The sequence below is a fragment of the Sphingomonas sp. PP-CE-1G-424 genome, assembly GCF_004341085.1.
In the GTDB taxonomy this organism is placed as follows: Bacteria; Pseudomonadota; Alphaproteobacteria; order Sphingomonadales; family Sphingomonadaceae; genus Sphingomonas.
This window is the reverse complement of the sequence record NZ_SLXW01000002.1, coordinates 340846-398333: the sequence shown is the minus strand read 5'-3', so window position 1 is coordinate 398333 and position 57488 is coordinate 340846. Positions and strand designations below refer to the sequence as shown.

Sequence of the window (57488 nt, the reverse complement as noted above, 5' to 3'; positions counted from 1 at the left end):
TTGGAGCGTCGTGACGCTGCGAGCCGCGAGGAGCGTACCGCGCTCGGCGTCGAGGATGCACTGGCCGGCATGCCGTATTTGAACGAGGCGATGCTGGTCACGCTTGGCAAGGCGGGCATCAAGACGCTCGACGACCTTGCCGATCTTGCGACCGACGAACTGGTCGAGAAGAAGCGCGTCGAGCCGCGTCGTCGCAACGAGGACGCGCCGAAGCGGCCCGAGCCGAAGGGCGGGATTCTCGCGGAATATGGCCTGAGCGACGAGCAGGGCAACGAAATCATCATGGCCGCCCGCGCGCACTGGTTCGAGGACGAGGCTCCCGAGGCTTCGACTGACGACGTCGAGGCGGACGAGGCTCCGGTGGAAGAGGCTTCGGCCGATGACGCTGTGGTCGAGGACGCTGAGACTGAAGAGACGACGGCCGACGAAGCCGTGGCTGAGGACGCTTCGGCAGACGACGCTTCGGTCGAGGACGCTTCGGTTGAAGACGCGGCGGACAAGACCGACACGAAGAGCGAGGGCGACAAGGCCTGATGCCCTTCGTCAGCATCCGCATCTCGGGGTCCGCTACCAAGGACCAGAAGTCCGGCATCGTCGCCGACGTTACCCAGTCGCTCGTGCAGCGGCTGGGAAAGAACCCGGCTGCGGTGCAGATCGTGATCGAAGAGGTCTCGACCGAGAATTATGGCGCGGGCGGCCAGCTCCTGGTCGACCGCGACGCTCCGAAGACGACTCCAGCGCAGGAGGACGCACATGCGGAACCCTCCCGATGAGGCGCTAGGCGCTACCGACACTACTCCTTCCTCCCCTCCCGCAAGCGGGAGGGTACCGAGGGGTGGGCGCCCGGCTTCGGCCAAGGGCGACGCTTCGGCCAAGTCTCACGCTTCCAAGGCGAAAGCTAAGGGCAGCCATAATGGTGAGCGCGAGCCCACCCCTAGCCCCTCCCGCTTGCGGGAGGGGGATGATGATGCGCCTATTCGCAAGTGCATCCTCTCAGGTGAGCGCGACGTACGGCCGCATCTCGTGCGACTCGCGTTGTCGCCCGATGGCCAAATCCTTCCCGACGTGCGCGCCAAGGCTCCGGGCCGCGGAGCGTGGATCGGTGTCACGCGAGTCGAGCTCGAAGCCGCGATCAAGAAGGGCAAGCTCAAGGGCGCTCTCTCCCGTGCGTTCAAGACCGGCGAGTTCACCATCGATCCCGAGCTTCCGGCCAAGATCGAATCCGCGCTCGAGCGTAACGCGCTCGACCGGCTCGGGCTCGAATCGCGCTCGGGCACGGTATTGATCGGCTCCGACCGGATCGAGCAGAACGCGCGGCAGGGCAAGCTGAAGGCGCTGTATCACGCGTCCGACGCTGCCGAGGATGGCAACCGCAAGCTCGATCAGGCGTGGCGGATCGGCAACGATGTCGAGGGCTCGGGTTTGCGGGGGTTGGCACTCCCGGTATCGCGCACCATATTGGCGTTGGCGCTGGGGCGGGAAAATGTGGTACACATTGGCCTGACCGACCGCGCTGCAGCAAAGCGGGTGAGCGAAGCGCTCGACCGTTGGCTGCATTTTATCGGCCCCGAACCTTCTTCCGTGTCTTGCGAAACGGCCTCGCAGGGCGCATCGGCGTCACCACAAAATGGGGCGCCACCGATACAACAGGCGTCCGGATCGACCGGAACACGCCCGGCCGTGGACATGACTGAGGAATTTGAGTGAGCGACACGGACAACGAGAAGCCGAAACTTGGCATGCGCGCACCTTTGGGTGTGAAGCGCACGGTCGAGACCGGCCAGGTGAAGCAGAGCTTCAGCCACGGCCGATCGAATACGGTGATCGTGGAAACCAAGCGCGCGCGCGTCCTGCGCCGTCCGGGCGAGCCCGACGTGCAGGTCGCGGATGCCGCACCGGTTGCTGCGCCCGCCCCGGCGGCTGCCCCCGCAGCCCCGGCACCGCAGGCGCGTGCACCGCAGCCTGCGCCCGCCCCCGTGCGTCAGCAGCAGAGCAATCTGTCGCCGCAGGAGCGCCAGGCCAAGCTGCTCCGCGAGGCTGAAGAGCAGCGCATGAACACGCTGGAAGAAGGGCGTCGTCGCCAGGAAGCCGAACGGGCCAAGGCGATCGAAGACGAGCGTAATCGCGTCGCCGATCGTGCGCGTGCCGAGGCTGAAGCCAAGGCGCCGAAGCCCGTCGAGGCCCCTGCGCCCGCACCGGCACCTGTGGTCGAAGCGGCTCCCGCTCCGGTTGCGGCACCGACGCCAGCGCCTGCGCCGGCTCCGGTCGAAGCGCCCGTTGTTGCGGCGCCTGCCCCGGCGCCGGTTGCCGCGGCACCTGCGCCTGCACCGAAGCCCGCTCCGGTAGTGGCTGCTCCTGCGCCGGCTCCCAAGCCCGCACCGGCCCCCGTTGCTCCGCCGGCACCGCCGCCCATCATCGAATTGACCCGCGATCCGGCGTTCCCGGCACCGCGCCGGTTCTCGCCGGTGGCACGTCCCGAGCGTCCTCCGCCGCCGCCAAAGCCTGTCGCAGCACCCGCTGCCGCAGCGCCGACCACGGCTGCGAATGCCGGCACGACCGCGGCGCGCCCTGGCGCGACCGGCGTCAATGCTCCGGCCGGTGGCGTTCGTCGCGACGCAGTGCCAGCGCGTCCGCAGCAGCGTGACCGCAAGGGTGACGATCGTCGCACTTCGGGCAAGCTCACCGTCAACCGCGCGCTCGGCGATGGTGATGGTGCACGCGCTCGCTCGCTCGCCGCACTGAAGCGTGCGCGCGAGAAGGAGCGTCGTGGCACCGGTGGTCCGCGCGAGGCACAGGCCAAGCAGATCCGCGACGTCGTCGTCCCCGAGGCGATCACGGTGCAGGAACTCGCCAACCGCATGGCCGAGAAGGGTGCCGACCTCGTCAAGGCGCTGTTCAAGATGGGCATGCCCGTCACCATGACGCAGACGATCGACCAGGATACCGCCGAGTTGCTCGTCACCGAGTTCGGCCACAACCTGACGCGCGTCAGCGATGTCGACCAGGATCTGGCCAACGACACGATCGACGATGCCGAGGAGACGCTGAAGCCGCGCGCTCCCGTCGTCACGATCATGGGTCACGTCGATCACGGCAAGACGTCGCTGCTCGATGCCCTGCGCGGCACCGATGTGGTGCGCGGCGAAGCGGGTGGCATCACCCAGCATATCGGCGCCTACCAGGTCACGCTGAAGGACAAGTCGAAGATCACCTTCCTCGACACCCCAGGCCATGAGGCGTTCACGCAGATGCGTGCGCGTGGCGCGGACGTCACCGACATCGTCATCCTGGTGGTGGCGGCGGACGACGGCCTGATGCCGCAGACGGTGGAGGCGATCGCCCACACCAAGGCGGCGGGCGTGCCGATGATCGTCGCGATCAACAAGATCGACAAGGAAGGCGCCAATGCCCAGAAGGTGCGCGAGCGCCTGCTGAGCGAGGAGATCGTGGTCGAGGACATGGGCGGCGACGTCCAGGACGTCGAAGTCTCCGCGACCAAGAAGATCGGTCTCGATGCGTTGATCGAGAAGATCCAGCTCCAGGCCGAACTGCTCGAACTGCGCGCTAATCCGGATCGCGCGGCCGAGGGTACGGTGATCGAGGCCAAGCTCGACAAGGGTCGTGGTCCGGTCGCGACGATCCTCGTCAACCGCGGCACGCTCAAGGTCGGCGACATCTTCGTGGTCGGTGGCGAGAGCGGCAAGGTCCGTGCGCTGGTCGATGACAAGGGCAAGCAGATCAAGGAAGCGGGTCCGGCGATGCCGGTCGAGGTCCTCGGTCTATCGGGTGTTCCGCAGGCGGGCGATCCGTTCCAGGTCGTCGAGAACGAGGCACGCGCCCGCGAAGTCGCGGAATATCGTCGCAGCGTGAAGACCGACAAGCGGACCGCCTCGGTTCCTGCCAGCCTCGAGAGCATGTTCTCGGCGCTGAAGGAAAAGCAGGCGATCGAATATCCGCTGGTCGTGAAGGCGGATACGCAAGGCACGGTCGAGGCGATCGTCGGGGCGATCAACAAGATCTCCACCGATCTGATCAAGGCGCGCGTGCTGAGCTCGGGCGTCGGCGGCATCACCGAGTCGGACGTCACCCTGGCGGCCGCATCGGGCGCACCGATCATCGGCTTCAACGTTCGTCCGAACGCCAAGGCACGCGAGATCGCCGAGCGCCAGAAGGTCGCGTTCAAATATTACGACGTGATCTACGACCTGATCGACGAGATCCGGGCGGGGATGGCCGGCGAGCTTGGGCCGGAAGCGTTCGAGACGGTCGTCGGTCGTGCCGATATCCGCGAGGTGTTCTCGGCGGGCAAGCACGGCAAGGCGGCGGGTCTGCTCGTCACCGAGGGCAACATCCGCAAGGCGCTCAAGGCACGCATCACACGCAACGACGTCATCATCTACCAAGGCGAAATCGCATCGCTGCGTCGCTTCAAGGATGATGTCGCCGAGGTCCGGGCAGGTCTGGAGTGCGGCGTGACGTTCACGTCGAACTTCGTCGACATCAAGGCCGGCGACGTCCTCGAGACGTTCGAAGTCGAGATGCGCGAACGTACTTTGTAACTTACTGCTCCCCCTCCCGCTCGCGGGAGGGGGCTGGGGGGTGGGCACCCGCCATCCACGGCACGATACGCTGAGGCCGGGTGCCCACCCCCGGCCCCTCCCGCAGGCGGGAGGGGAGAATTTATGAAGACCGATACCCCAGAAGCAAAAGCCGTCCGTTCGTTGCGAGTCGGCGAACAGGCGCGTCATGCGCTGTCCGACATCCTCGCACGTGGCGACGTCCACGATCCGGTGCTCGAAAAGCACCTCGTGACGATCACCGAAGTCCGGATGTCGCCGGATCTCCGCCACGCTACCGTCTTCGTGAAGCCGTTGCTCGGCAAGGATGAGGAAAAGGTGCTGAAGGCACTGCGGACCAACACTGCCTATCTCCAGCGCGAAGTCGCGAACCGGGTGCAGATGCGATATGCGGCGAAGCTGAAGTTCCTCGCGGACGAGAGCTTCGACGAGGGCACGCACATCGACACGCTGCTGCGTGACCCGCACATCGCGCGGGATTTGGCTGAAGATTGACTTTGACCGCGGTAAGACGTATCTTACCGCGATGAATGCTCAGACGAAAATGTCGGAAAAAGGCCAAGTCGTCATCCCGAAGGATGTGCGCGACTCGCTGGGCTTGAACCCTGGCCAGCAGTTCGATGTCCTGCAAGCGGGTGGTGACATTGTGTTGCGACCGACGGGTAGGACGACCGGAAAGAGCGTCGCTGAGGTAATAGCCGATCTGCGTGCCCGCGTTCGGTACGAGGGGCCGGCCATTCCTGTCGAGCAACTGAGTTGGTCGCCCGATTTCGACGAGGACGGTCATTCCGCGTGAAGGCCGTCGATACCAATATTCTCGCGCGTTTCATCCTGGCAGATGACGAGCATCAGTCGGAAATGGCATCTGAAATACTTGGCACGCCGGTCTGGGCGAGCCTTACCGTATGGCTCGAACTCGGGTGGGTGCTATCGAAGCGCGCCGCGCTCGGTCGTGCGATGGTTGCCGATGCGATTGAAACGCTGCTCCAGCTGGGGACTATCCATACCGGGGATCGCGATGGCCTGTCCTGGGCGGTCACGCGCTATCGCGAAGGAGCGGATTGGGCTGACATGATCCACCTCGTCTCTGCACGCTCCGTTGCTGACGGCTTCGTTACGTTCGATCGGGGGATCGCGACCCATGCAGGGCAATCGCCCGTACCTGTCGAGACACTGATCTGATGGCCAAGCTGTATTTCTACTACGCGTCGATGAACGCGGGGAAGTCGACGAACCTGTTGCAGGCGGACTTCAACTACCGCGAGCGGGGGATGCGGACGATGCTGTTCACCGCGGCGATCGACGACCGGTTCGCGGCGGGGACGATCACGTCGCGGATCGGGCTGGAGGCGCCGGCGATCGCGTTCGATGCGGGGACGGATATCGGGGCGTGCGTGGTTCGGCAGCATGGCGAGGACGCGATTTCCTGCGTGCTGGTGGATGAGGCGCAGTTCTTGACGTCTGCGCAGGTCGATCAGCTCGCGCATATCTGCGACGTGGTTGGGATACCGGTGCTGGCTTACGGGTTGCGGACCGATTTTCAGGGCGCGCTGTTTCCGGGGTCGGCGCGGTTGCTGGCGCTGGCGGACTCGTTGGTGGAGATCAAGTCGGTTTGCGGGTGTGGGCGGAAAGCTACGATGAACCTGCGGGTCGATGGAAACGGGCGGGCGATTGCCGAGGGGCAGCAGACCGAGATTGGCGGGAACGACCTGTATGTCGCGCTGTGTCGGCGGCATTTTTGCGAGGCTTTGGGGTAGGCTTCACCCCTCCCCGTAGATGGGTGACTGCTCCCGCCTCAATTGAATTCTAGGACTTACGCGCATGCATGGCTGGATCATTCTCGACAAGCCGCTGGGGCTTGGCTCGACGCAGGGGGTGTCGGCGGTGAAGCGTGCCTTGCGCAGCGGCGGGTATGGGAAGTTCAAGGTGGGGCATGGGGGGACGCTCGATCCGCTCGCTACCGGCGTGCTGCCGATTGCGGTTGGGGAGGCGACTAAGCTGGCCGGGCGGATGCTCGATAGCGACAAGATCTATGATTTTACGGTGATGTTTGGGGTTCAGACGGATACGTTGGATGCCGAGGGTGTGAGCATCGCTACGTCCGACGTGCGGCCGACTCTCGCTGCGGTGGAGGCTGTGCTTGCGCAGCTTACCGGGCCGATTTCTCAGGTGCCGCCTGCCTATTCGGCACTGAAGGTGGACGGCGAGCGCGCTTATGACCTCGCGCGGGCCGGGCATGAAGTGGTGCTCGCGAGCCGGGATGTTACGATCCATTCGCTATCCTCCCCGGTACGGGGAGGGGGACCAGCGCAGTTGGTGGAAGGGGGCTTCCGCAAGCGTACCGTTGGTGGCGAGCCCCCCTCCACCCCCGTCCAAGCGGACGGCGGTCCCCCTCCCCGTGCCGGGGAGGAATTGCAGCCCCCCCTCCCCCACTCTCCACTGGAGGAGGTTACGCTCACCGCGCATGTGTCAAAGGGCACCTACATCCGCAGCCTAGCCCGCGACATCGCGATCGCCCTCGGCACCGTCGGCCACGTCACCATGCTGCGCCGGACCAAGGCCGGTCCGTTCGACCTCACGTCCGCGATATCGCTGGACAAACTGGACGAACTCGCTAAGGCCTCCGCGCTTGAAGATGTACTTCTGCCCTTGAGGGTGGCGCTGGACGACATCCCGGCTCTCTCCCTCACCCCCGACCAGGCAGGGGCGCTCCGACAGGGGCGTATCTTGGCCGGGATCGCCGCAGACGATGGCCAATACTTCGCCGAGCTGGACGCTGTCCCGGTCGCGCTGGTCGAGGTCGAGGACGGAGACGTCCGGGTCGTTCGCGGTTTCAATCTGTGATGTCGAGGACATGAATTCATGACGATTACCGCTGAACGCAAGACCGAGCTCGTCAAGGAGCATTCGCGCGCCGAGGGTGACACCGGTTCGCCGGAAGTCCAGGTCGCGATCCTGACCGAGCGCATCAAGAACCTGACCGAGCATTTCAAGGGCCACAAGAAGGACAACCACTCGCGTCGTGGTCTTCTCATGATGGTCAACAAGCGCCGGACGCTGCTGGATTATCTCCGTCACAAGGACGGCCAGCGCTATCTGGATCTGATCGCGAAGCTCGGTCTCCGCAAGTAACTTAGACGGCTCCCCTCGGGGGGCCGTTTTCGTATATAGGGTTGTTCTCCCGCGAAGGCGGGAGTCCAGACTGGGCCCCCGCCTTCGCGGGGGAACAAGGAACTGGAGCGGCGGCAATTCGGCCACCCCTCCTGGGATGACAATTCATCCCACACCGCCGCGGGCCGGCTAAGCCCGCACATAGGCCCCAAACGCATCTGGCGTTTGGAGTGAAGGAAAAAGAATGTTCGATACCAAGACCGTAAGCGCCCAGTGGGGCGGCAAGACGCTGACGCTCGAGACCGGCCGCGTTGCGCGCCAGGCCAACGGCGCAGTGCTCGCCACTCTCGGCGAAACCGTCGTTCTGTGCGCCGTGACGGCTGCACGGACCGTCAAGGAAGGGCAGGATTTCTTCCCGCTCACCGTCCATTACCAGGAGAAGTTCTCCGCCAGCGGCCGCATCCCCGGCGGCTTCTTCAAGCGTGAGCGCGGCGCGACCGAAAAGGAGACGCTGACCAGCCGTCTCATCGATCGCCCGATCCGTCCCCTCTTCCCAGAGGGTTTCTACAACGAGATCAACGTGATCTGCCAGGTTCTGTCGTATGACGGCGAGAACGAGCCAGACGTCCTCGCGATGGTCGCGGCCTCCGCAGCGCTGACGATCTCGGGCGTGCCGTTCATGGGCCCGATCGGCGCAGCACGCGTCGGTTACGTCGATGGCGCGTACATCCTCAACCCGACGCTGGAAGAAGCCAAGGCTGGCGATCTCGACCTCGTCGTCGCCGCCACCGGCCAGGCCGTGATGATGGTCGAATCGGAAGCCAAGGAGCTTTCGGAAGAGATCATGCTCGGCGCCGTGCAGTTCGCCCACAAGGCCTGCCGTGAAGCCGCCAACCTGATCATCGATCTGGCCGAGAAGGCTGCCAAGGATCCTTGGGAAATGGCCGAGCAGGCTGACCTGTCGACCGCCAAGGACAAGCTGAAGAAGCTGATCGGCAAGGACATCGCGGCGGCCTACAAGGTGACCGACAAGTCCAAGCGTTCGGACCTGCTCAACGTGGCTCGTGCGAAGGGCAAGACCGCGTTTGCCGACGCGTCGCCGCAGGACCAGATGGCAGCCGGCAAGCTGATGAAGAAGCTGGAGGCGGAGATCGTCCGCGGCGCCATCCTCAAGGACGGCACCCGCATCGACGGCCGCACCACCACGCAGATCCGCCCGATCGAGGCGATGGTCCACTTCCTCCCGCGTACGCATGGCTCGGCCCTGTTCACGCGCGGCGAGACGCAGTCGATCTGCACCACCACGCTTGGTACGCGTGATGCGGAGCAGATGATCGACGGCCTGAACGGGCTTTCGTACGAAAACTTCATGCTGCACTACAACTTCCCGCCATACTCGGTCGGTGAAGTCGGTCGCTTCGGTGCGCCGGGTCGTCGCGAAGTCGGTCACGGCAAGCTCGCATGGCGCGCGCTGCACCCGGTGCTGCCGACCAAGGAAGAGTTCCCGTACACGATCCGCGTTCTGTCGGACATCACCGAGAGCAACGGTTCGTCGTCGATGGCGACGGTCTGCGGCGGTTCGCTGAGCATGATGGATGCGGGTGTTCCGCTGAAGCGTCCGGTCTCGGGCATCGCGATGGGCCTGATCCTCGAGGGCAAGAACTTCGCGGTTCTGTCGGACATCCTTGGCGACGAGGATCACCTCGGCGACATGGACTTCAAGGTGGCTGGCACGTCCGAGGGCATCACCACGATGCAGATGGACATCAAGATCGCCGGCATCACCGAGGAGATCATGGGCAAGGCACTGGCGCAGGCCAAGGAAGGCCGTGCACACATCCTGGGCGAAATGGCCAAGGCACTCGACCACACCCGTGAGGAACTCAGCGCCCACGCACCGCGCATCGAGAGCTTCCAGATCGACAAGTCGAAGATCCGTGAAGTCATCGGCACCGGCGGCAAGGTTATCCGCGAGATCGTCGCGCAGACCGGCGCCAAGGTCGACATCGACGACGAGGGCGTGATCAAGGTGTCGTCGTCCGACCCCGCGCAGATCGACGCCGCGATCAAGTGGATCAAGGGCCTCGTCGAGGAAGCCGAAGTCGGCAAGGTCTATGACGGCAAGGTCGTCAACCTGGTCGATTTCGGGGCGTTCGTGAACTTCATGGGCGGCAAGGACGGTCTCGTCCACGTGTCCGAAATCAAGAACGAGCGCGTCGAGAAGGTCTCCGACGCGCTGACCGAAGGCCAGGAGGTCAAGGTCAAGGTTCTCGAGATCGACCCGCGTGGCAAGGTTCGCCTGTCGATGCGTGTCGTCGACCAGACGACCGGCGAAGAGCTGGAGGACACGCGTCCTGCTCGTGAGCCCCGCGAAGGCGGTGATCGTGGTCCGCGCGGTCCGCGTCGTGATGGCGATGGCGGTCGTGATGCTGGCGGCAACGGCGGTGGTCGTGGTCCGCGCGGCGAAGGCGGCGGCGGTCGTGATGGGGGCGACCGCGGCTCGCGTGGCCCGCGTCGTGATGGCGACGGTGGCCGTGACGCAGGTGGCAACGGCGGTGGCCGTGGTCCGCGTCGCGACGGCGGCGGAAACGGCGGCGGCGAGCGTGCTGCACGCACCGACGGCGACAAGGCCCCCGAGTTCGCACCGGCCTTCCTGACCGGCGATCGCGACTAAGCCTTTGCCGCCTAACGGCAAATGATCGAGGGGCTCGGGAAACCGGGCCCCTTTCTCATGTCAGGCTCGCTTTGCCGCGTTATGGTCCGATAAGACGATTAATGTCGGAACGGAGCGGCATGCCGGAAGTTCGAACCGATATGAACGCCATTCGCAAATCTGTCATACTGATCGTCGACGACGACGCGCTCGTCCGCGTCCATTCCAACCTCGCGCTGGAGGATGCCGGCTACGAAGTCGTCGAAGCGACCAATGCGGCCGACGCTCTGGTCAAGCTCAAGGAACGGCCCGATATCGCCGCCTTGTTCACCGATGTGCGCATGCCGGGAGCTCTAAACGGCATCGACCTAGCCCACGCGGTCCACGCGCAACGTCCCGACATCGCGATCCTGGTCACGTCGGGCGCCGACAACGGTGCGTCGTCCGCCCTCCCCGCGGCCGCGCAGTTTCTGCAAAAGCCCTATACGAAGACGCAGCTGAGCCAGATGCTCCAGCACGGACAGACAGTGCGCGCATAGACCTGATAGCGATGTCCCGGTTACTGGCCTTAATACACGCCGCCGACGATAGTCATTGCCGCCGACGATAATTGGGATCACCCTCGGCTCCCTGAGCATCGACTCGTGGGGGCGGTATGATGGCGACGGCAAACACTTTGGCGGGAACGCCGCGAAACGCTGTCGCCAGCGAGCGTCGCTTCTTCCTCGGCATGGCGATAGCGATCGCGGCGACGGTGATCCTAGGCTTCACGGTGAACGCCGCGCGAATGCACTGGACGTTCTTTGCGTTACCCCTCCAGGTTCATGTTCACGCCGCCGCTTTTCTATCATGGATCATACTTTACGTCGTCCAGAACTGGCTGGTCGTGCGCGGTTCCATCACGCGCCATCGCCAGTTGGGGTGCTCGGCGCGGGTATCGCGGTGACGATGGTCGTGCTCGGCATCGTCACTACCGTCATGGCGATCCAGCAGCACCGCGTGCCACCGTTCTTCCCGCCGGGCATTTTCCTGGTGCTCGATGTGCTGGGGGTGATCGGGTTCGGCATACTCACCGCTTGGGCGATCGCGCTGCGCAAGCAGGCTGCGTGGCACAAGCGCCTGATGCTGTGCGGGACGATTCTGGTGATGTCGCCAGCGCTCGGGCGGCTTCTGCCGATGCCGCAGCTGGGCAAGTTCGCGCCGCTTGCGGTGTTCGCGTCGATGGCAGTGTTCGTCGTCGCAGGCATAATCTTCGACCTGCGCGTGCGCGGGAAGATACATCCGGCCTATTACTGGGGTGGCGGCGTGTTGGTCGTTACCAACGTGCTGGTCGGTCCGCTCGGCTTCAGCCCGCCGGTGCTGCAGCTGGTCGAGCGCCTTGCCGCGTGATCGGGCTGCGTAGTCGGCGCTAATATCGGGATAGTGGGGAGCTTCTGTTGCTCGGTGCCCCCCGTACCGCCGGTGTCCACTTCTGTTGCCCGGTGTGGCCCGTACCGCGCTTTCGTCCGTATAACTTAGGTCGTTAGACCGTCAGTTATGCGGCAATTGCGAGTGCTTCGTTATCGTTGGCACTTGTGTATGGGCCGTTGCGGTGGTCCCATTCCGAGCGAAACATAGCGTCGTTGAACACACGTCGATCCTAGTTCGACCCCGTCATCGTCCCCCTCTTGCGAAGAGGGCGGTGGTGGAGTCGCCGGGTACTGCCCCCGGGTCCGCTGTGTCTATGACACGCCACGGTTTATCGCCATAGCCGCCAAGAGAAGATTCCCCCGACGGCATGACCGATATAGGGGGGCCGCATCGATCTGAAAAGCCCGGCCAAATGAAAAGACTGGCGCGGTGGGCGCCCTCCCCTGGATAAATCTCCGATGGGTTGGCACACAGCGTGCCAAACCGCCTTCCGCTCGCCACAAAGCGCGTGCATAGCAACCTGCATTATGTTGACGCAGCGCTCCCGCTACGCGCTCCGCGCGATGATCTTCCTTGGCGGCGCCCCCGTCGGTGGCCCTCCCATCCCGATGACGCGGATCGCCGCGGAGGCGAACGTGCCGCGCAAATTCCTCGAGCTGATTCTCGCCGACCTGCGCGAGTCCGGCCTGCTCCACAGCCATCGCGGCAAGATGGGCGGCTACCGCCTGTCGCGGCCGAGCCACCTGATTTCGCTGGGCGAGATCATCCGGATCATCGAGGGCCCGCTGGCGCTGGTGCCGTGCGTAAGCCGCACCGCGTACCGGCCGTGCCTCGACTGCAAGAGCGAGGCGGATTGCGCGATCCGCTTTGCGATGATGCGCGTGCGCGACGAGACCGCGCGAATCCTCGATGGCACCAGCCTGGCGGATGCGAACGCCGAGGAACTGGTAGCGGCTTAGGCTTTCCCTTCTCCACTCGGGGAGAAGGTGGCGCGGCAGCGTCGGATGAGGGGGAGTTGGGATGCGATCCCGAGCCTCAAGCCCCTCACCCTTCCGTCGCCTACGGCTCCTCCCTCCCTCTCCCCGAGGGGGAGAGGGACCCGAGTTTACCCGCGCGCCTTCAACTCATCGCGGATTTCGCGAAGCAGCGCGATCTCGACGGGCTCCGGCGCAGGTGCGACGACAACCGCCTCTTCCTCGCGCTTCAGCCGCGCCGTCTCGCGCTCGATCAGCGCCGCCGTCCGGTTCACCACGCGCAGGATCATGAAGATGATACCAGCGACGATCACGAAATTGACCAGCTGCGTTGCGAACGCACCATAGCCGAGCAACGGCACGCCCGCCTTCTTCAACGCCGCGTAATCGCTGAGCGAGCCCGCATAGTTCGCCGGCACCGGCCCCATCCGCCAGAAATAGCTGGAGAAATCGAGCCCGCCGAAGATCTTGCCGATCACCGGCATAAGTACGTCGTCGGTCAGCGACGTGACGATCTTGCCGAACGCCGCGCCGATGATCACCGCGATGGCGAGATCGAGCACGTTGCCGCGCATGATGAACGCCTTGAATTCCTTGAGCATGTTTGCCCCCTCTGTTGCCGGCCGACGCTAACCACCGATTTCGGTTTCGCCAACCCTGCCGACTGTCCTATGAGGGTGACACAGGTATTCAGGAGAGCCCCGATGTCACGTGCCCCAATCGCCCGCGGTACCGCCGCGATCCTCCTCGCATCGGCGCTGGCCGGGTGCGGGATCAACAGCATTCCGACCGCGGAAGAGACCGCGAAGGCGCGCTGGGCCGACGTCCAGAACAATTATCAACGCCGCGCGGACCTGATCCCCAACCTCGTCGCCACCGTGAAGGCCGCGGGCGCGCAGGAGAAGGATATCCTCGTCCAGGTGACGCAGGCACGCTCTGCCGCGAACTCGGTGCAGGTATCGGCCGCCGATCTCTCCGACCCTGCCAAGATGGAGCAGTATCAGCGCGTCCAGGGTGCCGTCGGCGTGTCGCTGCAGCGCTTGCAGGAGGCGTATCCCGAACTGAAGAGCCAGGCCAATTACACCACGCTCATGAGCCAGCTCGAGGGCACAGAGAACCGCATCACGATCGCGCGGCGCGACTATAACGGCGCGGTGCAGGCGTATAATACCAAGATCCGCACCTTCCCCGACGCGGTCGGCGCGAAGATCTTCTACGGCGCTAAGCCGATGGTACCGTTCGCGGCGACAACGCCGGGTGCCGAGACCGCACCGACGGTGAACTTCGGCAACGCGAGCTGATCCGAGGATTATGCTCCGCCATCTCCTGACGCTGGCGTTCGCGGTACTGCTGGGAAGCGGCGCCGCAACCGCGCAGACCTTCCCGAAGTTCACCGGCTTCGTCGTCGATGCGGCGAACGTCATCCCGCCCGATCAGGAAGCGGCGCTGACCAAGCGGCTCGACGACCTGCAGAAGACGACCGGCAACCAGCTGGTGGTCGCGACGGTGCCCGATCTCGAAGGCTATCCGATCGAGGATTACGGCAATAGCCTGCTGCGGAGTTGGGGCGTCGGGCTGAAGGACGCGAACAACGGCGCGATCCTGCTGGTCGCGCCGAACGACCGGAAGGTGCGGATCGAGGTCGGCTACGGGCTTGAGCCCGTGCTGACCGACGGGTTCTCCAGCGTGGTCATCAACCAGCAGATCCTGCCGCGCTTCAAGGCCGGCGACATTCCCGGCGGCATCGTTGCGGGGACCAACGCGGTGGCGGACCAGCTTGCGCTGCCCGATGCGGAGGCGCGCGCGAAGGTTACGGCGGCGGCGGCGGAGTACGACAAGACGCACGCGCGCAAGACCAGCGGCGGCGGTGTGCCGGTCGGGCTGATCTTTTTCGGGATCGTGCTGGCGGCGATCGTCATTCCGATGATCTCGCGGCGCGCGGGTGGCAAGCATTACGTCGATGGCGGCAGCCGGAGCGGTGGCAGCGGCGCATTGCCGATCGTGTTGTGGAGCATCGCCGACGCGATGACCCGTGGCGGCGGCGGTGGCGGCGGCGGAAGCTGGGGCGGCGGTGACGATAGCGGCGGCGGCTGGGGCGGCGGTGGTTTCGGCGGCGGCGGCGGTGGATCCGGCGGCGGCGGCGGCGCATCGGGGGGATGGTGACATGCGGTTGAGCGACACCGACCACGACCGCGTTACGGCGGCAGTCACCCAGGCGGAGACCGCGACGACCGGCGAGATCGTCACGATCGTCGCGCGGCAGTCGGATGCCTATCACGACGTGTCGATGCACTGGGGCGTGCTGGCGATGCTGCTGACGCTGGCGTTGCTGGCATATCACCCGGTCGCGGCGGACCGTATCTATGCGCTGATCAATCCCTGGCAGTCGGCACCGCAGGGTGCGCTGTACGTGGTGGCGCTGGTGCTGGTGACCTTGGTGTTCTTGGGCGTGCGGCTGGTGCTGGCGTGGACGCCCGCGCGGCTGGCGCTGACCCCGGGTGCGACCAAGGCGCGGCGTGTCCGGCGGCGGGCTCTGCTCCTGTTCCGTGCGGGGGCCGAGAAGCGCACCAAGGGTTCGACCGGCGTACTGTTGTACCTGTCGCTCGCCGAGCACCGCGCGGAGATCATCGCCGACGACGCGATCCACTCGCGCGTGCCGAACGAGACTTGGGGCGCGGCGATGGCGGCGGTGCTGGCCGGCGTCCGCGACGATCGTCCCGCTGACGGCATGGCGGACGCCGTCGCGCAGATCGGCGCGGTGCTCGCCGAACATTTCCCGCGCACCGGTGCGCCGGTGAACGAACTTCCGGACAGGCTGATCGAATTATGAGCAAGACCGTATGGGCTGGGAAATTCCTGACCGTGCAGACCGAAGGCACGTGGGAATTCGCCGCGCGTCAGGGCGAGATCGCGGCGGCGGTGATCGTCGCGATCGACGACGGCGACGTGATCCTGGTGGAGCAGTTCCGCGTGCCGCTCGGGCGGGCGTGCCTGGAGCTGCCAGCGGGGTTGGTCGGTGACGAAACCGCGGGCGAGAGCGTTGCTGTCGCTGCCGGGCGCGAACTGGAGGAAGAGACCGGCTACCGCGCGGACGCGATCGTAGACCTGGGGGTGTTCTATTCGTCGCCGGGGATGACGTCGGAATGCTTCACGCTGGTCCGCGCGACCGGGCTGACGAAGGTGAGCGACGGCGGCGGCGATGGCGACGAGAACATCACCGTGCACCGGGTGCCGCTGGCGGACGTGCCGGCGTTCGTGGCGGAGAGGCGGAAGGCTGGCGTGGCGATCGACACCAAGATGCTGCTGATCCTGGCGGGGTCGATCCTCTAACCAAGACCTGTTTCCCCGCGAAGGCGGGGACCCAGACTGGGCTCCCGCCTTCGCGGGAGAACAAGGAGGTGCGAGATGGCCTAGCGCCGCTCCCCCAGCTTACTTGAAATTATCCGCGTAGCTCTGCAGCTTCAGCGTCTTCTGCGGCGCCGGCACGACGGTGTAGCCGAACCCCTCGCGCTCGCAGTGGGCGATCGCCGCTTCGGCGGTCGGGAACAGCAGGCGGAGCTGGTCGCGGGTGTCGCCGCTGCCGGCCCAGCCGGTGAGCGGGTCGGGGCGCTTGGGCTCCGACGGTTCGAATTCGAGCTGCCAGGCGTCGGTCCGGTGCTTGCCGGACTGCATGGCGTTCTTGGGGCGCTGGAAGATACGGGCGGTTGGCATGATGCCTCCTTATCGCGAACCGGCGGCCCTTGCATCCGCCTTTTTCGTGCGCAGCGTCGCGGACGCCGCGGCGGGGTCGTCGGGCCAGGGATGCTTGGGGTAGCGGCCGCGCATTTCCTTCGCCACCGCGGTCCAGCTGCCGGCCCAGAAACCGGGGAGGTCGCGCGTCGTCTGGATCGGGCGGCCGGCGGGGGATGTGAGGCTCAGCACCAGCGGTACGCGCGTCTCGCCGATCGTCGGGTGGACCGCGAGGCCGAACAGGGCTTGCACGCGGAGCTCGACGCGAGGGCCGCCTTCCGCGTCGTAGTCGATCGCGTGCGTGCTGCCAGCGGGGCTGGTGAAATCGGGCGGCGCGAGGCGGTTGATCGTCTGCATCGCGTCCCAGCCGAGCAGGTTGCGCAGCGCGTCGGCGAGCGCGCCGGGGGCGATCGCGTCGAGTCGGCGTTTTCCGGTCAGGAGCGGGACGAGCCATTCGTCCACGCGGTCGAGCAGGGTTTCGTCGTCGAGCGGTACGCCCGCATAGGCGGCGCGATCGCGCAGGGCTTGGGCGCCGTCGCTCCACGGTAAGATCGCGAGGCCGTGCTCGCGGACGCCGTCGATGAGCGCGGCGAGGATCGCGTCGGGATCGGCGCCACTGTCGGGGCCGCTCGACAGGCGGATCGCGCCGAGGCGGCGTTCGCGGAGCGCCTGGATGCCGCCGGTCGTGGGGTCGAACGTCACAGTGCGGCGGGAGTCGATGCGGTCGGCGAAAAGCGTTTCGACGGTGGCCTGCTCGATCGCCACGGCCGAGAGAATGCGCGCGCCGGCGGCCGAGCCTTGCGTGTCGGCGACGGCGAGCCATTCCGAGCGGGCGAGCGGGGAGGTCGGGTCGAGCTTGAACCCGCGGCCGCCGACCGAGGCCCAGGTTTCGCCGGACGCGTCACGGCGGCGTGCGACACGGTCGGGGAAGCCAAGTGCAACGCATACTTCTGCTCCCCTCCCGCTTGCGGGAGGGGTCGGGGGAGGGGCTGACCCAGCAGTGCCGCGCGCTTGGGGTATGTCGTGCCCTCCCCCGACCCCTCCCGCAAGCGGGAGGGGGGTAAGTTTCGCCCACCTCTCAGCCATCGCTCTTGCCGCCTGCGCCTTTGAACCGCGTTCGGTTTTCCAGCGGCGGAGGCGGGTTTCTAGGTCGACGTCCTGTCCACCGATGCCGCGCTCGCCGAGCAGAACCGCGATTTGCGCCGCTACGTTCGCCAAGCCTCGTTCCCTCGCCCTCAGCAGCATGTGCGCCAGTCTCGGCGGCATCGGGAGTTTAGCTATCGCGCGGCCGTGCGGGGTTGGGCGGCCATCCTCGATCGCCTCCAGCGTCGTCAGCCGCGCCATCGCCTCGTCGATAGCCGCGGCGGGGGGGGGGTCGATCCATCGGAGGTCTCGCGGATCGCCGACACCCCATAGTGCGCAGGCTAGAACCAGCGCGGACAGGTCCGCCTCCAGGATTTCGGGCGGGTCGTAGCGCGGCAGGCCGGCGGTCGCCGCTTCTTCCCACAAACGATACGCGATGCCCGGCCCGAGGCGCGCGGCGCGGCCGGCGCGTTGCGTGACCGCCGCCTGGCTCGCGCGCTCGGTGACCAGGCGCGTCATGCCGGCGGCGCGATCGTAGCGCGGGCGTCTCGCGAGCCCGGAGTCGACGACGATGCGGATGCCGTCGAGCGTCAGGCTGGTCTCGGCGATGCTGGTGGCGAGGACTACCTTCCGGCGGCCATCGGGCTCGGGGAGGATCGCGGCGCGTTGCGCGGCGGGGTCGAGGCTGCCGTGGAGTTCGTGCAGGACGATGTCGTCGGGCAAATTGGCGAGGCGGTCGGCGGTCCGTTCGATCTCCGCGACGCCGGGTAGGAACGCGAGCACGCCGCCCTCCGCTTCGCCGAGTGCGCGGCGGATCGCGGCGGCGACCGAGTCCTCGATGCGCAGTTCCGCCTGCCGCCCAATGTGGCGGAGCGTCAGCGGGTAGCTTCGGCCTTCGCTCTCGATGACGGGGGCGCCGTCCATGAGTGCGGCGAACCTTGCGCCGTCCAGGGTTGCGGACATCGCGACGATACGAAGGTCGGGGCGGAAGCCGGCCTGGACGTCGAGCGCCAGCGCGAGGCCGAAATCGCCGTCGAGGCTGCGCTCGTGGACTTCGTCGAACAGGACCGCGGACACGCCGGCGAGTTCGGGGTCGGCTTGGATGCGGGCGACGAAGATACCCTCGGTGATGACCGTCACGCGGGTGGCGGCGGAGCGCTTGCTGTCCATTCGGGTCGCATAGCCGAAGGTCTGGCCGACGGGCTCGCCAGCGGTCGAGGCCATGCGTTCGGCGGCCGCGCGGGCGGCCAGGCGCCGGGGGGATAGGAGGAGAATCTCGCCGGTGCACCAGGGTTCGGTGGGGATAGCCGGCGCTACTGCGGTGGTCTTGCCGGCGCCCGGGGGGGCGACGAGGACCGCGGAGGTGCGGTCGCGGAGAGTGGCGAGGAGGTCGGGGAGGACGGCTAGGATCGGGAGCGGCGGCGGCGTCATGCACGCCTGCTGCCACAGTAGCGGGGTTGGCGACAGGTTTTGCTTGGGCGGTCCCTTGGGAAGGTGCGGGTTCAACCGATGATCGCGCGCCTTCGCCCCCCCCCCGCCAGGGGGAGGTGTCAGGCACTTACCTGACGGAGGGGGCGGTAAGCGACGACCTCAGCTCCGTGTCCTCCCGCTCCGTCACCTTCGGTGCCACCTCCCCCTGGCGGGGGAGGATCGTTCAAGCTCACGGACGTCGATGGCTTACCTACCCGCCAACAGCACCGCCCCGGCGAACGCCGGGGTCCAACTGGGAAACGGCGCTGACTGCTGTTGCGCTCCGTTATTGCCACCTCTCCAATTGGGCCCCGGCCTTCGCCGGGGTGGTGAACATAGGCGGAAGGACTCAGCACCGGGCGAGCTTGGAATAGCAAGTCGCTGACGAACGCGTTGCGACAGCCTACCCCCGCCCCTATCCCACCGAAGGCTGGCAAGCGCCCGCGAACCTGCTAGACGCTCCGCCAGTAATCATGGCGTCCGATCCCTCCCCCACCTCGACGACGGCGACAGGCCGCACTTCCGACCGGCTGCGCGGCAGGATCTCGCGTGCGTGGGCGAGTCGGTGGACCAAGGCGGCGCTGGTGCTGGTGGTGCTCGGCTTCGTCGCGATCTTCGCGTTCTGGTTCGCGGTCATGCGCGACCTGCCTTCCGTGGACACGCTGCGCACCTACGAGCCGCCGCTGCCGACCAACGTCCGCGGGATCGATGGCGCGCCGATCCATTCCTACGCGCGCGAACGGCGCGTGGAACTCAGCTATGCCGAATATCCGCCGCTGCTCGTCAAGGCGTTCCTCGCCGCCGAGGACAAGTCGTTCTTCGAACATCACGGCGTCGATTACCCCGGCCTCGCCGGCGCGGTGTACGACTATGCGACCAAGCTCGGCACCGGCAAGCGCGCCAAGGGCGGCTCGACGATCACGCAGCAGGTCGCCAAGAACCTGTTGATCGGCAATGCCTATTCGCCATCGCGCAAACTGCGCGAGGCGGTGTTGGCGTACAAGATCGAGGATACGCTGACCAAGGAGCAGATCCTCGAGCTGTACCTTAACCAGATCGCGCTCGGGCGGAACGCGTTCGGCGTCGAGGCGGCGAGCCATGCGTATTTCGACAAGGAGCTCGACCAGCTCGATCTCGCGCAAATGGCGTATCTCGCCATCCTGCCCAAGGGCCCGTCGAACTACGATCCGGTGCGCAACACCGAGAAGGCGATGACGCGGCGCAATTATGTGCTCAACCGGATGCTCGACAACGGTTTCATTACGCGCGCACAGCATGACCAGGCGAATGCCGAGCCGCTCGGCGCGGTGATGCGACGGACGCCGAAGTTCGAGAGCGTCGGCGGCTATTTCGTCGAGGAAGTCCGCCGCCAGCTGATGGCAAAATTCGGCGAGAACGCGAAGGACGGCCCCTACAGCGTCTATTCGGGCGGGCTGTGGGTGCGGACCTCGTTTGACGCGAAGCTGCAGGATCTGGCGCAGCAAGCCCTGCGTGATGGTCTGGTGCGGTTCGACAGCGGGCGCGGCTGGAACGGTCCCATTCGTCATGTCGAGATCGAGGACGAAAACTGGCTCCAGCCGTTGCTCAACAGCAATATCGCGCTCGATTACCGCGATTGGGTCGCGGCAATCGTGACGGGCAAGGACGGTAATGCCTGGAGCCTAGGCTTCCGCACCGGCAAGACCGGCACGCTGCCGCGCTACGCGGCGCAGATGCCGGTGCGCGGCAAGGGCGGCAACGCATTCGGGGCGATCAAGACGGGCGATATCATCGCGGTGGCGCCGGACGGTGGCGAATTCTCGCTGCGGGCGATCCCGAAAGTCTCGGGCGCGTTCGTCGTCGAGGAGCCTGCGTCGGGCCGCGTGCTGGCGATGCAGGGTGGCTTCGACGACCGGTTGCAGGCGTTCAACCGCGCGACGCAGGCGATGCGCCAGCCGGGTTCGACGATCAAGCCGATCGTCTATTCCGCCGCGCTCGACAACGGCATGACGCCTGCCTCGATCATCGTCGATGGGCCGTTCTGCGTCTATCAGGGTGCGCGGCTGGGGCAGAAATGCTTCCGCAACTTCGGCAATTCGCGCGGGTCCGGCCCGCACACGATGCGCTGGGGTATCGAGCAGTCGCGCAACCTGATGACGGTGCGCGCCGCCGCGCAGACCGGCATGCCCAAGGTCGTCGCGACGATCAAGAAGATGGGCGTTGGCGATTACGCGCCCTATCTGTCCTACGCGCTCGGCGCCGGCGAGACGACCGTCGGACGGATGGTCAACGCGTATTCGATCCTCGCCAACAACGGCAAGGGCGGCCCGCCGTCGCTGATCGACTTCGTCCAGGATCGTCACGGCAAGGTGATCTGGCCGGAGAACTGGCGGCCCTGCGATCGCTGCAACGCGCCCGACTGGGACGGCAAGCCGATGCCGCGGCCGATCACGCGTCAGCGCCAGGTGCTCGACGCGATGACCGCCTATCAGATGGTCCACATCACCGAAGGCGTGGTCCAGCGCGGCACTGCGGTGACGCTGCGCGATCTCGACCGGCCGATGTTCGGCAAGACCGGCACGAACAACGGCCCGACCGACGTGTGGTTCGTCGGGGGTACGCCGCAGTTCGTCGGCGGACTGTATATCGGGTTCGACACGCCGAAGAACCTCGGTGGCGCGGCACAGGGCGGTACGCTCGCCGCGCCGATCTTCAAGCAGTTCGCGGTCAAGGCGTATGAGGATCTGCCCAAGCTGCCGTTCCGCGCCCCCGCCGGGATCCGCATGGTCCGGATCGATCGCGGTAGCGGCCGGCCGGTCTATGGCACATGGCCCGACACCAGCGATCCGAAACCCGCAGTCATCTGGGAAGCGTTCAAGCCCGAGAGCGAACCACGGCGTGCCGCGCGACGCTCGGATGTCGCCCCCACAGCTGCTACGACGACGACCGCGGTGAAGAAGGCCGAAGCCCCGCGCGACAGCGATTTCTTGCAAAGACAAGGCGGAATCTACTAGCGCGCTTATATAGACGTCATCCCGGCGCCCGCCGGAGACCCGCCCCGATCGCTTGGGACGGCGATCCCGGCCTCCGCTGGGGCGACGAAATTCCCCGGCTTCCGCCGGGGCGGCGGAATTTTTGGAGAATATCATGCGCGCCGAAGCGCAGGCTCACGTAGACACCATCAACGACGCGCTGGCGCTGCTGCGCCGCTTCCTCGACTGGGACCGCGCGCTGCGTCGTCTCGACGAGTTGAACGCGCGCGTCGAGGATCAGGCGCTCTGGTCCGATCCCAAGGCCGCGCAGGAGGTGATGCGCGAGCGTCGTCGTCTCGACGAGGCGATCAGCGCGACGCGCGCGATCCAGAGCGAGCTGTCGGACACCGCCGAGCTGATCGAGATGGCCGAGGCCGAGGGCGATACCGAGATGGAGGCGGACGGCGTTGCGTCGCTCGCCGAACTCGCCGCGCGTGCCGACAAGGACAAGATCAAGGCGTTGCTGGCGGGCGAAGCCGACGCGAACGACACCTATATCGAGGTGAACGCGGGCGCCGGCGGGACCGAGAGCCAGGACTGGGCCGGCATGCTCAGCCGGATGTATTCGCGCTGGGGCGAACGCCACGGTCTGAAGGTCGAACTGGTCGACCAGCATTCGGGCGAGCAGGCGGGCATCAAATCCGCCACGCTGCTGCTCAAGGGCGAGAACGCCTATGGCTATGCGAAGACCGAGAGCGGCGTGCACCGGCTCGTCCGGATCAGCCCGTACGACTCGGCGGCGCGACGGCACACGTCGTTCGCCAGCGTCTGGGTGTACCCGGTCGTCGACGACAATATCGAGGTCGAATACAACGAGAGCGACCTGCGCATCGACACGTACCGCGCGTCGGGCGCGGGTGGTCAGCACATCAACACGACCGATTCTGCGGTGCGCATCACGCACATCCCGACCGGGATCGTGGTGCAGTGCCAGAACCAGCGCTCGCAGCACAAGAACAAGGCCGAGGCGTACAACCAGCTCCGCGCGCGTCTGTACGAGCGCGAACTGGCGATCCGCGAGACTGCCGCGAACGCCGAGAATGCCGGCAAGACCGACATCGGCTGGGGTCACCAGATCCGCAGCTACGTGCTCCAGCCTTACCAGATGGTGAAGGATCTGCGCACCGGTGTGGTGTCGACCAGCCCGTCGGACGTGCTCGACGGCGACCTCGAGATGTTCATGGCGGCGGCGCTGTCGCAGCGCGTGACCGGCGAGGCCGTCGAGGTGGAGGACGTCGATTGAGCTTGCGGGGTGCCCTTGCCCTGCTGGTCCTGCCGATGCTGTCGCTGGCGGCGTGCGACGGGAGCAAGCCGCTGATCAAGCGCGAGACCAAGGAGCCGGTGTTTCCCGCCGCCGATCGCCCGGTCGCGTCTATCGTCTCGGCGCGCTGGTCGAACGAGGAAGCGCGCGACCGGCTCAACGAGGCTGGCGAGGTGATGAACAAGGCGGAGATCCGCAAGGGCATGACGGTCGCGGACATCGGCGCGGGCGAAGGCTATTACACGATCCGCATGGCCGCCCGCGTCGGCAAGACCGGCCGCGTGCTGGCCGAAGACATTCTCCCCGCCGTCCGCGATCAACTGGCCGAACGCGTCGCGCGCGAGGATTTGGCGAACGTCAGCGTGAAACTCGGCGAGGCGAACGACCCCAAGTTGCCGGAGGCGAGCTTCGACCGGGTCGTGATGGTCCACATGTATCACGAGATCGAGCAGCCCTACGAGTTCCTGTGGCGGCTGCGGCCGTCGCTGAAGCCCGACGGGCTGGTGGTGGTGGTGGATGCGAATCGCCCGACGCAGAACCACGGCACGCCGCCCGCGCTGCTGAAATGCGAGTTCGCGTCGGTGGGGTATACGCAGGTCGACATGGACGACATGCCGTCCGCCGGGGGGTATCTCGCGACGTTCCGAGCGACCGGGCCGCGGCCCGCGCCGGAAGCGATCCGGGCGTGTCGGTTGAAGTAACTTGGGTTCGGCTTTGGCGTCGCGATCCGAGGCGCTAATTTAACGAATTGCGCCACCCCGGCGGAGGCCGGGGCCCAATTGGAAAGGTCGAAGTGACTGCAAACTGCGCGTAGTTGGCAACGTCCCCCAATTGGGCCCCGGCCTTCGCCGGGGTGGTGCGTTTGGGGTTAGCGTTCCTTACACCACGCCCATCGCGCGCAGGCTCATTACCTGCTCTCCAGCGATCACCAGGTGATCGAGCAAAACCACCTCCAACGTCCGCAACCCGGCAGCCAGCGCTTGGGTGAATGCCACGTCCCGCGTGCTCGGCGTAGCATCCCCGCTCGGATGGTTATGCGCCATCACCACGCCGACCGCGCCAAACGCCAGTGCATCCACCGCGACCGTCCGGATCGAGATCGCCACCTGATCCCGCCCCCCGACGACATGCCGCATCCCGAGAAGCCTCCGATTCGGATCAAGATACGCGACCGCGACCGTCTCTACCGTGGCATCACGCAGCCCCGCGAACAGCGCGCGCGCCGCAGCGAGGTCGGCGATACGACACGAAGACACGGGCGACGGCGGCACATACCCGCCTGCCCCGCGACACCGGCGACCGCACGCGCAACTACATCCGCTTGAGCCCCCGCCCCCGCGCCGCTACGCCCCCAGCATGCGCCAATATCTAGATCTCATGGACCGCGTGCTCTCGACCGGCGTCGAGACGATGGACCGCACCGGCACCGGCACGCTCAGCGTGTTCGGCGCGCAGATGCGCTTCGATCTCGCGCAGGGCTTCCCCGTGCTGACCACCAAGAAGCTCCACCTCCGCTCGATCATCGTCGAGCTCCTCTGGTTTCTCCGCGGCGACACCAACGTCCGCTGGTTGCAGGAGCGAAAGGTCGCGATCTGGGACGAGTGGGCGGACGAAGCGGGCGATCTCGGCCCGGTCTACGGCAAGCAATGGCGCGACTGGGTCGCCGCGGACGGTCGCCACATCGACCAGATCGCCGAGCTGATCGCGCAGATCAAGACCAACCCCGCCTCGCGCCGCCAGATCGTCAGCGCATGGAACCCGGGCGACCTCCACGCGATGGCGCTCGCGCCGTGCCACTGCCTCTTCCAGACGCATGTCGCGGGCGGCAAGCTCTCGCTCCAGCTCTACCAGCGCTCGGGCGACATCTTCCTCGGCGTGCCGTTCAACATCGCCAGCTATGCACTGCTCACGCACATCCTCGCGCAGCAATGCGGGCTCCAGGTCGGCGAGTTTATTTGGACGGGCGGCGATTGCCATCTCTATTCAAATCATCTCGAGCAGGCGCAACTGCAACTGACCCGATCGCCGGGGCCTCTCCCTCGCCTTGAGATATTGCGGAGGCCGGACTCGATCGACGCGTACGAGTATGAGGATTTCGTCCTCCACGATTACGTCGCGCAGGCGCACATCAAGGCCCCCGTCGCGGTCTGAACAGAGAGCGCCCCCGCGGCAGCGCCGCGCGACCGAATCGCAATAGGAACCGCCCGTGCGCTGTGCGGTTCAGTTGCGCATGGATATCACACAGCTCATTCTCGACGAACACGCGCAGCAGCGCGCACTGTTCGCGCAGATCGATTCGATCGACGCCAAGGACACCGAGGCGCTGTCGGCGCTCTGGACCCGCCTCAAGAACCTGCTCGACGCGCATGCCGAGGCGGAGGAGCGCTTCTTCTACCCGCGGCTGATGAAGATCGGCACCGGCGGCAACGACGCCGACTCGGCCGCTGAAGAGACCGAGGACGCGATCGAGGATCACAACGACATCCGCGACACCGGCGAAGCTGTCGACAAGCATCCGGTCGGATCGGACGCATGGTTCGAGGCAGTCGGCGAATGCAACAAGGCGAACAGCGATCATCTGGCGGAGGAAGAACGCCAGGGCCTGACCGACTTCCGCAAGCATGCGACGCTGGAAGAGCGGCATGAGCTTGGCGTGCGGTTCGCGGCGTTCGAGGCCAACCACCTGAACGGGGTGAAGGTCGTCGACAAGGATCCCGAGGCGTATGTGAAGGAACACGCGCCGAGCTAAGTTGTGCATGCCCATCCCACCCCTACCTCCCCGGCGAAGGCCGGGGCCCAGTCGGAAAGGTGGGGGTGACGGGACGCAGCGCTCCGTTAGCAACGTTTCCCAACTGGACCCCGGCCTCCGCCGGGGAGGTGCTAGGGTTTGGTTCGGAAGCAATCCCCGGACTAGAACCCCGCCCCCCATTCCGGCATGACCGCCGCATGATCACCTTCTACCTCGCCCGCGCCACCAACGGCGTTATCGGCCGTGACGGGCAACTCCCCTGGCGCCTCCCCGCCGACCTGAAGCGCTTCAAGGCGCTCACGATGGGCAAGCCGATGGTGATGGGCCGGAAAACGTTCGAGAGCTTCCCGAGCCCCCTCCCCGGTCGCCGCCACATCGTCCTCACGCGCAGCAACTGGACTGCGGACGGCGCAGAGGTCGCGCATTCGGTCGAGGAAGCGCTGGCGATGGCGGGCGACGACGTCGCGGTGATCGGTGGCGCGCAGATATATGCGCAGTTGCTTCCCCACGCGGATCGCATCGAGCTGACCGAAGTGCATGCGGAACCTGAAGGCGACGCGACCGTCCCCGCCTTCGATGGCTGGCACGAGATCGCGCGCGAAGACCACCCCGCCGAAAACGACCGCCCGGCCTACAGCTTCGTCACGCTCACCCGCCCCTAAAGACTGTTCTCCCGCGAGGGCGCGAGCCAGACCGTCCCCCGCCTTCGCGGGAGAACAAGGAAGCGCAGCAGGCAACCGCACGGAAGGACTATCGCCTTTCGCGACGGCTGGTTACTGACCCGCGCATGCAACGTCTCGACGGCGGTGCGGTGCTCCCGTCGTATCTGGCGAACGGGATCGTCGCGCTGGGGAATTTTGATGGATTTCACCTCGGTCACCAGGCGGTGGTCGCGCGCGCGGTCGCCTGGGCGCGTGCCGAGGGGCGTCCGGCGCTGGTGGCGACGTTCGATCCGCATCCTGTCCGCCATTTCCGCCCCGATACCGCGCCGTTCCGCCTGACCACGCTCGATCAGCGCCAGCAGCTTTTCAAGAAGGCCGGCGCCGATGCGATGGTCGTGTTCAATTTCGACGGCGATCTCGCCGCGCTGACCGCCGAACGCTTCATCACCGAACGGCTCGAACGCAACCTGCGCGTCGCCGGGATCGTCACCGGCGAGGACTTCACCTTCGGCAAGGGCAAGGCCGGCACCGTCCGCACGCTCGCCTCGCGCGGCCCCGCGCACGGATTTCGCGCGGAAACGGTGAGCGCGATCGAGCTGGAAGGCGAGACCGTGTCCTCCACCCGCATCCGCGAGGCGCTGCGCGCTGGCGACATGGCCACCGCCACCCGCCTGCTGACGCGCCCGTTCGCGATCCAGGGCTTCGTCCAGCACGGCGACAAGGTCGGCCGCACGATCGGCTATCCGACCGCCAATCTCGACATGGGCAATTACCTGCGCCCCGCCTACGGGATCTACGCGGTGACCGGGCGGCTGGAGGACGGTCGCGTGCTAAAGGGCGCCGCGAACCTCGGCATCCGCCCGAGCTTCGATCCGCCCAAGGAACTGCTCGAGCCGCATTTCTTCGATTTCGGCGAAGACCTGTACGGCCAGCGGATCGAGGTTTCGCTGATCGAATATCTCCGCCCCGAGGCGAAGTTCGCCAACCTCAATGCGCTCATCACGCAGATGGACGCCGACTGCGCGCGCGCGCGGACGATCCTGGCGTAACCGCGCCCCTCTCCGCGAGGGAGAGGGATGGCAACGTGAGCCGCTACCGGCTACAGCCCGGCCCACTTATGACCGATACTCCTGCGCCCGCCCGCGATTACCGCGATACCGTCTTCCTGCCGAAGACCGACTTCCCGATGAAGGCGGGTCTCGCCGCCAAGGAGCCGGCGATCCTGGAGCGCTGGGCCAAGCTCGGCATCTACGACCGGTTGCGCGAACAGCGGCTCGGGCGCGAGCGGTTCATCCTGCACGATGGCCCGCCCTACGCGAACGGCGACATCCACATGGGCCACGCGATGAACAAGGTCCTGAAGGACATCATCGTCCGCTCGCAATCGCTGATGGGCAAGGACGCGCCCTACGTCCCCGGCTGGGACTGCCACGGCCTGCCGATCGAGTGGAAGGTCGAGGAAGCGTACCGCGCGAAAAAGCTCGACAAGGATGACGTGCCGGTCGACCAGTTCCGCGCCGAATGCCGCGCCTATGCCGAGAAATGGGTGGCCGTGCAGAAGGCCGAGTTCGAGCGGCTCGGCGTGATGGGCGACTGGGCCTATCCGTACCTGACGATGAAGTACGAGGCCGAGGCCGCGATCGTCGGCGAGCTGCTGAAGTTCGCCGAGAGCGGCCAGCTGTACCGCGGCGCCAAGCCGGTGATGTGGTCGCCGGTCGAAAAGACCGCGCTCGCCGAGGCCGAGGTCGAGTATGAGGACATCGTCTCCACGCAGATCGACGTCGCGTTCGAGATCGACTCTGCGCCGAATGCGCCCGAACTGGTCGGTGCCTATGCGGTAATCTGGACGACGACGCCGTGGACGATCCCGGTGAACCAGGCGCTGAGCTATGGGCCTGAGATCGAGTATGTTGTGGTAGCGGACGGCGACCGTCGCTTCCTGATCGCAGACGCGCTGATCGACAGCTTTTTTGCCCGCACCCTCTCCTCCCGTCATCCCGGCGGAGGCCGGGACCCACTTACCAACGGGGGAGACCGCGGTGACGTGGGCCGCGGCCTCCGCCGGGGTGACGGAGAGGAGGGCAGCGCTGCGATACTTTGGCGCGGGAAGGGCTCCGACCTCGCCGACGCAACCGTGCTCCACCCGATGCACGCGCTCGGCGGGTTCTTCGCGAAGCCGCGGCCGTTCCTCCCCGGCGCGTTCGTCACGACCGACGCGGGTACCGGGCTCGTCCATATGGCGCCGGACCACGGCGAGGACGATTTCGAACTCTGCAAGCAATACGGCATCGACCCGGTCTTCGCGATCGACGGCGCCGGGATGTACCGTGCGGACTGGGCGTGGCTCGGTGGCCAGGGCAGCGTCATCAACAAAAAGTTCGTGAGCGCCGACGGCCCGATCTGCTCGGACCTGCGCGAGGCTGGTGCGTTGCTCGCGGCGAGCGACGACTTCAAGCACAGCTACCCGCATTCGTGGCGCTCGAAGGCGAAAGTGATCTTCCGCGCGACCCCGCAATGGTTCATCCCGATGGACTCGTCTTCTGCTCCCTCTCCCCTCCGGGGAGAGGGTCGGGGTGAGGGGCAGCCCAGCAATGCTGCGCCCGGAACAGCCCCTCACCCCAGCCCTCTCCCCGCAGGGGAGAGGGAGTCGGAAGCAGGCAACGGCGCCACGCTCCGCGAAATCGCGCTCGACGCGATCGCCGCGACCACCTGGATCCCCGCGCGTGCGGAAAACCGGATCACGTCGATGGTGCAGGGCCGCCCCGACTGGGTCATCTCGCGCCAGCGCGCCTGGGGCGTCCCGATCGCGCTGTTCGTCGACCGCGCCACCGGCCAATACCTCAACGACCCCGCCGTCAATGCGCGCATCGTCGAAGCCTTCCGCCAGAACGGCGCGGACGCGTGGTATGCCGACGGCCACCAGGCGCTGCTCGGTCCCGACTACGACCTCGCGGACTATGAGGTCGTGAAGGACATCCTCGACGTCTGGTTCGACTCCGGCTGCACGCACGTCTTCACGGTCGAGGCGCGCTACGGCGAGGGAACGCGCGCGAACCTGTATCTCGAAGGCTCGGACCAGCATCGCGGCTGGTTCCAGTCGTCGCTGCTCGAAAGCTGCGGCACGCGCGGTCGCGCACCGTACGACGCGGTCCTCACGCACGGCTTCGCGCTCGACGGCCAGGGCCGGAAGATGTCGAAGTCGCTCGGCAACGTCGTCGATCCGCTCAAGATCATCGGCGAGTCCGGCGCGGACATCCTGCGCATGTGGGTCGCCTCGACCGACTATTTCGACGACGTGAAGATCGGCAAGGAAGTGCTCGCCACCGCCTCCGACGCGTATCGGAAGCTGCGCAACACGTTCCGGTACATGCTCGGCGCGCTCGAAGACTTCGACGAGTCGGAGCGCGTCGCCGTATCCGACATGCCCGAGCTCGAGCGCTACGTGCTCCACCGCCTCGGCATGATCGACACCGAACTGCGCCAGGCGGCCGAAGCGTACGAGTTCAACCGCTACACGCGCCTGCTGACCGACTTCGCGAACGAGGACCTGTCCGCGTTCTTCTTCGATATCCGCAAGGATTCGCTCTATTGCGACGCGACCGACGACATCAAGCGCCGGTCGTACCGCACCGTCCTCGACGTGCTGTTCCACGCGCTCGTCCGCTACGCCGCGCCGGTGCTCTGCTTCACCGCGGAAGAAGTGTGGCAGTCGCGCTTCCCCAACGACGACAGCTCGGTGCACTACCTCGAATGGCCGTCGCTGCCCGAGGTGGAGGACGGCGTCGAGGTCGGGAAGAAGTGGACGCAAATCCGTGCACTTCGCGAAACGGTTACCGAAGCGATCGAACCCATGCGTCGCGAAAAGACCGTGCGCTCGAGTTTGGAGGCAGAGGTCACGATCAAATCGATGTCGCCTCTCGCGCCGATTGAAGCTGCGGAACTGGCCGAAGCGTTCATCGTCGCCAAGGTCACGCCGGGCGACGCGGTCACCGTAACGCGCACCGACTTCCACAAATGCGGCCGGTGCTGGCGCCACCTTCCCGAGGTGAGCGTCGATGGCGAGCTCTGCAACCGATGCGACGAGGTGGTGGCCGATGCGTAACCTGCCCAAGGCCGGGTTCGCCGCCGCTGCCGCCCTCTTCCTCGCCGACCAGCTCAGCAAATGGGCGGTGACCAAGCCGCTCGGGATCGATTCGCTTGGCGATTCGCAGACGATCACGTCGTTCTTCGACCTCCGCTTCGTGCCGAACATCGGCATCTCGCTCGGGCTGCTCCCCGCCGACGGCCACCTCACCCGCTGGGCGCTGGTGCTGCTGACCGGCGCGATCGCGGTCGGGGTCGCGGTGTGGATGACGCGCGAGAAGAACCCCGCCGACCAGGTCGCGCTGGGCTTCGTGCTCGGCGGGGCGATCGGCAATATCCTCGACCGGATCCGGCTCGGTTATGTGGTCGATTTCTGCGACCTGCATATCGGCGAATGGCGCCCGTTTTTGGTCTTCAATGTCGCCGATGCAGCGATTACTGTCGGCGTGCTCGTCCTGCTTGTTCGGGCGCTCCTCGTGCGCGAGAAGCCCCCTGTGGAGAATTCCCATGCGTAAGTTCGTACCCCTGGCCGCCGGGCCCGTCGTCGCCTTAGCGAGCGCCGTCGTCCTCCTGTCCGGCTGTGCGACGAGCAAGAGCCTCGATCGTGCGCGTCCCGACGAGTTCGCGGTCGCGCGCCAGGCACCGCTGGTCATCCCGCCCGACTTCGCGCTGGTCCCGCCGCAGCCCGGCGCCGCCCGCCCGCAGGATACCGCGGCCAACGCGCAAACGCTCGACGCGCTGTTCGGCGGCACCGCCGCACGCAGCCCGGCGGAGACCGGCGTGCTGAACGATGCCGGCGCCGATTCGGACGATCCCGGCATCCGCTCCAGCGCGGGCGATCCCGACACGACCGTCGTCGACAAGGGCAGCACGACTCGCGACATCGTCGCCGCCCCCGAAGGCGACGGCCAGGACGCCCGCGCCAAGGCGAACTGATCGGGGTCTTCCCGTCGTACGAAAAAGGGCGGCTCCTCTCGGGGCCGCCCTTTTTCGTGTCTGCCGGTCTCGTTCCGCCGCTCCCCGCCCCGTCATCCTGACGAAAGTCAGGATCCAGAGCCGTGAGCGGAACGCCTGCCGCTCTGGATCCTGGGTCAAGCCCAGGATGACGGTTTTGGTATTGCGAAACCTCTACCCGTCTTGTTCTCCCGCGAAGGCGGGAGCCCAGTCGGGGTCCCGCCTTCGCGGGGAAGCAAGGCTCATGGGAGCCCTCTCCCCAGAGCGATCAGAACGCCGCGGTCAGCGACACCAGGACCTTGCCGCCGGCGATCGAACCGGTGCCATCCTGGCCACGGCTGAAGCTCGGCTGGAGATACGCCGATTCGCGCTTCGAGATATCGGTGTCGACATACGCGACCCCCAGCGTCAGCGGCGTCGTCGGGATCACGTAATCCGCACCGAGCAGCCAGTCCCAATACTCACCCGTCGGCGACACGCTGGTCGCGAACGGCCCGAGGCCCTTGTTGCCGCGCGAATAGCCGACATGCGCCTTCACGGTCACGCCGGTGGTCGGGATCCCGCTGCTGACGTCGCCCCATAGATAGAGGTTGTCGTCCTTAGCGTTGACGCGGTCGTACACGCCGTTCGCGGCCGACGTGCCGTTGGTGTACCACGGCCCCAGCGCCTGCTGCTTGGGCGCATAGGCGACGCCCGCGAGTAGCGCGACCGGGCCGGCGGTGCCCGACAGCTTGGCATAGGGCTCGATGAAGTCGGTGTTGTCGAAGCCGCCCGGATACATGTACCAGGTCGCACCGACATCGAGCGCGCCGCCGCCGACCGGCACCTTGTACCCGGCGATCAGGTCGAGCTCCATGTTGGCGCCGCCGAACGTGCCCCAGCCGGACAGGTTCGACGCCCAGGTGCCGATATAGACGCCGCTCTTGTGCGCGATCGTGATGCCGCCCTGAACCGCGAGGTTCTCGTCCGACTGCGACACACCGCGGAAGCGGTAGTCGCTGACGAGACCAACCGAACCCGTGACCGTAACCTCCTTGGGAGGCGCGGTATCGTCCTGCGCGAACGCGGGCGTTGCGGCAGCCAAAGCAATGCCGCCGAGAAGAAGTGTGGTGAAGCGCATCGTTTCCCTTTCGATACCGGAAGTCGATGTCCGCCCTGCATCCGCGGACGCCGCATCTTTAGGGGCCGAACCCCAGCGCGGTCTTTCCGACGATGACATCGGGATGACAGCGCATGGTGCAGCGCACAAGCGAATCTTGCGTACAATCGGGCTTTGACAGCACGCATGTTGCGCATGCGCCACAGTGTCGCCGGGTAGTCGGCGCCGGCCGCAGGTACGTTTCAGCGCGCCACTATGCTGATCGAACGCCGTTTTTCCCAGCCGTCGCGCTCCAGTTCCGGGGTGACCGCGTCGATCTCGGGGTATCCGATGCAGAGATACGCGACGAGCTGCCAGGCTTCGGGTACGTCGAGGATCGTACGGATGCGTGACGGGTCCAGAATCGAGACCCAGCCGAGGCCGATCCCGTGCGCGCGGGCGGCAAGCCACAGGGTGTGGACCGCGATGACGGCGGAATACGCCACGCTCTCGGGCATGGTCCGGCGACCGAGACCGTGGCCCTGCTCCGGGTCGGGTTCGACGAACACCGCGACATGACACGGCGCCTGTTCGAGCCCCGCGAGCTTGAGCCGCGCGTAGTTCGCCGCCCGCGTTCCATCCTGCGTCGCCAGCGCCGCCGCATTGCACGCCTCGAAATCGGCGCGGACCGCGGCGCGGCGGGCGGGGTCGTCGACCGTGACGAACCGCCACGGCTGGCTCAGCCCAACCGACGGGGCGGCGTTCGCCGTCTCTAGCAACCGGTCGAGCAGCCCGCTCGGCAACGCATCGCGCCGAAACCGCCGGACGTCTCGACGCCAGCGGAACAGCGTGTCCAGCTCGGCCTGGAACGCAGGGCCGAAGATGGGTGCGTCAGCCTCCCGCTTGAACACGCGTCGATCGGAAATCGTCTAGACCTTTGCGGCAGAGAAGGCGGCGAGCCCGGCTTCGAGATCGGCGATCAGGTCGGCCGGGTCTTCGAGACCGATCTGGAGGCGGACCATCGGGCCGGCGGCTTCGCGCTTGGTGACGCTACGGTGGCGCTGCGGGTCGGCGGGGATGGCGAGGCTTTCGAAACCGCCCCAGCTATAGCCGATGCCGAACAGTTGCAGCGTGTCGATCAACGCGGCGCGCGATGTCTCGTCGCCGCCGTTGAGGACGAACGAGAACAGGCCGCTGGAGCCCTTGAAGTCGCGGACGAACAAGTCGTGGCCGGGGCAGTCGGGGAGTGCCGGGTGGAGCACCTGCGCGACTTCGGGGCGGCCTTTTAGCCAATTGGCAATGGTGAGAGCGCTCGACTGGTGCTGCGCGAGGCGGACCGCCATCGTCCGCAGGCCCCGGCTGCCGAGCCAGCAATCGTCGGGGCTGGCGACCTGGCCGAGCTGGAAACTCGTCTCGCGTAATTTCTTGAAATGGCCAGGCGCTGCGGTGACCGAGCCGAGCATCACGTCCGAATGGCCGACGACGTATTTCGTGCCGGCGAGGATCGTCAGGTCGACGCCGCGCTCGATCGCGGGGAAGAACAGCGGGGTGGCCCAGGTGTTGTCGAGCAGGGTGGTCACGCCCCGCGCCTTGGCCGCAGCGACGATCGCGGGCACGTCCTGTACTTCGAAGCTCAAGGAGCCGGGACTTTCCATGAAGATCGCCCGCGTATTGTCACTGATCAGGTCCGCGATTCCCGCGCCGATCATCGGGTCGTAATAGCGCGTGGTGATGCCAAACCGCTTGAGCAGCCCGCCCGCCATGCCGCGCGTCGGGTCATAGGCGCTGTCGACCAGCAGCAGTTCGTCGCCGGGCGACAGCACGGACAGCAGGGCCGCCGCGATTGCAGCCACACCCGAGCAATAGAGGAACGTCCCCTCCGCACCGGGCTCCAGCGAAGTCAGCGCGTCGGCGAGGCTCCACTGCGTCGGCGTGCCCTTGCGCCCGTAGAACAGCCGGTGATGCGTATCGCGCGTGGCGCTGTCGCGGAGATGGCCGACGGAATCATAGAGGATCGTCGAGGCGCGCCAGACCGGCGGGCTGACGATACCTTGAGTCCATTCCGGGCGACGACCGGCGAGGACGACCTTGGTCGCGTCGCCGACCGGCTTGTTCGTATCGCTCATGCCGTTCCTGTCGCCTTGGGTGTCTCGGGATCGCCGCCCCATTCTGACCAGCTGCCGTCGTACAGCGCCGCGTCGTTGCCGAGCAGGTGCGCGCCGAACGCGAGCACCGACGCGGTGATACCCGAGCCGCAGGTCATCACGATCGGCTTCGCCAAGTCGATGCCTGCCTTGTCGAACTCGGCCTTCAGCGCGTCGCCGGCCTTCCACGTCCCGTCCGCGTTGAACACCGCGCCCTGCGGCAGGTTCTTCGAGCCCGGAATATGCCCCGGCGCGGTGCCCGGGCGCGGGTCTTCCTCCACGCCGGTGAAGCGCGTCGCCGAGCGCGCGTCGAGCACCTGCTCCGCCCCGCTTGCGACGTTCGCCTTCATCTGGTCGAGATCGCGCACGCCCTTCAGGTCCGCCCAGGTCGTGAAGTGACGATGCCGCGGCGTTTCCTTGCCGGTTGCGATCTCGCGCCCCTCGGCCTGCCACTTGGCGAAACCGCCATCGAGGATCGCCACGTTGTGCGCGCCGAACAGCCGCAGCAACCACCACGCGCGCGCTGCCGTGTGCCAGGGGGAACTGTCGTACAGCACGATCCGGCTGCCATCGCCGAGCCCCAGCGTCTGCATCCGGCTCGCGAATTTCTCCGCCGAGGGCAGCGTGTTGGGCAGGTCGCTGTCGGTATCGCGCAACTCGCTGAGGTTCATGAACACCGCACCGGGGATATGTGCCGCCTCATACTCCGCTGCCGCATCGCGGCCCTCGGCGTAGGTCGCGTCGACGATCCGCAGATCACTCGCGCCCAGTTCGTTCGCCAGCCATTCGGTGCTTACCAACGCGTCCATATGCGGCTCCTTGTGCTCGATCGGTCAGTAGCCAGCCGGGCCGCTCGCGTCGAGGGAGGCGAGGAACCCGGCCGCCTGCGCACGCGTCGCCTCGCGGTCCGCCTCGGACTGTTTCGCCCAGTTGCGATATGGCATCGCCAGCCGGTTGTTGCGCCCCAGCTTGTCCTCGTGCCGCGCGAGGAAATCCCAGTACAGCGCGTTGAACGGACACGCATCGGGCCCGGTCCGCTGCTTCACGTTATACCGGCACGTCCCGCAATAATCGGACATCCGGTCGATATACGCGCCCGACGAAATATACGGCTTCGACCCGAGCAGGCCGCCATCGCCGAACTGGCTCATCCCCAGCGTATTGGGCAATTCGACCCATTCATACGCGTCGACATACACCTCCAGATACCAGAGGTGCACCTTGGCCGGGTCCGCGCCGATCAGCAGCGCGAAATTGCCCGTGACCATCAGCCGCTGGATGTGATGCGCGTGCGCGGTCTCCAGCGTCTGGTCGATCGCCTCGCGCAGGCAATGCATGTCGGTCTCGCCGGTCCAGTACCAGCCGGGGAGTTCGCGGTGATGATCGAGGAAGTTGCGCTCGACGTACTCCGGTCCCTCGCGCCAGTAGATCCCACGCATATATTCGCGCCAGCCGATGATCTGGCGAATATACCCCTCGACCGCGTTGAGCGGCGCTCGACCGGCGCGATACTCCGCCTCCGCGCGACGGCACAGGTCGAGCGGATCGAGCAGCCCCGAGTTGATGTACGGCGACAGGATCGAGTGCCACAGATGCCGCTCGCCCGTCAGCATCGCGTCCTCGTAGTCGCCGAACTGCGCGAGCGCGTGCTTGAAAAAATTCGTCGCCTGCCGCTCCGCATCCTTCGCGGTCACGGCGTACTCGAACCCGTCGAGACTCCCCGGATGATCCGCGAACCGCTCCGCCACCAGCGCCAGCACGCCTTGCGTGATCGCATCCGGCACGAACACTAGCGGACGCGGCATCAGCAGGTCGTTCTTGGCGGGTTTGCGGTTCTCCTTGTCGAAGTTCCAGCGATCGCCCTCGGGCTTGCCGGCGGTCATCAACAACCCGGTCCGCGTCCGCATCTGGCGATAGAACCACTCCATCGTCAGCGATTTGCGCTCCGCCGCCCAGGTCTCGAAATCGGCATGACTGGCGAGAAAACGATCATCGCTGCGGATTTCGACGGGGATGCCGAACAGCGTCTCCCAACTTTCGAGCATCGCCATCACGCGCCACTCGCCGCCCTCGGTGACGACGATCCGTTCGGGGTCATGCCGCTCGACCGCACGCGCGATCTCGCCGGTGAAGCTGCCGGCGTTGTCGGGGTCGTCGAGCTGCGTGTATTCGACCGTCCACCCGGCTTCGCGCAGCGCCTCGGCATGGTGGCGCATCGCCGACAGGATATACGCGATCTTGCGCTTGTGGTGACGGACGTAGGTCGTCTCCTCGTCGACCTCCATCATCAGCACGATCGTGGTTTCGGGATCACAGTCCCGGAGCGAGGCGAGGTCGATCGTGAGCTGGTCGCCGAGGATCGGTACGAGTGTCGTCGTCATATCAGCACCCACTCCGTCACCCGGACCTGTTCCGGGGTCCACCGTTCCGCACGCTCGCCGCCCGTGGAGTCCGCGGACGGGTGGATGCCGGAACGAGCCCGGCATGACGGAGGAAAGCATCACCCACTTTGCGGCATTCGAATCGCATCCTACATGGCGCACTATGACCGCACCCGCCAACCCATTGCATCTCGGCCAGAACAGCGCCCTCCCCGCCTCTCCAGAAGAGGCCGTGCTCGATTATGTTCCGAACCCGCGGCCGGGCCGGACGTATCTGGTGCGGTTCGCGGCGCCCGAGTTCACGTCGCTGTGCCCCGTCACCGGCCAGCCCGACTTCGCGCACCTCGTGATCGACTATGTGCCGGGCGAGACGATCGTCGAATCCAAGTCGCTCAAACTGTTCCTGAGCAGCTTCCGCAACCACGCCGGGTTCCACGAGGATTGCACCGTGGGCATCGGCGAGCGCCTGTTCGACGAGATGAAACCGGTGTGGCTGCGCATCGGCGGCTATTGGTATCCGCGTGGCGGAATCCCGATCGACGTGTTCTGGCAATCGAGTGCACCGCCGCAAGATCTGTGGCTGCCGGACCAGGGAGTCGCCTCGTATCGCGGTCGCGGTTGAGGCGCCTGAAATATCGATTTGATTTAGATTGATATTATTCCCGTGCTGCAGTGCAGTATGTGATGAAACTTTATGCTACCTGAACCGTTCAAATGGATGCGCGACCGGGTTCTCCCAGAAGTGCGCGCTCAAACGAGGGACAGGGTATGGTGAAACCGGCGGACGGTGGGAATATCGCGCGACTGGCGCTGATCGGTAATTTCCTGCCGAGACAGTGCGGCATCGCCACTTTCACGACCGACGTTTTCACGGCCATGCGCGCGCGCTTCCCCGAGATCGCCGTCGACGTCTACGCGATGGACGATCACCCCGGCAAATACGACTACCCGGCCGAAGTCACGGGCACGATCCCCGAGCCCGAGCTGTCGGCCTATATCGACACCGCACGGAAGATCGAGGCCAGTGGTGCGCAGGCGATCTGGCTCCAGCACGAATATGGCATCTTCGGTGGCCCGGCAGGCGAGCATATACTCGCATTGCTCGATCGCACGACGCTGCCCGTCATCGTCACGCTGCACACCATCCTCGAAAAGCCCAACGCCGACGAGCGCCGCGTGCTCGAAGGACTGCTGCGTCGCGCTGCCCGCGTGGTCGTCATGGCCGAGCGTGGCCGCGACATTCTCCAGCGCGTCTACGGTGCGAATTCGCGCCAGATCGTCATGATCCCGCACGGCGTGCCCGACCGCGACCTGCTCGATCCCGCCGTGCTGAAAGACAAGTTCGGCTGGGAAGGCCGGAAAGTCATGCTGACGTTCGGCCTGCTCGCTCCCAACAAGGGGATCGAGACGGTCATCAACGCGCTGCCTGCGGTGATCGCGAAGCATCCCGACCTGCTGTACGTCGTGCTTGGCGCGACCCACCCGAACCTCGTCGCGTACGAGGGCGAGAAGTACCGCGACAAGCTGAAGGCGCTCGCCGCCGAGAAGGGCGTCGCCGACAACGTGTCGTTCGTCGATGCCTTCCTCGAGCATGGCGAACTGCTCGATTATCTCCAGGCAGCGGACGTCTATGTGACGCCGTACACCAACCCCGCGCAGATCACGTCGGGCACGCTCAGCTACGCGATCGGTGTCGGCAAACCCGTCATCTCGACGCCGTACGTGCACGCGACCGAAATCCTCGCGGATGGCCACGGCGTCCTCGTCCCGTTCGGCGACGTCGATGCGTTCGCGCGCGAGATCGATGCGCTGATGTCGAACGACCGCGATCGCAATCGTCTGGCCGAGCGTGCCTATGCGCGCGGCCGCACGATGATCTGGCCGAAGCTCGCCGAGGCGATGATGACGGAGATCCGTGCGATCGTGGCGGCGCGCCCTTTTCGCCTCGCCAAGGTGCCAGCCCCGCTGAAGCAGCTGACGCCTGATTTCGCCGCGGTCGAGCGGATGAGCGATTCGACCGGCATGCTCCAGCATTCGATCTATTCGATCCCCGATCGTCGCCACGGCTACTGCATCGACGACAATTGCCGCGCGCTGATGCTGATGAGCGCACTGCCCGATCTCGACGACGTCACGCGCGACAAGTGGATGACGATCTACGCGTCGTTCGTACAGTATGCGTGGAACCCGGACACGCGCCGGTTCCGCAACTTCATGAACTTCGATCGCACCTGGTGCGAGGATTCGGGCTCGGAAGATTCGAACGGCCGCACGCTCTGGTCGCTCGGCGTCACCGCGCGCGATGCGCAGGCCGCCAAGCACCGCGACTGGGCGACCGCGATGTTCGATTCCACCGCGTCGATGGCGCTCGAACTCGGCTCCTTGCGTGCCCAGGCGTTCGCGATGCTCGGTGCGGCGGCAATGCTGGAGGCCAAGCCCGGTCACCAACTGTCCCTGTCGATCCTCGAAGCCTTCCCCAAGGTACATCTCGACCTGCTCGCCAAGGCGCGCCGTCCGGAATGGCAGTGGTTCGAAATCGTTCTCGCCTATGACAATACGCGCCTCCCGCAGGCGCTGATCCGCGCAGGCCAGGCGCTCGGGCGTCAGGACCTGATCGACTGCGGTCTCGCCACGCTCGACTGGATCGTCGCCAAGCAGACCTCGCCGGAGGGTCGCTTCCGCGCGGTCGGGTCGGAGAGCTTCAACCGCCCCTATGCCGAGCCGTTGCAGTTCGACCAGCAGCCGCTGGAAGCGCAGGCGACCGTCGATGCGTGCGCCGCAGCGTATGACGCGACCGGCGACGTGCGCTGGCGTGACGAGGCGTTGCGCGCGTACGGCTGGTTCCTCGGCGTCAACGACCTCGACCTGCCGCTCGCCAGCGTCGCGGACGGCGGTTGCTACGACGGTTTGATGCCGACCGGGCTCAACCGAAACCAGGGTGCCGAGTCGATTTTGGCGCTCCAACTCGCAAGTTGTGCCATTTCAGGGGTATCAAAGGCAGCGCAAAGCGTGGCAGGAGCGGCGCGCGTCGTCGCCTAGCCACGCTAGAGACAGCCTGACAGGCGACGGTGCGCTGAGTGGAACGACGCGGGGCACTGCTACGATGGATCTGTTCAACCACCAGCTGCGGCTGCACGCGGACCCTTCGCGTGTCGTCGTGCGGCCGTTCCATATCGCCTGGGGCGGTCATGGCGGCGCACCGAGCCGCACCGAGCGGCTCGTCGGCGAAGTGCTGGAAATGTCGCCCGCACAGGCGCGCGCGCAGCTCGAGGTCGTGCTGAAGGATTTCGAGGCACGCCACTGGCAGACGCGACGCGTGTTCATGACGCGCTACGATCAGATCGAGGACATGCTCGGGCTGAACGGCGCGGAGATCGGCGACGAGAAGCGCCAGCTGATCGGCGCGTATTTCTGCCACGAATACAGCTATGCCGCCGCCGCGCTGATGAACCCCAGCGCCGTGCCGCATTTCGACCAGTCGGGCATGCCGCCGGGCTCGATGCGCATTCTCATGTCGTTGCGCGCCGTAGGCGAGGGTCACATCTCGTCGGTCGCGTTCCGCGAGGGCATCATCACCTGCGAAAACCAGATGAAGCTCGCGCCCGAACCGCCGTTCGCGACCGCGACCGATGCGGTCGGCAGCGGCGAGGACGAGATGCCGATCGGCCCCGTCACCGTCTATCGCCACCGCGACAGCACGCTGAGCGGCACGGTGATCTTCCCGATCACGCAGGCGCAGTCGAAGGGCCTCGAGGATCTCCGCATCGTCCGCTTCCAGCACGAGGACGGCGACTATGAGTGGATCGGCACCTACACCGCGTATAACGGTTCGGTGATCCAGTCCGAACTGATGCGCACCCGCGATTTCCGCGCATTCGACCTCGTGCCGATGACCGGCCCGGCCGCGCGCAACAAGGGCATGGCGCTGTTCCCGCGGAAGGTGAACGGCCAGTACATGATGATCGGCCGGCAGGACGGCGAAAACCTGTTCCTGCTCAAGTCGGACACGTTGACCGACTGGGACGACGGCGAGAAGATCCTGACGCCCGAATACCCGTGGGAGCTGGTGCAGATCGGCAATTGCGGCCCGCCGATCGAGCTCGACGAGGGCTGGCTGCTGCTGACGCACGGCGTCGGCGCGATGCGGAAATACTCGATCGGCGCGGTGCTGCTCGACAAGGACGATCCGTCGAAGGTGATCGGCCGGACGAGCCAGCCGATTTTGGCGGCGAAGGACCAGGACCGCGAGGGGTATGTGCCCAACGTCGTCTACAGCTGTGGTGCGCTGAAGCATGGCGATACGATCTTCATGCCGTACGGGATCGCTGACAGCTCGGTCGGCTTCGCGTTCGTGCCGATCAAGGACATGCTTGCTGCGATGAAGTGAGGGGGGCGTCTCACGGACGCCATCCTTCTCCCACGCGTAAGCACTACCCCCGCGTAAGCACCACCCCGGCGAAGGCCGGGGCCCAATTGCGGGACGCAGATAACGGCGAACTGCGCTCCGTTACTCCCACCTTCCCAATTAGGCCCCGGCCTCCGCCGGGGTGGTGGAATGGACCAAGGTCTCAACCCAATCTTGTTCTCCCGCGAAGGCGGGAGCCCAGTCTGGATCCCCGCCTTCGCGGGGAAACAAGCTTACCGCGAAGCCGCCATAGTCCGCCGGTACATCACCCAAGTCAGCACCGCGAACAGCAGCGTCCCGCCAACCAACGCCACGCTCGCAAACCCGTCCCCAACGAGAGCCAACGGCGTCTCCTTGTTGGTCAGGTACACAATCCCCGCAAAGCCGACGCCCCACAGCGACTCCCCGACGATCATCCCGGTAGCGGTCAGCACCCCCATCCGCTTGGCCAACTCAGGATCCCGAGCCCGGTCCGCCCAACGATCATACGCAAACCCGACGACAGCCCCGATAGTCACCGGCAACGTCACCGACATCGGCAAATACACACCGAGCCCTACCCCAAGAGGCGGCAACCGCAGCTTCCCCGCCTTGCCGAGCAACTCGTCGACCGCGATCACGACCACACCGGTAAGCGCCCCATACCCGATCATCGCCCAGTTGAGATTGCCCCCCAGCACGCCCTTCGCGAGCGCCGAGATCAACGCCGCCTGAGGCGCAGCCAGCGCATTCGGCCCCGCCCCCGGCGCCCCCGCAAACCCGAGCGTGCTCCCCAGCAGGTTCAACACAGGCGGCACGACGATCGACCCGAATACCACGCCGATCAGCAAGGCGACCTGCTGCTTCCACGGCGTCGCGCCGACCAGCTGCCCGGTCTTCAGATCCTGCAGATTGTCATTCGAGATCGTCGCGATCCCGAACACGATCCCCGTCACGATCAGCCCGTAGGCAACCAGCGCCTGCGTCGTCCCCGGCTCGACCGCGCGGCCGAACCACGACACCAGCAGGATCGACGCGGCGAGGATGGCGAGGATACCGATCCCCGACACCGGCGAGTTCGACGCGCCAATCAGCCCAGCCATGTACCCGCAGACCGCCGCGATCACGAGACCGATGACGAGGATGAACACCAGGCTCCCCGCGATCAGCCCGATCGCCGAAGCCTCCAGCGGGCCGCCCTGCAAGACGGTCCAAAGCAGGATACCGATCGGCACCAGCATCGCCAGCGAACCGATCCCGACGATCCCGATCGGAATGTCGCGCTCTTCGAGAGCCAGCACTTCGCCGCCACGCTTGGCCGCAGAGGCCGCCAACGCCGAACGCACGCCGCCGACCACCGGCCCGGCAATCTTCAACAACGTCCAGATCGCCGCGACCCCGATCACGCCCGCGCCGAAGAAGCGCACGTCCGATCGGAACACGGTGTTGGCGATCACCTCGGCGGTGCCGGTGACGCTGCCACCCGAGGTCAGGATCGGCAGCAGGATCCACCAGCCGATCACCACGCCCGCAAACATCGCCATGCCGACCGAAATCCCGACCAGATGCCCCGCACCGAGCAGCGCAAACGACAGCCCGCCCGAGATCCCGGTCGCGCCCGCGCCGACGCGGAACCACGTCGCGGCCTCGGCGGCGGCGAGCTTGGTCTGCGTCAGGATCGCGAAACCGGCCGAGACGACCGCGTTGGCCACGATGATGCCGAGCCCGCGCGCGCTTTCCTCACCGCCCTCGCGACTGCCCGCGCCGACCTTCAACACCTCGGCAGCCGCGCGGCCTTCCGGATACGGCAGCACAGTGTCGACGACGAGCGCCCTGCGCAGCGGTACCGAGAACAGCACACCGAGCACACCGCCGAACATCGTGATCGCCGCGGTGGTGAAGAACGGAAAGCCCTGCCACCAGCCGATCATCACCAGTCCCGGCAGCACGAAGATGATCGCGGCGAGAGTGCCGGCGGCGGACGCGATCGTCTGGACGATGTTGTTCTCGAGGATCGTCGAATCCTTGAACAACCGCAGCACCGCCATCGAGATCACCGCGGCGGGGATCGAGGTCGCGAAGGTCAGTCCGATCTTGAGCCCGAGATACACGTTGGCTGCGGTGAACAGCAGCGTGATGATCCCGCCGAGCACGATCCCGCGGAAAGTAAGCTCGCGCATGCTGGTCTCGGGGCCCGTGTCGGTTACGCCCCGCGTCGCGTCGGTCATCTGGTGTGTCCTGAAAATTCAGGTCCCCGAATGCCGCGTAAGCTGTTGGAGCGCAACTACCGCCGCCCCTTCCGTCATGCCGGGCTCGTTCCGGCATCCACCGTTCCGCATGATCGAGAGACGTGAGTTTGCGGAAGGGTGGACCCCGGAACAGGTCCGGGGTGACGAAGGGCTGAGGGAGCCGCATCTTGCATCAGAACAAGGAGGAAGGGACCGACCCGTCCTCGGAAGCGAACCCTACCGCGCCGCCATCCGTCGCGCGAAATGCACCTCGACCGCCCGCGTAACGCTCTCCGCGATCCGGTGCCGCCCCTCTTCGCTATCCAGGAACGCCGCGTCCTGCGGGTTCGAGATATACCCCGTCTCGAACAGGATCGACGGCATGTCCGGCGCCTTCAGCACCATCAGCGACGCCATCCGATGGAAGTTCGCCTTCAACGGCATCAACGGCCTGGCCTCCCGCCCGAGCAACCGCGCGAAGGTCGCCGACGCGTTCATCGTCTCGCGCTGCGTCAGGTCGATCAGGATCGACGACACGTCCGCGGGCGCCTCGCCGAGGTTCACGCCCGAAATCACGTCCGCCTTGTTCTCGCGCGCCGCCAGCCGCGCCGCCTCCTTGTCCGAAGCCACCTCGGACAACGTGTACGCGGTCGCGCCGGTCGCGTTCTCGGAACCCGTGCTATCGCAGTGGATCGAGATGAACAGATCACCCTTCAGCCGCCGCGCGACGCCATACCGCTCGCGCAAGATCAGATAGCGGTCGTCGTTCCGCGTCAGCGCCACGCGCACGCGCCCCGATGCGAGCAACTCGTCGCGGATCGCCTTGGCGACCTTCAGCGTCACGTCCTTCTCGCGCAGCCCGTTAGGCCCGATCGCCCCCGGATCGACACCGCCATGCCCCGCATCGATCACCACCAGCGGCCGCGTATCGTCGCCCTGCACGCGCGGCAGTTTCATACCCCGCGCCTTGGGCGGCACCGGCACCGAGACCTTGTACTTGGGCCGCGACGCAGCGCCGAAATTGAACGGGAAGAAGTTCAGCGGCCCGGCGATCCCGGCTTCTGCGAACTGATCGTAATCGACCGTGCGCAACGCCAGCGTCAGCTCGCGGCCATCGGAGTCGAACCCGCCATCGGTCACGATCGCCGGCTCGGCCAGATCGAACACCATCCGCATCCCCGACCGACCACTGCGCATCTGCGTGACGCCGGTGACAAGCCCGCGCGCGGCGACCTCCCGCCCCGGCGTAGCGCCCGACACGTCGACCGCGATCTGGCGCGGGCCGGTCAGCACGCGGCTGGCGGCATCGCCGACGGCCTCGTCGAAGCGGATGACGATCCGCCCGTCCCGGATCGCGACGCTCTGCACGGTCGCGGCCCAGGCGGGGACGCTCGCCAGCCAGCCGGCGATGAGGGCGATGACCGTCAACACCTCGCGTCCTTGCCGTGCGGCCCTGCCGCCGGTCCAGCGAAAACCCATGCTACACCCCTTTGATCGATACATCCGATCTCTGTGAGCGAGCGATAGCGCCTCGCATCACAAGACGCGGTTGCGCAGTGCGGTTAATTTGCCGTTTGCCACGTATTTGCCGGCAAGGCTCTGCCGCCCCGGCAAGTCTGCGCCTCGCTGCCCCTATTTCGAGCCGAAACGCCCGCGAAAGCGACGGTTCCGGGGCTAGTTGCGAGATCGGGTATGCAGTGCTAGTCCTGTCGTACAGCCGTGTGTCGCCTAGTTTTTACCAGCGACGCGCCGGTCTCGACGCCCGCCAGCGGATTCTCGCCGGCGCGGCAATTCAGGTTGACGCTCGAATGACGCATTCCCCCCGCCCCGCACTCCGACCGGCCTTCGCCGACGGACTCGCGGTCGTGCGGGCGCCGCAGGGAGAGTTCCCGCGGCATGCACTTCGCGCAGAGGCAGTTTCGCATACCATCCGCGAGTCCGGGCGTCCGTGCCCGACCGCCCCACCATTAAGCGCGCGACGGCTGCCGACAGGCCCGGCGCGCGCGCGGAGAATCTATAATGACAACGCGCATGCTGATCGACGCACGCCACCGGGAAGAGACCCGGATCGCAGTCGTCAAGGGTAACCGGATCGAGGAATTCGATTTCGAGAGTGCCGAACGCAAGCAGCTCAAGGGCAATATCTACCTCGCCAAGGTCACGCGGGTTGAGCCGTCGCTCCAGGCGGCGTTCATCGATTACGGCGGCAATCGCCACGGCTTCCTTGCATTCAGCGAAATCCACCCCGATTACTACCAGATCCCCAAGGAAGATCGCGACGCGCTGCTCCGTGAGGAAGCCGAGCACGCCGCCGAGGAAGCCGCCCTGCGCGCCGACTACGACTCGGATGACGAAGAGGGTGACGACGAGGACGACATCGAACGCTTCGAGGACGATGGCGGTGTAGACCCCGACGTCGCCGAGGAACTCGAGGGCGGCGAATCCGGCGAAGCCCCGCGACGGAAACGCAAGCCGAGCGCCGACGATGCCGCGGTCGAGGACCTGCGCGAGCGTCGCATGAACCTGCGTCGCCGCTACAAGATTCAGGACGTGATCCATCGCCGCCAGGTACTGCTGGTACAGGTCGTCAAGGAGGAGCGCGGCAACAAGGGCGCGGCGCTGACCACGTACCTGAGCCTCGCCGGTCGCTACTGCGTGCTGATGCCGAACACGTCGCACGGCGGCGGCATCTCGCGGAAGATCTCGAACGCGGGCGATCGCAAGCGCCTCAAGACGATCATGGCCGACATGCAGTTGCCGCCGTCGATGGGCTGCATCGTCCGCACCGCGGGCCTCCAGCGCTCGAAGGTCGAGATCAAGCGCGACTTCGATTACCTCGCCCGCCTGTGGGACGGCATCCGCGAAGCCACGCTCAAGGCGTCGGCCCCCGCGCTCGTCTACGGCGACAGCGACCTGATCAAGCGCGCGATCCGCGACATCTACAACAAGGAAATCGAAGAGGTCATCGTCGAGGGCGAGGACGGCTATCGCCAGGCGCGCGAGTTCATGCGCCTGCTGATGCCGACGCACGCGCGGCGCATCAAGCATTACGCCGACCCCGTGCCGCTGTTCCAGCGCGCCGGCGTCGAGGATCAGCTTGCCGCGATGTACCACCCCGTCGTCCAGCTGAAGTCGGGCGGTTATCTGGTCATCAACCCGACCGAGGCGCTCGTCTCGATCGACATCAACTCCGGCCGGTCGACGCGCGAGCATTCGATCGAGCAGACCGCGACCGCGACCAACCTCGAGGCAGCCCAGGAAATCGGCCGCCAGCTCCGCCTGCGCGACATGGCCGGGCTCGTCGTCATCGACTTCATCGACATGGATAACAATTCCAACGTCCGTAAGGTCGAGAAGGCGATGAAGGAGGCGCTCAAGAACGATCGCGCGCGTATCCAGATCGGCCGCATCTCGTCGTTCGGCCTCATGGAAATGAGCCGCCAGCGCCTGCGCACCGGCGTGCTCGAAGCGTCGACCCGCGCCTGCCCGCATTGCGAGGGCACCGGCCTCGTTCGCACCGCATCCTCGTCGGGCATCTCCGCACTCCGCCTGATCGAGGACGAGGCCGCACGCGGTCGCGGTTCGCTGCTCACCCTGCGCGCTAGCCAGGAAGCGGCGGTCTACATCCTCAACCGCAAGCGTGCCGACATCGCCGAGATCGAGGATCGCTACGGCGTGATCGTCGAGATCATCCCCGGCCAGGACGAGGAAGGCGCGCACATGACGGTCGAGGCGAGCGGCCCGCCGCCCGCGCACGCCCCGAAGTTCGTCCAGATCATCGAGGAAGACGAGGACGACCTCCCCGAGGAGATCGAGGACGAGATCGAGGAAGAAGAAGTCGAGGAGGCCGAGGCCGAGCAGCCGCGCCGTCGTGAGGGGGGGCGTGAGCCCCGCGAGGGCAATGGCGAGCAGCGTGCGCCCCGTGAGGCTCGCGATGCGGATGGTGAAGGCGGCAAGAAGCGTCGTCGTCGTCGCGGTCGTCGCGGTCGTGCACGTCCCGGTGAGGAAGGTGCCGCAGAGGGCGTCAACGAGGACGGTAATTTCGAGGACGCCGACACCAACGTCGAGGAAATCGACGAGGTCGAGGGCGACATCGTCGAAGTCGGCGGTGGCGAAATGGTTTCGGCTGGTGCGCCATCCGAGCAGGCCAATGGCGCAGAGGGCGAAGGTCGTCGTCGTCGCGGTCGTCGGGGACGTCGTGGCGGTCGCCGCAACGAGCAGGGCGCCGAGAACGGCCAGTCGGTCGCCGTCAGCAGCGTCGACGACGCCCTGCTGATCGCCGAGGCCCCCGAGCCGGAAGCGTACGAGCCGGTCGAATCGACCTATGCCGAGCCGCCTTACGAGCCGGCGTTCGAGCCGGTCGTCGAGGAAGCCCCGGTGGCGGAAGTCGCCGAGGGTCCGAAGATGCGCCGTCGTCCGCGTGCTCGTGCAGCAGCCGCAGCGGCGAACATCGCCGAGGCGGTCGCCGATGCAGCCCCCAAGGCACGTCGTGGTCGCAAGCCACGCGCGGTCGAAGCGGACGCCGAGACGGTTGTGCCGGAGCCAGTGGTTCCTGAGCCGATCGCTCCGGAGCCCGTCGCTGCCGAGCCGGCTGCACCCAAGCCCGGCCGTCGCCGTCGCGAGGCGGTTGCGGAAGCCACGATGGACGAGGTGAGCGCAACGCCCGCCGAGACCATCGAAGCGTCGGCGCCGAAACCCAAGCGTGCGCGTCGCAAGGCGTCGGACGCAGTGGTCGAAGCGCCGGTAGTCGAGGAAGCGCCTGCCAAGGTCGCCAAGCCCCGCGGTCGTCCGCGGAAAGCAGCGGTGGTCGATGCCGGCGATGCCGCCCCGACCAGCGAACCGCTCGCCGAGCCGATCGCAACCACCCCGCCCAAGGCCGAAGTCCAGCCCCAGGACGTCGCGACCTCGGACACCAACGACGACCCCGACGGCGCCCCCCGCCGCGGCTGGTGGCAGCGCACCTTCGGCTAACGCCGGACGCTGTAACTAAAGAAACGGGCGCGACCGAAAGGCCGCGCCCGTTTTCGTTTGTGGGGAAGCGATCCTCCGGCAGCACGATATCCGTGAGCGCCCAATGCCTCACGTGGCGAACGAGAAAAGCTTGTATCCCCGCGAAGGCGGGGACCCAGACTGGGCACCCGCCTTCGCGGGTGAACACGACACGAGGGCGGTGCGAGGTTTGTGTTCCAGCGCCTTCGTAAGACACGCCGAACTCCCCCACCCACCACCACCCCGGCGAAGGCCGGGGCCCAATTGGAAAGGTGGCAATAATTGAGCGCCACCCTCAGCTAGCCGGTCCCCCAATTGGACCCCAGCCTCCGCCGGGGTGGTAGCTATTGCGCGGCAACGTCTCGAACGCGTCTCATGCCACTCCAAACCACCCACCCCCACCGCAAGCCAAAACCCGTCACCCCAGCGAAAGCTGGGGTATCCCACATGGCACGCGACACCCGCCAAACGGGGAGATCCCAGCTTTCGCTGGGATGACGGTGGGAGAGAAACCAGCACGACATGCCTCCAGCGACCCAACAGCCCCCCGCAAACCCCTGTCCTACACTCCCAAACCCTGCTCCCCTCCCCCAATGCCAAACCCCCATCCCCGCCCCCCCGCAAAACCGCTCCCAGCGTCTGCACTTCCTATACTTCACTCCACCGCACGCCCGACCGCACGACCATTGCCCCCCCGCCCCCAATCGACGATACCCCGTAATATGAAGCGTCTAGTAGCCGCCGCAGCCACCGCCCTCCTCCTCTGGACGACGCCCCTTCAGGCCCAGTCGATCCTCCGCGACGCCGAAACCGAAACCATGTTCGCGGAGATGTCGAACCCGCTGATCAAGGCGGCCGGGCTCTCGACGCGCGACGTGAAGGTCGTCCTCATCAACGACGAATCGATCAACGCGTTCGTCGCCGGCGGGCAGACCGTCTACGTCCACTCAGGCCTCATCCAGGCCGCCGACAACGCCAACGAAGTCCAGGGCGTCATCGCGCACGAGCTCGGCCACATCGCCGACGGCCACGTCGTCCTCGCCGACCGCGGCACCAAGCCGGCAATGGGCATGTACCTGCTCTCGATGGTGCTCGGCCTCGCCGCGATGGCGGCGGGCAGCGGCGAGGCCGGCGCCGGCATCATGGCCGCAGGCCAGCAGGCGGCGATGGGCAGCTACCTCTCGTTCAGCCGCGTCCAGGAATCGACCGCAGACGCGACCGGCGCGAAATTCCTGCGCGAGGCGAACGTCTCCGGCCGCGGCATGCTCAGCTTCTTCAAGAAACTGCAGCAGCAGGAATACCGCTTCGGCACCGCCAACATCGATCCGTTCATGCAGTCGCACCCGCTGTCCGGCGAGCGCGTCGCGACGCTCACCGCCGACCTCCAAGCCTCGCCCGCCTGGGCCAACAAACCCGACGCCGCGCTCGAGGAACGCTTCCGCCGCGTGAAGGCCAAGCTCGCCGGCTACGTCATGCCCGCCGACCAGACGCTCCAGGCCTACCCGCCCAGCAACCAGTCGATCTACGCCCACTACGCCCGCGCCTACGCGTACCACAAAGCCGGCTACCCCGACAAAGCCGATGCCGAGGCAAACGCACTGGTAAAGGCCGAGCCGACCGACCCGTATTTCCTCGAGATCAAGGGGCAGATTTTGCTCGAAGCCGGCAAGCCGACCGAGTCGCTCATCCCCCTGCGCGAAGCCACCGAAGGTTCGCGCAACAACCCGCTGATCGCCACGACCTTCGGCCACGCGCTGATCGCGACCGAGAACAAGGCTAACTACCCCGAGGCGACTCGCGTGTTGCGCACGGCGGTAGGTCGCGACGACCAGAACCCGTTCGCCTGGATGCAGCTCGGCACCGTCTACGAACTGACCGGCGATACCGCGCGCGCCGCGCTGGCCACCGCCGAGCGCGCGAGCATGGGCGGCGACATGCGGACCGCGTCGGCGAGCGCGCAATATGCGCTCGCGAACATCCCCGCGAACACCACCGACTGGATCCGCGCGCAGGATATCGCGATGGCCGCGCAGAACGAGATGGACGACAATCCCAAGCAGTATAAGCGCCGCAAATGAGCAAACTTACATTCCCGGCGATCGCGGTCGCGGGCGCCGTCATCGGAGGCCTCGCGGTCTGGGCCTTTGACCGCCAGGGTGGCGGCGTCGAGCGCACACAGGTCGAATCGATCGTCCACGACTATGTGCTGGCGCACCCCGAAATCCTCCCCGAGGCGATGGAAAAACTCCGCGACCGCGAGTCGGGCAAGACCGTCACCGCCAACCGCGACGCGATCGTCACGCCGTTCGGCAACGCCTGGGCCGGCAACCCCAAGGGCGACGTCACGCTCGTCGAGTATTTCGACTATAATTGCGGATATTGCCGCGCGAGCCTGCCGATGATCGCCAAGCTGATCGCTGCCGACCCGAAAATCCGCGTGGTCTTCCGCGAACTCCCGATCCTCAGCGCCGAAAGCCGCATCGCGGCTCGCGCCAGCCTCGCCGCCGCGCAACAGGGCAAGTTCGCCACCTTCCACGACGCGCTCTACGCCGGCGGCCCGGTCAGCGACGTCTCGATCGCCGCGGCTGCGAGCAAGGCCGGGGTAGACACGACGCAGGCGAGCTTCACCAAGACCGCCGACGCCGAGATCGCCAAGAACATGGAAACCGCCGCCAAGCTCGGCATGACCGGCACGCCTAGCTGGGTGGTCGGCGACCGGGTCCTGTCCGGCGCGTTGCCGCTCGAAGACCTGCAAAAAGCCGTAGCAGCAGCCCGCGCTGGCTAATACCACCCACTCCTGTCATCCTGACGAAAGTCAGGATCCAGAGCCACAATCGGAACGCGCATGGCTCTGGATCCTGGGTCGAGCCCAGGATGACGGGATTTGGGTAGCCCGCCCCCCTATCAATAGGCACGTCCCACCCCCATCTTCCCCTCACAAAAAGGGGTGCCAATGACCGAACCGATCCTGTCCATCGCGGGCGTCACCAAGACCTACAAGAGCGGCACCACAGCCCTCCACCCCGTCGACCTAGACATCCAGAAAGGCGAGATCTTCGCCCTCCTCGGCCCCAACGGCGCGGGCAAGACGACGCTCATCAGCATCATCTGCGGCATCGTCACGCCGTCCGCCGGCACGATCAAGGTCGCCGGCTACGACGCGATCCGCGACTACAAGCAGGCGCGCAGCCGCATCGGCCTCGTGCCGCAGGAACTCAACGTCGACATGTTCGAGACGGTGCTCGCCACCGTCACCTTCAGCCGCCGCCTCTTCGGCCGTTCGGGCCACAGCGCGTACATCGAACAGGTGCTCCGCGACCTCTCGCTCTGGGACAAGCGCGACGCGAAGATCCGCGAACTCTCCGGCGGGATGAAACGTCGCGTCCTGATCGCGAAAGCGCTCGCGCACGAACCCGAAATCCTGTTCCTCGACGAGCCCACCGCAGGCGTCGACGTCGCATTGCGCCGCGACATGTGGAAGCTCGTCCACCGCCTGCGCGAAGGCGGCACGACGATCATCCTGACGACGCACTACATCGAGGAAGCCGAGGAAATGGCCGACCGCGTCGGCGTCATCAACAAGGGCAAACTGCTCCTCGTCGACGACAAGGCGTCGCTGATGAAGAAGCTCGGCAAGCGCGAACTCGACATCGCGCTCCAGGACCCGATGACGGCGCTTCCCGCCGACCTCGCAGAGTGGGACCTGTCGCTGGAAGACGACGGCAAGCGCCTGCGCTACGTGTTCGACGCGCAGGCCGATCACACCGGCATCCCGTCGCTGCTCCGCAAACTCAGCGAACTAGGCATCGGCTTCAAGGATCTCGAAACCAGCAAGTCGAGCCTCGAAGACATCTTTGTCGACCTGGTGGGGGAACGCGCATGAACACTCACGGCATCTGGGCGATCTATCGCTTCGAAATGGCGCGCGCGCTGCGCACGCTGTGGCAGAGCCTCGTCACCCCCGTCCTCACCACCTCGCTGTATTTCATCGTCTTCGGCGGCGCGATCGGCAGCCGGATGCAGCAGGTCGGCGGCGTCGGCTATGGCAGCTTCATCGTCCCCGGCCTGATCATGCTGTCGCTGCTCACGCAGAGCATCTCGAACGCGTCGATCGGCATCTACTTCCCTAAATTCACCGGCACGATCTACGAGCTGTTGTCGGCGCCCGTCTCGGCGATGGAGATGGTGATCGGCTATGTCGGTGCGGCAACCACCAAGTCGGTGATCCTAGGACTTATCATCCTGGCCACCGCCTCGTTCTTCGTGCCGCTGCGCATCGAGCATCCGTTCGCGATGATCGCGTTCCTGATCCTTACCGCGGTCGCGTTCAGCCTGTTCGGGTTCATCATCGGCGTGTGGGCGAACGGCTTTGAGCAGTTGAACTTCGTCCCCGCGCTGCTGATCACGCCGCTGACGTTCCTCGGCGGCGCGTTCTACTCGATCGACATGCTGCCCCAGCCTTGGCGGACGTTCAGCCTGTTCAACCCGGTCGTGTATCTGGTGAGCGGCTTCCGCTGGAGCTTCTTTGGGCAGGGTGATGTGGCGGTCGGGGTGAGCCTGGCGGTGACGGCAGGCTTCCTCGCGGTGTGCCTGATCGCGATCGCCTGGATCTTCAAAACCGGCTGGCGGATGAAGAACTGATCGCGCGGAGGCCGCCTAGGTCGGTAGTGTAAGTTCGTTCGCCCTTGTTCTCCCGCGAAGGCGGGAGCCCAGTCTGGGTCCCCGCCTTCGCGGGGAAACATGGGAGGTTGGTTCACCGCCCTAAACAAGTATCCCACCCCGGCGAAGGCCGGGGCCCAATTGGGGAACGACGGTAACTGAGCACCGCGCTTCGTTACTCCGAACTTCCCAATTGGGCCCCGGCCTTCGCCGGGGTGGTATTGAAGATCAGTCAGTCCGATGCTCGCCCTTGACCCAGCGCACCGTCCCCGACGAAGCGCGCATCACGACGCTCTCGGTGGTCATCTTGCCCTTCTTCCGCTTCACGCCGGCCAGCAGCGAGCCATCGGTAACCCCGGTCGCCGCAAAGATGCAGTCGCCCTTCGCCAGCTCGGACAGATCATACTGCTTGTCGAGATCGGTGATCCCCCACTTCGCCGCGCGCCCACGCTCGTCGTCGTTGCGGAACAGCAACCGCCCCTTGAACTGCCCGCCGACGCAGCGCAGCGCCGCGCACGCCAGCACGCCCTCAGGCGCGCCGCCGGAGCCCATGTACACGTCGACCGTGGTCTCGGGATCGGACGTCGCGATCACGCCGGCAACGTCGCCGTCCCCGATCAGCATGATCCCGCAGCCAACCTGCCGCAGTTCGGCGATCAGCTTTTCGTGACGCGGCCGGTCGAGCACGCACACGATCAGGTCGCGCGCCGGTACGCCCTTGGCGGCGGCCACGGCGTTGATGTTCTCGGTCGGCGTCTTGTCGAGATCGATGATGCCCTCGGGATAGCCCGGCCCGACCGCGATCTTGTCCATGTAGACGTCGGGCGCGTTGAGCAGCCCGCCCTCTTCGGCGATCGCCAGCACGGCGAGGCTGTTCGGCCCCGCAGTCGCGCAGATGGTCGTGCCTTCCAAGGGATCGAGCGCAATGTCGATCTTCGGGCCCTTGCCGATTGCCGAGCCCACCTTCTCGCCGATGAACAGCATCGGGGCTTCGTCGCGCTCGCCTTCGCCGATCACGACGGTGCCGTCCATGTACAGCGAGTTGAGCGCCTCGCGCATCGCCTCGACCGCGGCCGCATCCGCCGCCTTCTCGTCGCCGCGCCCGACGAGCGTGGAGGCGGCGATCGCCGCCGCCTCGGTCACGCGGACCATTTCGAGGACGAGAACGCGGTCGAGAACCTGGCTTACGGCAGCGGTCAAAATATTTCTCCTCGGAATGTTTCGGCGGGGATAGGCAGCAGTCGCAGCATTGTCGACCCGATCAGTCCCTGAGCAGGTCGTTGATGCTGGTCTTCGAGCGGGTTTGCGCGTCGACCCGTTTGACAATCACGGCGCAATACAAGGCCGGTTTCCCGTCCCCGCCACCGATCGAGCCCGGTACGACCACCGCGTACGGCGGCACTTCGCCCTTGAACACTTCGCCGGTCGCGCGGTCGATGATCTTGGTCGAGGCGCCGAGATACACGCCCATCGACAGCACCGCGCCCTCGCCGACGCGAACGCCCTCGGCCACTTCCGCGCGCGCGCCGATGAAGGCGCCGTCACCGATGATGACGGGGTCGGCCTGCAACGGCTCGAGCACGCCGCCGATGCCGGCGCCGCCCGACAGATGCACGTTCCTGCCGATCTGCGCGCACGACCCGACCGTCGCCCACGCATCGACCATCGTGCCCTCACCGACATACGCGCCGATATTGACGAAGCTCGGCATCAGGATCGCGCCCTTGGCGATGAAACTCCCGCGCCGCGCGACCGCGCCCGGCACAACGCGGATACCCGCCGCGCGGAACTCCGCCTCGCCCCAGCCGGCGAACTTCGACGGCACCTTGTCGAACCCCGGAGCACCCGCCGAACCGCCGTCGATCACGACGTTGTCGTTGAGCCGGAACGAGAGCAGCACCGCCTTCTTGAGCCACTGATTGACCTGCCAGCCATCCGCGGTCGGCTCGGCAACGCGCGCGGTCCCCGCATCCAGCATCGCCAGCGCGGACTCGACGGCGTCGCGCACTTCGCCCTTGGTATCGAGTCCGAGGTTCGCGCGATCGTCCCAGGCGGCGTCGATGATGGTCTGCAAGGTCATGATGTCTCCAGGATGGTTTCGAGCCACGGCGCAAGCACCGGCACGGTAAAATCGATGTGATCGCGCGCCGCATCGGGCGACTGCTCGGAGCCGTTGTCGATCCACACGGTCGTCATCCCGATCGCCTTGGCCGGCGTCAGATTGCGCGCCATGTCGTCCGCGAACAGCGACTCCCGCGGGTCGATGTCGAACGCCGCGCAGAACCCGGCATAGGCCGACGCATGTGGCTTCGGCATCAGGTTCATCGCATGGATGTCGTGGATCGCCTCGAAGCTCTCGCTCAACCCGAGACGCTCCAGAATCCGCGCCGCATACGGCGTGTCGCCATTGGTGAAGACGAGCTTGCGCCCCGGCAGCTTGGCGATCGCGGCGACCAGCGGCGCGTCATGCTCGATCACATCCATTTCGATGTCGTGGACATGCGCGAGGAACGCGTGCGGATCGACGTGATGTTCGGTCATTAACCCCGACAGCGTCGTGCCGTGATTGTGGAAATACCCCTTCTGCACGCGCCGCGCCTCGTCATGCTCCAACCCGAGCAGATCCTGGATGAACCCGGTCATCCGCGCGTCGACCTGCGCGAACAGGTCCGCACTCGCCGGATACAGCGTGTTGTCGAGATCGAAGATCCAGTTGCGGACATGGTCAAGGCGGGCAAGCATCGTGCGAACCTCTAGGCACCACGCGTTGACGGAGCAAGCCGGACCCCGCCGCACTGTCATCGCCTGCTATTGTTTACGGTCGCGTAACGCTTTTCATTCCAATAGCTTGGTGGGGAATAAGGGGTGAAATTCATGCGACGCACAAAGGCCGGCCTATTGCGGTCCGCGACCGTGGCGACGGGACTTCTCGTCGCTGCCTGTGGCGGTGGGGGCAGCGGCGGTATCAACAGCATCCCGGCGCCTCCAGCAGCGCCCACGCCGGTTCCGACTCCAACACCGACGCCAACACCCACCCCGGCCCCGACGCCTGCTCCCACGCCGACTCCATCCGGCAACGATACCGCCGAATACCGCGCGACCGTCGGCGCGGTCTCGATGAACGCGCTCGCCGCGTATAACGTCGGTGCGACCGGCAAGGGCATCAACGTCGGCGTGATCGACAGCGGCATCGACCTGCAAAGCCAGGAATTCGGCACCCGCGTCTCGTCCGCGTCGCAGGACGTTGCCGGCAACAGCACGATCGACGACGAAGGCGGCCACGGCACAGCGGTCGCCTTCACCCTGGCAGGCCGGAGGAACGGCGCAGGCTCGCACGGCGTGGCGTTCGACGCGACGCTGATCGTGCTGCGCGCGGACCGGCCCGGCACCTGCGCCACCGCGAGCAAGGACGACAAGGATTCGGGCTGCAAGTTCGGCACCGATGCGATCACCAAGGGCCTGGACGCGGCCCGGACGGCGGGCGCGAAGGTCGTCAACATCTCGCTCGGCGGCTCCGAAATGCCGCAAAGTCTGAAGGATGCGATCGGCCGCGCGACCGCCGCCGGGCTCGTCGTCGTGATCGCGGCGGGCAACGACGGCTCGGTCAATCCCGATCCCTTCACCAATGTCGCCGGCGAAGTGCAGGGCCGCAATCAGGTCATCATCGCCGGATCGGTCGGATCCGCGGACGGTATCTCCACCTTCAGCGACCGAGCCGGCAGCGGCGCCGCTCACTTCCTCACCGCGGTCGGTGAAAGCGTGCGCGCGCCTGACCAGGCCGACACTACCTATCTCTGGTCCGGCACCTCGTTCGCCGCGCCACAGATTTCGGGCGCAGTCGCATTGCTGGCGCAGGCCTTCCCCAACCTCACCGGCGCGCAGATCGTCGACATCCTGT

Annotated in this window: 52 protein-coding genes and 1 other RNA gene (2 of these 53 only partly in view); 38 read left to right on the top strand and 15 right to left on the bottom strand. The window is 66.3% G+C overall.

Going from position 1 to position 57488, the window contains the following annotated elements; all coding sequences use genetic code 11:
* The 14 genes from nusA to C8J43_RS06890 all read left to right on the top strand — a co-directional run.
* A protein-coding gene (nusA, locus tag C8J43_RS06950; RefSeq protein ID WP_133030286.1) for a transcription termination factor NusA crosses the window boundary here: on the top strand, window positions 1-534 show its final stretch. 1257 nt of this gene lie to the left of the window's left edge; the window shows 534 of its 1791 coding nt (coding positions 1258-1791); its start codon lies off the left edge, out of view; the stop codon is at window positions 532-534.
* A complete protein-coding gene (locus C8J43_RS06945; RefSeq protein ID WP_055881134.1) occupies window positions 534-773 on the top strand; it encodes a 4-oxalocrotonate tautomerase family protein in 240 nt (79 codons plus the stop codon). Before nusA ends, C8J43_RS06945 begins: the two co-directional genes overlap by 1 nt.
* A gap of 175 nt (window positions 774-948) precedes the next feature.
* Window positions 949-1707 (top strand): DUF448 domain-containing protein, encoded by a 759-nt coding sequence (locus C8J43_RS06940; RefSeq protein ID WP_243645501.1) that lies wholly within the window; start codon window positions 949-951, stop codon window positions 1705-1707.
* Window positions 1704-4559: a translation initiation factor IF-2 gene (gene infB / locus C8J43_RS06935; RefSeq protein WP_133030284.1), complete on the top strand. Its 2856-nt coding sequence runs from the start codon at window positions 1704-1706 to the stop codon at window positions 4557-4559. The genes C8J43_RS06940 and infB overlap by 4 nt, the downstream gene beginning before the upstream one ends.
* A gap of 123 nt (window positions 4560-4682) precedes the next feature.
* The gene (gene rbfA / locus C8J43_RS06930; protein ID WP_133020949.1) at window positions 4683-5072 is read left to right on the top strand and encodes a 30S ribosome-binding factor RbfA; all 390 of its coding nucleotides are present in this window, start codon (window positions 4683-4685) and stop codon (window positions 5070-5072) included.
* The gene (locus C8J43_RS06925) at window positions 5035-5373 is read left to right on the top strand and encodes an AbrB/MazE/SpoVT family DNA-binding domain-containing protein (RefSeq protein ID WP_243645457.1); all 339 of its coding nucleotides are present in this window, start codon (window positions 5035-5037) and stop codon (window positions 5371-5373) included. The genes rbfA and C8J43_RS06925 overlap by 38 nt, the downstream gene beginning before the upstream one ends.
* Window positions 5370-5759 carry a type II toxin-antitoxin system VapC family toxin gene (locus C8J43_RS06920; protein WP_165899564.1) on the top strand — a complete coding sequence of 130 codons (390 nt, stop codon included), beginning with the start codon at window positions 5370-5372 and terminating at the stop codon, window positions 5757-5759. Before C8J43_RS06925 ends, C8J43_RS06920 begins: the two co-directional genes overlap by 4 nt.
* Entirely contained in the window at window positions 5759-6334 is a 576-nt protein-coding gene (locus C8J43_RS06915) for a thymidine kinase (RefSeq protein ID WP_133030282.1), read from the top strand. The genes C8J43_RS06920 and C8J43_RS06915 overlap by 1 nt, the downstream gene beginning before the upstream one ends.
* A gap of 64 nt (window positions 6335-6398) precedes the next feature.
* Window positions 6399-7421, top strand: coding sequence for a tRNA pseudouridine(55) synthase TruB (gene truB / locus C8J43_RS06910; protein ID WP_133030281.1), 1023 nt, complete (start codon window positions 6399-6401; stop codon window positions 7419-7421).
* An 18-nt stretch (window positions 7422-7439) separates the two neighbouring features.
* Window positions 7440-7709 carry a 30S ribosomal protein S15 gene (gene rpsO / locus C8J43_RS06905; protein ID WP_055881152.1) on the top strand — a complete coding sequence of 90 codons (270 nt, stop codon included), beginning with the start codon at window positions 7440-7442 and terminating at the stop codon, window positions 7707-7709.
* Between the two features lie 223 nt (window positions 7710-7932).
* Window positions 7933-10362 (top strand): polyribonucleotide nucleotidyltransferase, encoded by a 2430-nt coding sequence (gene pnp, locus C8J43_RS06900; protein ID WP_133030280.1) that lies wholly within the window; start codon window positions 7933-7935, stop codon window positions 10360-10362.
* A 119-nt stretch (window positions 10363-10481) separates the two neighbouring features.
* Entirely contained in the window at window positions 10482-10880 is a 399-nt protein-coding gene (locus C8J43_RS06895) for a response regulator (protein ID WP_165899563.1), read from the top strand.
* 119 nt (window positions 10881-10999) lie between these two features.
* Window positions 11000-11287, top strand: coding sequence for a hypothetical protein (locus C8J43_RS21835; protein WP_165899562.1), 288 nt, complete (start codon window positions 11000-11002; stop codon window positions 11285-11287).
* Window positions 11263-11730, top strand: a complete 468-nt coding sequence (locus tag C8J43_RS06890) for a hypothetical protein (protein ID WP_165899561.1) — start codon at window positions 11263-11265, stop codon at window positions 11728-11730. Before C8J43_RS21835 ends, C8J43_RS06890 begins: the two co-directional genes overlap by 25 nt.
* Before the next feature lie 71 nt (window positions 11731-11801).
* Here the strand turns inward: C8J43_RS06890 and ssrA are convergent.
* Window positions 11802-12157, bottom strand: a transfer-messenger RNA (tmRNA) gene (ssrA, locus tag C8J43_RS06885).
* Window positions 12158-12278: 121 nt separating this feature from the next.
* Here ssrA and C8J43_RS06880 point away from each other — a divergent pair.
* Window positions 12279-12710, top strand: a complete 432-nt coding sequence (locus C8J43_RS06880; RefSeq protein ID WP_056065892.1) for an Rrf2 family transcriptional regulator — start codon at window positions 12279-12281, stop codon at window positions 12708-12710.
* Between the two features lie 146 nt (window positions 12711-12856).
* Here C8J43_RS06880 and mscL read toward each other — a convergent pair whose 3' ends face one another.
* On the bottom strand, window positions 12857-13327 hold the full coding sequence (gene mscL / locus C8J43_RS06875; RefSeq protein ID WP_056065888.1) for a large conductance mechanosensitive channel protein MscL: 471 nt from the start codon (window positions 13325-13327) through the stop codon (window positions 12857-12859).
* A gap of 102 nt (window positions 13328-13429) precedes the next feature.
* On the opposite strand from mscL, the gene C8J43_RS06870 reads away from it, so the two are divergent.
* Genes C8J43_RS06870 through C8J43_RS06855 form a run of 4 tightly spaced genes read left to right on the top strand, consistent with a single transcriptional unit; the run spans window position 13430 to window position 16055 of the window.
* Window positions 13430-14026 (top strand): LemA family protein, encoded by a 597-nt coding sequence (locus C8J43_RS06870; protein WP_056051590.1) that lies wholly within the window; start codon window positions 13430-13432, stop codon window positions 14024-14026.
* Window positions 14027-14036: 10 nt separating this feature from the next.
* Window positions 14037-14888, top strand: coding sequence for a TPM domain-containing protein (locus tag C8J43_RS06865; protein WP_133030278.1), 852 nt, complete (start codon window positions 14037-14039; stop codon window positions 14886-14888).
* Between the two features lies 1 nt (window position 14889).
* Window positions 14890-15555 (top strand): hypothetical protein, encoded by a 666-nt coding sequence (locus C8J43_RS06860; protein ID WP_133030791.1) that lies wholly within the window; start codon window positions 14890-14892, stop codon window positions 15553-15555.
* Window positions 15549-16055 carry an NUDIX hydrolase gene (locus C8J43_RS06855; protein ID WP_133030277.1) on the top strand — a complete coding sequence of 169 codons (507 nt, stop codon included), beginning with the start codon at window positions 15549-15551 and terminating at the stop codon, window positions 16053-16055. Before C8J43_RS06860 ends, C8J43_RS06855 begins: the two co-directional genes overlap by 7 nt.
* A 99-nt stretch (window positions 16056-16154) precedes the next feature.
* On the opposite strand, the gene C8J43_RS06850 is transcribed toward C8J43_RS06855, so the two are convergent.
* Both C8J43_RS06850 and hrpB read right to left on the bottom strand, forming a co-directional pair.
* Window positions 16155-16436: an ETC complex I subunit gene (locus C8J43_RS06850; RefSeq protein WP_056051595.1), complete on the bottom strand. Its 282-nt coding sequence runs from the start codon at window positions 16434-16436 to the stop codon at window positions 16155-16157.
* Between the two features lie 9 nt (window positions 16437-16445).
* Complete coding sequence (gene hrpB, locus C8J43_RS06845) at window positions 16446-18968, bottom strand: ATP-dependent helicase HrpB (protein WP_133030276.1); 2523 nt, start codon at window positions 18966-18968, stop codon at window positions 16446-16448.
* A 512-nt stretch (window positions 18969-19480) separates the two neighbouring features.
* Between hrpB and C8J43_RS06840 the strand changes: the two genes are divergently transcribed.
* The 3 genes from C8J43_RS06840 to C8J43_RS06830 all read left to right on the top strand — a co-directional run bounded on the left by C8J43_RS06840 (window position 19481) and on the right by C8J43_RS06830 (window position 23980).
* Window positions 19481-22000 carry a transglycosylase domain-containing protein gene (locus tag C8J43_RS06840; RefSeq protein ID WP_133030275.1) on the top strand — a complete coding sequence of 840 codons (2520 nt, stop codon included), beginning with the start codon at window positions 19481-19483 and terminating at the stop codon, window positions 21998-22000.
* A gap of 133 nt (window positions 22001-22133) precedes the next feature.
* Entirely contained in the window at window positions 22134-23261 is a 1128-nt protein-coding gene (gene prfB / locus C8J43_RS06835) for a peptide chain release factor 2 (RefSeq protein WP_056051599.1), read from the top strand.
* A 35-nt stretch (window positions 23262-23296) separates the two neighbouring features.
* On the top strand, window positions 23297-23980 hold the full coding sequence (locus tag C8J43_RS06830; protein ID WP_133030790.1) for a class I SAM-dependent methyltransferase: 684 nt from the start codon (window positions 23297-23299) through the stop codon (window positions 23978-23980).
* A gap of 177 nt (window positions 23981-24157) precedes the next feature.
* Here C8J43_RS06830 and C8J43_RS06825 read toward each other — a convergent pair whose 3' ends face one another.
* On the bottom strand, window positions 24158-24535 hold the full coding sequence (locus tag C8J43_RS06825) for a JAB domain-containing protein (protein ID WP_243645456.1): 378 nt from the start codon (window positions 24533-24535) through the stop codon (window positions 24158-24160).
* 100 nt (window positions 24536-24635) lie between these two features.
* Between C8J43_RS06825 and C8J43_RS06820 the strand changes: the two genes are divergently transcribed.
* From C8J43_RS06820 to C8J43_RS06790, 7 genes are all read left to right on the top strand, one after another.
* Window positions 24636-25430, top strand: coding sequence for a thymidylate synthase (locus C8J43_RS06820; RefSeq protein WP_133030273.1), 795 nt, complete (start codon window positions 24636-24638; stop codon window positions 25428-25430).
* A gap of 79 nt (window positions 25431-25509) precedes the next feature.
* Window positions 25510-26028, top strand: coding sequence for a hemerythrin domain-containing protein (locus C8J43_RS06815; protein WP_133030272.1), 519 nt, complete (start codon window positions 25510-25512; stop codon window positions 26026-26028).
* 197 nt (window positions 26029-26225) lie between these two features.
* The gene (locus tag C8J43_RS06810) at window positions 26226-26690 is read left to right on the top strand and encodes a dihydrofolate reductase (RefSeq protein ID WP_133030271.1); all 465 of its coding nucleotides are present in this window, start codon (window positions 26226-26228) and stop codon (window positions 26688-26690) included.
* A 125-nt stretch (window positions 26691-26815) separates the two neighbouring features.
* A complete protein-coding gene (locus C8J43_RS06805) occupies window positions 26816-27739 on the top strand; it encodes a bifunctional riboflavin kinase/FAD synthetase (protein WP_133030270.1) in 924 nt (307 codons plus the stop codon).
* A gap of 68 nt (window positions 27740-27807) precedes the next feature.
* Window positions 27808-30792, top strand: coding sequence for an isoleucine--tRNA ligase (locus tag C8J43_RS06800; protein WP_133030269.1), 2985 nt, complete (start codon window positions 27808-27810; stop codon window positions 30790-30792).
* Window positions 30785-31288 carry a signal peptidase II gene (gene lspA, locus C8J43_RS06795; protein WP_133030268.1) on the top strand — a complete coding sequence of 168 codons (504 nt, stop codon included), beginning with the start codon at window positions 30785-30787 and terminating at the stop codon, window positions 31286-31288. Before C8J43_RS06800 ends, lspA begins: the two co-directional genes overlap by 8 nt.
* Complete coding sequence (locus C8J43_RS06790) at window positions 31281-31709, top strand: DUF3035 domain-containing protein (RefSeq protein ID WP_056051615.1); 429 nt, start codon at window positions 31281-31283, stop codon at window positions 31707-31709. Before lspA ends, C8J43_RS06790 begins: the two co-directional genes overlap by 8 nt.
* 286 nt (window positions 31710-31995) lie before the next feature.
* On the opposite strand, the gene C8J43_RS06785 is transcribed toward C8J43_RS06790, so the two are convergent.
* The 5 genes from C8J43_RS06785 to C8J43_RS06765 all read right to left on the bottom strand — a co-directional run bounded on the left by C8J43_RS06785 (window position 31996) and on the right by C8J43_RS06765 (window position 37330).
* The gene (locus C8J43_RS06785) at window positions 31996-32847 is read right to left on the bottom strand and encodes a TorF family putative porin (RefSeq protein ID WP_060526552.1); all 852 of its coding nucleotides are present in this window, start codon (window positions 32845-32847) and stop codon (window positions 31996-31998) included.
* 221 nt (window positions 32848-33068) lie between these two features.
* On the bottom strand, window positions 33069-33716 hold the full coding sequence (gene bluB / locus C8J43_RS06780; RefSeq protein ID WP_133030267.1) for a 5,6-dimethylbenzimidazole synthase: 648 nt from the start codon (window positions 33714-33716) through the stop codon (window positions 33069-33071).
* An 18-nt stretch (window positions 33717-33734) separates the two neighbouring features.
* Window positions 33735-34931, bottom strand: coding sequence for a cystathionine beta-lyase (gene metC, locus C8J43_RS06775; RefSeq protein ID WP_133030266.1), 1197 nt, complete (start codon window positions 34929-34931; stop codon window positions 33735-33737).
* Window positions 34928-35758 (bottom strand): sulfurtransferase, encoded by an 831-nt coding sequence (locus tag C8J43_RS06770; RefSeq protein ID WP_133030265.1) that lies wholly within the window; start codon window positions 35756-35758, stop codon window positions 34928-34930. The genes metC and C8J43_RS06770 overlap by 4 nt, the downstream gene beginning before the upstream one ends.
* Before the next feature lie 24 nt (window positions 35759-35782).
* On the bottom strand, window positions 35783-37330 hold the full coding sequence (locus tag C8J43_RS06765; RefSeq protein ID WP_133030264.1) for a cryptochrome/photolyase family protein: 1548 nt from the start codon (window positions 37328-37330) through the stop codon (window positions 35783-35785).
* Window positions 37331-37493: 163 nt separating this feature from the next.
* Here C8J43_RS06765 and queF point away from each other — a divergent pair, with 163 nt between their 5' ends.
* The 3 genes from queF (at window position 37494) to C8J43_RS06750 (ending at window position 41717) form a co-directional block, all read left to right on the top strand.
* Window positions 37494-37952, top strand: coding sequence for a preQ(1) synthase (gene queF / locus C8J43_RS06760; RefSeq protein WP_133030263.1), 459 nt, complete (start codon window positions 37494-37496; stop codon window positions 37950-37952).
* 146 nt (window positions 37953-38098) lie between these two features.
* On the top strand, window positions 38099-40369 hold the full coding sequence (locus C8J43_RS06755; protein ID WP_133030262.1) for a glycosyltransferase family 4 protein: 2271 nt from the start codon (window positions 38099-38101) through the stop codon (window positions 40367-40369).
* 64 nt (window positions 40370-40433) lie between these two features.
* On the top strand, window positions 40434-41717 hold the full coding sequence (locus C8J43_RS06750; protein ID WP_056051630.1) for a glycoside hydrolase family 130 protein: 1284 nt from the start codon (window positions 40434-40436) through the stop codon (window positions 41715-41717).
* A gap of 251 nt (window positions 41718-41968) precedes the next feature.
* On the opposite strand, the gene C8J43_RS06745 is transcribed toward C8J43_RS06750, so the two are convergent.
* Both C8J43_RS06745 and C8J43_RS06740 read right to left on the bottom strand, forming a co-directional pair.
* Window positions 41969-43942 carry an oligopeptide transporter, OPT family gene (locus tag C8J43_RS06745; protein WP_243645455.1) on the bottom strand — a complete coding sequence of 658 codons (1974 nt, stop codon included), beginning with the start codon at window positions 43940-43942 and terminating at the stop codon, window positions 41969-41971.
* A gap of 237 nt (window positions 43943-44179) precedes the next feature.
* Complete coding sequence (locus C8J43_RS06740; RefSeq protein WP_133030261.1) at window positions 44180-45421, bottom strand: N-acetylmuramoyl-L-alanine amidase; 1242 nt, start codon at window positions 45419-45421, stop codon at window positions 44180-44182.
* 540 nt (window positions 45422-45961) lie between these two features.
* Between C8J43_RS06740 and C8J43_RS06735 the strand changes: the two genes are divergently transcribed.
* From C8J43_RS06735 to C8J43_RS06715, 5 genes are all read left to right on the top strand, one after another.
* Entirely contained in the window at window positions 45962-48913 is a 2952-nt protein-coding gene (locus tag C8J43_RS06735) for a ribonuclease E/G (RefSeq protein ID WP_243645454.1), read from the top strand.
* A 740-nt stretch (window positions 48914-49653) separates the two neighbouring features.
* Window positions 49654-51009 (top strand): M48 family metalloprotease, encoded by a 1356-nt coding sequence (locus C8J43_RS06730; protein WP_133030260.1) that lies wholly within the window; start codon window positions 49654-49656, stop codon window positions 51007-51009.
* Window positions 51006-51716 (top strand): DsbA family protein, encoded by a 711-nt coding sequence (locus C8J43_RS06725; RefSeq protein WP_133030259.1) that lies wholly within the window; start codon window positions 51006-51008, stop codon window positions 51714-51716. The genes C8J43_RS06730 and C8J43_RS06725 overlap by 4 nt, the downstream gene beginning before the upstream one ends.
* Window positions 51717-51884: 168 nt before the next feature.
* Window positions 51885-52814, top strand: a complete 930-nt coding sequence (locus tag C8J43_RS06720) for an ABC transporter ATP-binding protein (protein ID WP_133030258.1) — start codon at window positions 51885-51887, stop codon at window positions 52812-52814.
* A complete protein-coding gene (locus tag C8J43_RS06715; RefSeq protein ID WP_133030257.1) occupies window positions 52811-53572 on the top strand; it encodes an ABC transporter permease in 762 nt (253 codons plus the stop codon). The genes C8J43_RS06720 and C8J43_RS06715 overlap by 4 nt, the downstream gene beginning before the upstream one ends.
* Before the next feature lie 246 nt (window positions 53573-53818).
* Here the strand turns inward: C8J43_RS06715 and glpX are convergent, their stop codons facing one another.
* The 3 genes from glpX to C8J43_RS06700 form a co-directional block, all read right to left on the bottom strand.
* The gene (gene glpX / locus C8J43_RS06710; RefSeq protein WP_133030256.1) at window positions 53819-54790 is read right to left on the bottom strand and encodes a class II fructose-bisphosphatase; all 972 of its coding nucleotides are present in this window, start codon (window positions 54788-54790) and stop codon (window positions 53819-53821) included.
* Between the two features lie 61 nt (window positions 54791-54851).
* The gene (gene dapD / locus C8J43_RS06705; RefSeq protein WP_133030255.1) at window positions 54852-55670 is read right to left on the bottom strand and encodes a 2,3,4,5-tetrahydropyridine-2,6-dicarboxylate N-succinyltransferase; all 819 of its coding nucleotides are present in this window, start codon (window positions 55668-55670) and stop codon (window positions 54852-54854) included.
* Window positions 55667-56332 (bottom strand): pyrimidine 5'-nucleotidase, encoded by a 666-nt coding sequence (locus C8J43_RS06700; RefSeq protein ID WP_133030254.1) that lies wholly within the window; start codon window positions 56330-56332, stop codon window positions 55667-55669. Before C8J43_RS06700 ends, dapD begins: the two co-directional genes overlap by 4 nt.
* 132 nt (window positions 56333-56464) lie before the next feature.
* Here C8J43_RS06700 and C8J43_RS06695 point away from each other — a divergent pair, with 132 nt between their 5' ends.
* Window positions 56465-57488 carry the start of a S8 family peptidase gene (locus tag C8J43_RS06695; protein ID WP_133030253.1) on the top strand. It continues 1298 nt past the right edge of the window, so 1024 of the gene's 2322 nt are visible here — the first part of the coding sequence; the start codon lies at window positions 56465-56467; the stop codon falls past the right edge of the window.

Excerpts from the sequence above, each read along its gene's own strand:
- C8J43_RS06945 (WP_055881134.1), top strand. The coding sequence starts at position 534 with ATGCCCTTCGTCAGCATCCGCATCTCGGGGTCCGCTACCAAGGACCAG.
- rbfA (WP_133020949.1), top strand. The coding sequence starts at position 4,683 with ATGAAGACCGATACCCCAGAAGCAAAAGCCGTCCGTTCGTTGCGAGTC.
- C8J43_RS06915 (WP_133030282.1), top strand. The coding sequence starts at position 5,759 with ATGGCCAAGCTGTATTTCTACTACGCGTCGATGAACGCGGGGAAGTCG.
- truB (WP_133030281.1), top strand. The coding sequence starts at position 6,399 with ATGCATGGCTGGATCATTCTCGACAAGCCGCTGGGGCTTGGCTCGACG.
- rpsO (WP_055881152.1), top strand. The coding sequence starts at position 7,440 with ATGACGATTACCGCTGAACGCAAGACCGAGCTCGTCAAGGAGCATTCG.
- pnp (WP_133030280.1), top strand. The coding sequence starts at position 7,933 with ATGTTCGATACCAAGACCGTAAGCGCCCAGTGGGGCGGCAAGACGCTG.
- C8J43_RS06895 (WP_165899563.1), top strand. The coding sequence starts at position 10,482 with ATGCCGGAAGTTCGAACCGATATGAACGCCATTCGCAAATCTGTCATA.
- C8J43_RS21835 (WP_165899562.1), top strand. The coding sequence starts at position 11,000 with ATGGCGACGGCAAACACTTTGGCGGGAACGCCGCGAAACGCTGTCGCC.
- C8J43_RS06880 (WP_056065892.1), top strand. The coding sequence starts at position 12,279 with ATGTTGACGCAGCGCTCCCGCTACGCGCTCCGCGCGATGATCTTCCTT.
- mscL (WP_056065888.1), bottom strand. The coding sequence starts at position 13,327 with ATGCTCAAGGAATTCAAGGCGTTCATCATGCGCGGCAACGTGCTCGAT.
- C8J43_RS06870 (WP_056051590.1), top strand. The coding sequence starts at position 13,430 with ATGTCACGTGCCCCAATCGCCCGCGGTACCGCCGCGATCCTCCTCGCA.
- C8J43_RS06865 (WP_133030278.1), top strand. The coding sequence starts at position 14,037 with ATGCTCCGCCATCTCCTGACGCTGGCGTTCGCGGTACTGCTGGGAAGC.
- C8J43_RS06860 (WP_133030791.1), top strand. The coding sequence starts at position 14,890 with ATGCGGTTGAGCGACACCGACCACGACCGCGTTACGGCGGCAGTCACC.
- C8J43_RS06850 (WP_056051595.1), bottom strand. The coding sequence starts at position 16,436 with ATGCCAACCGCCCGTATCTTCCAGCGCCCCAAGAACGCCATGCAGTCC.
- hrpB (WP_133030276.1), bottom strand. The coding sequence starts at position 18,968 with ATGACGCCGCCGCCGCTCCCGATCCTAGCCGTCCTCCCCGACCTCCTC.
- C8J43_RS06840 (WP_133030275.1), top strand. The coding sequence starts at position 19,481 with ATGGCGTCCGATCCCTCCCCCACCTCGACGACGGCGACAGGCCGCACT.
- prfB (WP_056051599.1), top strand. The coding sequence starts at position 22,134 with ATGCGCGCCGAAGCGCAGGCTCACGTAGACACCATCAACGACGCGCTG.
- C8J43_RS06830 (WP_133030790.1), top strand. The coding sequence starts at position 23,297 with ATGCTGTCGCTGGCGGCGTGCGACGGGAGCAAGCCGCTGATCAAGCGC.
- C8J43_RS06820 (WP_133030273.1), top strand. The coding sequence starts at position 24,636 with ATGCGCCAATATCTAGATCTCATGGACCGCGTGCTCTCGACCGGCGTC.
- C8J43_RS06815 (WP_133030272.1), top strand. The coding sequence starts at position 25,510 with ATGGATATCACACAGCTCATTCTCGACGAACACGCGCAGCAGCGCGCA.
- C8J43_RS06810 (WP_133030271.1), top strand. The coding sequence starts at position 26,226 with ATGATCACCTTCTACCTCGCCCGCGCCACCAACGGCGTTATCGGCCGT.
- C8J43_RS06805 (WP_133030270.1), top strand. The coding sequence starts at position 26,816 with ATGCAACGTCTCGACGGCGGTGCGGTGCTCCCGTCGTATCTGGCGAAC.
- C8J43_RS06800 (WP_133030269.1), top strand. The coding sequence starts at position 27,808 with ATGACCGATACTCCTGCGCCCGCCCGCGATTACCGCGATACCGTCTTC.
- lspA (WP_133030268.1), top strand. The coding sequence starts at position 30,785 with ATGCGTAACCTGCCCAAGGCCGGGTTCGCCGCCGCTGCCGCCCTCTTC.
- C8J43_RS06790 (WP_056051615.1), top strand. The coding sequence starts at position 31,281 with ATGCGTAAGTTCGTACCCCTGGCCGCCGGGCCCGTCGTCGCCTTAGCG.
- C8J43_RS06785 (WP_060526552.1), bottom strand. The coding sequence starts at position 32,847 with ATGCGCTTCACCACACTTCTTCTCGGCGGCATTGCTTTGGCTGCCGCA.
- metC (WP_133030266.1), bottom strand. The coding sequence starts at position 34,931 with ATGAGCGATACGAACAAGCCGGTCGGCGACGCGACCAAGGTCGTCCTC.
- C8J43_RS06770 (WP_133030265.1), bottom strand. The coding sequence starts at position 35,758 with ATGGACGCGTTGGTAAGCACCGAATGGCTGGCGAACGAACTGGGCGCG.
- C8J43_RS06765 (WP_133030264.1), bottom strand. The coding sequence starts at position 37,330 with ATGACGACGACACTCGTACCGATCCTCGGCGACCAGCTCACGATCGAC.
- queF (WP_133030263.1), top strand. The coding sequence starts at position 37,494 with ATGACCGCACCCGCCAACCCATTGCATCTCGGCCAGAACAGCGCCCTC.
- C8J43_RS06755 (WP_133030262.1), top strand. The coding sequence starts at position 38,099 with ATGGTGAAACCGGCGGACGGTGGGAATATCGCGCGACTGGCGCTGATC.
- C8J43_RS06750 (WP_056051630.1), top strand. The coding sequence starts at position 40,434 with ATGGATCTGTTCAACCACCAGCTGCGGCTGCACGCGGACCCTTCGCGT.
- C8J43_RS06745 (WP_243645455.1), bottom strand. The coding sequence starts at position 43,942 with ATGACCGACGCGACGCGGGGCGTAACCGACACGGGCCCCGAGACCAGC.
- C8J43_RS06740 (WP_133030261.1), bottom strand. The coding sequence starts at position 45,421 with ATGGGTTTTCGCTGGACCGGCGGCAGGGCCGCACGGCAAGGACGCGAG.
- C8J43_RS06735 (WP_243645454.1), top strand. The coding sequence starts at position 45,962 with ATGACAACGCGCATGCTGATCGACGCACGCCACCGGGAAGAGACCCGG.
- C8J43_RS06730 (WP_133030260.1), top strand. The coding sequence starts at position 49,654 with ATGAAGCGTCTAGTAGCCGCCGCAGCCACCGCCCTCCTCCTCTGGACG.
- C8J43_RS06725 (WP_133030259.1), top strand. The coding sequence starts at position 51,006 with ATGAGCAAACTTACATTCCCGGCGATCGCGGTCGCGGGCGCCGTCATC.
- C8J43_RS06720 (WP_133030258.1), top strand. The coding sequence starts at position 51,885 with ATGACCGAACCGATCCTGTCCATCGCGGGCGTCACCAAGACCTACAAG.
- C8J43_RS06715 (WP_133030257.1), top strand. The coding sequence starts at position 52,811 with ATGAACACTCACGGCATCTGGGCGATCTATCGCTTCGAAATGGCGCGC.
- dapD (WP_133030255.1), bottom strand. The coding sequence starts at position 55,670 with ATGACCTTGCAGACCATCATCGACGCCGCCTGGGACGATCGCGCGAAC.
- C8J43_RS06700 (WP_133030254.1), bottom strand. The coding sequence starts at position 56,332 with ATGCTTGCCCGCCTTGACCATGTCCGCAACTGGATCTTCGATCTCGAC.